At 37.0% G+C, this 57,671-nt stretch carries 52 protein-coding genes, 1 tRNA gene and 1 other annotated feature; of the genes, 47 read left to right on the plus strand and 6 right to left on the minus strand.

The genetic code is table 11. From position 1 onward, the window contains the following. Window positions 1-138: 138 nt before the first annotated feature. Together J3U69_RS01920 and J3U69_RS01925 are read right to left on the minus strand one after the other, a co-directional pair. Complete coding sequence (locus tag J3U69_RS01920; protein WP_267412868.1) at window positions 139-2,541, minus strand: Xaa-Pro dipeptidyl-peptidase; 2,403 nt, start codon at window positions 2,539-2,541, stop codon at window positions 139-141. Window positions 2,542-2,643: 102 nt separating this feature from the next. Beyond that, window positions 2,644-3,000, minus strand: coding sequence for an arsenate reductase family protein (locus tag J3U69_RS01925; RefSeq protein ID WP_103751833.1), 357 nt, complete (start codon window positions 2,998-3,000; stop codon window positions 2,644-2,646). Between the two features lie 202 nt (window positions 3,001-3,202). Between J3U69_RS01925 and J3U69_RS01930 the strand changes: the two genes are divergently transcribed. The 3 genes from J3U69_RS01930 (at window position 3,203) to J3U69_RS01940 (ending at window position 7,231) form a co-directional block, all read left to right on the plus strand. Continuing rightward, complete coding sequence (locus J3U69_RS01930) at window positions 3,203-4,204, plus strand: response regulator transcription factor (RefSeq protein ID WP_267412869.1); 1,002 nt, start codon at window positions 3,203-3,205, stop codon at window positions 4,202-4,204. Between the two features lie 201 nt (window positions 4,205-4,405). Beyond that, window positions 4,406-5,593, plus strand: coding sequence for an MFS transporter (locus tag J3U69_RS01935; RefSeq protein ID WP_103751831.1), 1,188 nt, complete (start codon window positions 4,406-4,408; stop codon window positions 5,591-5,593). A gap of 15 nt (window positions 5,594-5,608) precedes the next feature. Next, entirely contained in the window at window positions 5,609-7,231 is a 1,623-nt protein-coding gene (locus J3U69_RS01940; protein WP_267412871.1) for an amidohydrolase, read from the plus strand. 102 nt (window positions 7,232-7,333) lie between these two features. On the opposite strand, the gene J3U69_RS01945 is transcribed toward J3U69_RS01940, so the two are convergent. Beyond that, a complete protein-coding gene (locus tag J3U69_RS01945; protein ID WP_220219895.1) occupies window positions 7,334-8,371 on the minus strand; it encodes a PTS sugar transporter subunit IIC in 1,038 nt (345 codons plus the stop codon). A 747-nt stretch (window positions 8,372-9,118) separates the two neighbouring features. Between J3U69_RS01945 and J3U69_RS01950 the strand changes: the two genes are divergently transcribed. Both J3U69_RS01950 and J3U69_RS01955 read left to right on the plus strand, forming a co-directional pair. Continuing rightward, window positions 9,119-9,619 carry a hypothetical protein gene (locus J3U69_RS01950; RefSeq protein ID WP_103751828.1) on the plus strand — a complete coding sequence of 167 codons (501 nt, stop codon included), beginning with the start codon at window positions 9,119-9,121 and terminating at the stop codon, window positions 9,617-9,619. A 273-nt stretch (window positions 9,620-9,892) separates the two neighbouring features. After that, the gene (locus tag J3U69_RS01955; protein WP_267412872.1) at window positions 9,893-10,369 is read left to right on the plus strand and encodes a hypothetical protein; all 477 of its coding nucleotides are present in this window, start codon (window positions 9,893-9,895) and stop codon (window positions 10,367-10,369) included. 159 nt (window positions 10,370-10,528) lie between these two features. On the opposite strand, the gene J3U69_RS01960 is transcribed toward J3U69_RS01955, so the two are convergent. Further along, window positions 10,529-10,602, minus strand: a tRNA-Arg gene (locus J3U69_RS01960). A 232-nt stretch (window positions 10,603-10,834) separates the two neighbouring features. Here J3U69_RS01960 and J3U69_RS01965 point away from each other — a divergent pair. The 17 genes from J3U69_RS01965 (at window position 10,835) to J3U69_RS02045 (ending at window position 25,934) form a co-directional block, all read left to right on the plus strand. Then, complete coding sequence (locus J3U69_RS01965) at window positions 10,835-11,206, plus strand: hypothetical protein (protein WP_267412873.1); 372 nt, start codon at window positions 10,835-10,837, stop codon at window positions 11,204-11,206. Window positions 11,207-11,479: 273 nt separating this feature from the next. After that, complete coding sequence (locus J3U69_RS01970) at window positions 11,480-13,234, plus strand: DUF2207 domain-containing protein (protein WP_267412874.1); 1,755 nt, start codon at window positions 11,480-11,482, stop codon at window positions 13,232-13,234. Window positions 13,235-13,339: 105 nt separating this feature from the next. Next, a complete protein-coding gene (locus J3U69_RS01975) occupies window positions 13,340-14,665 on the plus strand; it encodes a DUF2325 domain-containing protein (protein WP_267412875.1) in 1,326 nt (441 codons plus the stop codon). Window positions 14,666-14,823: 158 nt separating this feature from the next. After that, window positions 14,824-15,663: a YitT family protein gene (locus tag J3U69_RS01980; RefSeq protein WP_103751823.1), complete on the plus strand. Its 840-nt coding sequence runs from the start codon at window positions 14,824-14,826 to the stop codon at window positions 15,661-15,663. An 84-nt stretch (window positions 15,664-15,747) separates the two neighbouring features. Next, window positions 15,748-15,828 (plus strand) — a sequence feature (ribosomal protein L21 leader region). Between the two features lie 14 nt (window positions 15,829-15,842). Next, a complete protein-coding gene (gene rplU / locus J3U69_RS01985; RefSeq protein ID WP_103751822.1) occupies window positions 15,843-16,157 on the plus strand; it encodes a 50S ribosomal protein L21 in 315 nt (104 codons plus the stop codon). A gap of 14 nt (window positions 16,158-16,171) precedes the next feature. Continuing rightward, a complete protein-coding gene (gene rpmA, locus J3U69_RS01990; RefSeq protein ID WP_046307181.1) occupies window positions 16,172-16,465 on the plus strand; it encodes a 50S ribosomal protein L27 in 294 nt (97 codons plus the stop codon). Between the two features lie 145 nt (window positions 16,466-16,610). Further along, window positions 16,611-17,720 (plus strand): M24 family metallopeptidase, encoded by a 1,110-nt coding sequence (locus J3U69_RS01995; RefSeq protein WP_220219836.1) that lies wholly within the window; start codon window positions 16,611-16,613, stop codon window positions 17,718-17,720. Window positions 17,721-17,791: 71 nt separating this feature from the next. Then, window positions 17,792-18,361, plus strand: coding sequence for an elongation factor P (gene efp, locus J3U69_RS02000; protein WP_103751820.1), 570 nt, complete (start codon window positions 17,792-17,794; stop codon window positions 18,359-18,361). A 24-nt stretch (window positions 18,362-18,385) separates the two neighbouring features. Beyond that, on the plus strand, window positions 18,386-18,841 hold the full coding sequence (locus tag J3U69_RS02005; protein ID WP_103751819.1) for an Asp23/Gls24 family envelope stress response protein: 456 nt from the start codon (window positions 18,386-18,388) through the stop codon (window positions 18,839-18,841). Next, complete coding sequence (nusB, locus tag J3U69_RS02010; protein ID WP_103751818.1) at window positions 18,819-19,217, plus strand: transcription antitermination factor NusB; 399 nt, start codon at window positions 18,819-18,821, stop codon at window positions 19,215-19,217. Before J3U69_RS02005 ends, nusB begins: the two co-directional genes overlap by 23 nt. A 48-nt stretch (window positions 19,218-19,265) precedes the next feature. After that, window positions 19,266-20,114 carry a tetrahydrofolate dehydrogenase/cyclohydrolase catalytic domain-containing protein gene (locus J3U69_RS02015; RefSeq protein WP_267412876.1) on the plus strand — a complete coding sequence of 283 codons (849 nt, stop codon included), beginning with the start codon at window positions 19,266-19,268 and terminating at the stop codon, window positions 20,112-20,114. Beyond that, the gene (xseA, locus tag J3U69_RS02020; RefSeq protein WP_267412877.1) at window positions 20,104-21,471 is read left to right on the plus strand and encodes an exodeoxyribonuclease VII large subunit; all 1,368 of its coding nucleotides are present in this window, start codon (window positions 20,104-20,106) and stop codon (window positions 21,469-21,471) included. The genes J3U69_RS02015 and xseA overlap by 11 nt, the downstream gene beginning before the upstream one ends. Then, a complete protein-coding gene (locus J3U69_RS02025; RefSeq protein WP_267412879.1) occupies window positions 21,452-21,694 on the plus strand; it encodes an exodeoxyribonuclease VII small subunit in 243 nt (80 codons plus the stop codon). The genes xseA and J3U69_RS02025 overlap by 20 nt, the downstream gene beginning before the upstream one ends. Window positions 21,695-21,699: 5 nt before the next feature. Then, window positions 21,700-22,566 (plus strand): polyprenyl synthetase family protein, encoded by an 867-nt coding sequence (locus tag J3U69_RS02030; RefSeq protein WP_267412881.1) that lies wholly within the window; start codon window positions 21,700-21,702, stop codon window positions 22,564-22,566. After that, a complete protein-coding gene (locus J3U69_RS02035) occupies window positions 22,567-23,379 on the plus strand; it encodes a TlyA family RNA methyltransferase (RefSeq protein WP_267412882.1) in 813 nt (270 codons plus the stop codon). Window positions 23,380-23,388: 9 nt separating this feature from the next. Continuing rightward, the gene (gene recN / locus J3U69_RS02040) at window positions 23,389-25,074 is read left to right on the plus strand and encodes a DNA repair protein RecN (protein WP_267412883.1); all 1,686 of its coding nucleotides are present in this window, start codon (window positions 23,389-23,391) and stop codon (window positions 25,072-25,074) included. Further along, window positions 25,071-25,934 carry a GNAT family N-acetyltransferase gene (locus tag J3U69_RS02045; protein WP_267412884.1) on the plus strand — a complete coding sequence of 288 codons (864 nt, stop codon included), beginning with the start codon at window positions 25,071-25,073 and terminating at the stop codon, window positions 25,932-25,934. The genes recN and J3U69_RS02045 overlap by 4 nt, the downstream gene beginning before the upstream one ends. A gap of 86 nt (window positions 25,935-26,020) precedes the next feature. Here the strand turns inward: J3U69_RS02045 and J3U69_RS02050 are convergent, their stop codons facing one another. Next, window positions 26,021-26,296, minus strand: coding sequence for a hypothetical protein (locus tag J3U69_RS02050; RefSeq protein ID WP_103751810.1), 276 nt, complete (start codon window positions 26,294-26,296; stop codon window positions 26,021-26,023). 209 nt (window positions 26,297-26,505) lie between these two features. Here J3U69_RS02050 and gmk point away from each other — a divergent pair, with 209 nt between their 5' ends. From gmk to J3U69_RS02100, 10 genes are all read left to right on the plus strand, one after another. Next, window positions 26,506-27,120 (plus strand): guanylate kinase, encoded by a 615-nt coding sequence (gene gmk / locus J3U69_RS02055; RefSeq protein ID WP_103751809.1) that lies wholly within the window; start codon window positions 26,506-26,508, stop codon window positions 27,118-27,120. 2 nt (window positions 27,121-27,122) lie between these two features. Further along, on the plus strand, window positions 27,123-27,341 hold the full coding sequence (gene rpoZ / locus J3U69_RS02060; protein ID WP_103751808.1) for a DNA-directed RNA polymerase subunit omega: 219 nt from the start codon (window positions 27,123-27,125) through the stop codon (window positions 27,339-27,341). A 63-nt stretch (window positions 27,342-27,404) separates the two neighbouring features. Continuing rightward, window positions 27,405-29,804, plus strand: coding sequence for a primosomal protein N' (priA, locus tag J3U69_RS02065; RefSeq protein ID WP_267412885.1), 2,400 nt, complete (start codon window positions 27,405-27,407; stop codon window positions 29,802-29,804). A gap of 15 nt (window positions 29,805-29,819) precedes the next feature. Continuing rightward, a complete protein-coding gene (gene fmt, locus J3U69_RS02070; protein ID WP_103751806.1) occupies window positions 29,820-30,761 on the plus strand; it encodes a methionyl-tRNA formyltransferase in 942 nt (313 codons plus the stop codon). Then, window positions 30,751-32,073 carry a 16S rRNA (cytosine(967)-C(5))-methyltransferase RsmB gene (gene rsmB, locus J3U69_RS02075; RefSeq protein ID WP_416381933.1) on the plus strand — a complete coding sequence of 441 codons (1,323 nt, stop codon included), beginning with the start codon at window positions 30,751-30,753 and terminating at the stop codon, window positions 32,071-32,073. Before fmt ends, rsmB begins: the two co-directional genes overlap by 11 nt. Window positions 32,074-32,077: 4 nt before the next feature. Further along, window positions 32,078-32,824: a Stp1/IreP family PP2C-type Ser/Thr phosphatase gene (locus tag J3U69_RS02080; RefSeq protein WP_220219827.1), complete on the plus strand. Its 747-nt coding sequence runs from the start codon at window positions 32,078-32,080 to the stop codon at window positions 32,822-32,824. Then, window positions 32,824-34,806 carry a Stk1 family PASTA domain-containing Ser/Thr kinase gene (pknB, locus tag J3U69_RS02085; protein ID WP_267385439.1) on the plus strand — a complete coding sequence of 661 codons (1,983 nt, stop codon included), beginning with the start codon at window positions 32,824-32,826 and terminating at the stop codon, window positions 34,804-34,806. The genes J3U69_RS02080 and pknB overlap by 1 nt, the downstream gene beginning before the upstream one ends. Continuing rightward, window positions 34,803-35,696, plus strand: a complete 894-nt coding sequence (gene rsgA / locus J3U69_RS02090; RefSeq protein WP_267412886.1) for a ribosome small subunit-dependent GTPase A — start codon at window positions 34,803-34,805, stop codon at window positions 35,694-35,696. The genes pknB and rsgA overlap by 4 nt, the downstream gene beginning before the upstream one ends. 8 nt (window positions 35,697-35,704) lie before the next feature. Continuing rightward, a complete protein-coding gene (gene rpe / locus J3U69_RS02095) occupies window positions 35,705-36,358 on the plus strand; it encodes a ribulose-phosphate 3-epimerase (protein WP_267413021.1) in 654 nt (217 codons plus the stop codon). Further along, a complete protein-coding gene (locus J3U69_RS02100) occupies window positions 36,355-37,044 on the plus strand; it encodes a thiamine diphosphokinase (RefSeq protein WP_323848316.1) in 690 nt (229 codons plus the stop codon). Before rpe ends, J3U69_RS02100 begins: the two co-directional genes overlap by 4 nt. Before the next feature lie 122 nt (window positions 37,045-37,166). Here J3U69_RS02100 and rpmB read toward each other — a convergent pair whose 3' ends face one another. Next, on the minus strand, window positions 37,167-37,352 hold the full coding sequence (gene rpmB, locus J3U69_RS02105; RefSeq protein WP_046307139.1) for a 50S ribosomal protein L28: 186 nt from the start codon (window positions 37,350-37,352) through the stop codon (window positions 37,167-37,169). Between the two features lie 166 nt (window positions 37,353-37,518). On the opposite strand from rpmB, the gene J3U69_RS02110 reads away from it, so the two are divergent. The 15 genes from J3U69_RS02110 (at window position 37,519) to rnc (ending at window position 57,666) form a co-directional block, all read left to right on the plus strand. Then, window positions 37,519-37,881: an Asp23/Gls24 family envelope stress response protein gene (locus J3U69_RS02110; protein WP_103751800.1), complete on the plus strand. Its 363-nt coding sequence runs from the start codon at window positions 37,519-37,521 to the stop codon at window positions 37,879-37,881. 21 nt (window positions 37,882-37,902) lie between these two features. Next, the gene (locus J3U69_RS02115; RefSeq protein WP_103751799.1) at window positions 37,903-39,561 is read left to right on the plus strand and encodes a DAK2 domain-containing protein; all 1,659 of its coding nucleotides are present in this window, start codon (window positions 37,903-37,905) and stop codon (window positions 39,559-39,561) included. A 2-nt stretch (window positions 39,562-39,563) separates the two neighbouring features. After that, on the plus strand, window positions 39,564-41,600 hold the full coding sequence (gene recG, locus J3U69_RS02120; protein WP_267412887.1) for an ATP-dependent DNA helicase RecG: 2,037 nt from the start codon (window positions 39,564-39,566) through the stop codon (window positions 41,598-41,600). Window positions 41,601-41,618: 18 nt separating this feature from the next. Continuing rightward, window positions 41,619-42,617, plus strand: a complete 999-nt coding sequence (gene plsX / locus J3U69_RS02125; RefSeq protein ID WP_220219822.1) for a phosphate acyltransferase PlsX — start codon at window positions 41,619-41,621, stop codon at window positions 42,615-42,617. Between the two features lie 34 nt (window positions 42,618-42,651). Then, window positions 42,652-42,894 carry an acyl carrier protein gene (gene acpP / locus J3U69_RS02130; RefSeq protein ID WP_103751796.1) on the plus strand — a complete coding sequence of 81 codons (243 nt, stop codon included), beginning with the start codon at window positions 42,652-42,654 and terminating at the stop codon, window positions 42,892-42,894. A 119-nt stretch (window positions 42,895-43,013) separates the two neighbouring features. After that, the gene (locus tag J3U69_RS02135) at window positions 43,014-44,027 is read left to right on the plus strand and encodes an ABC transporter ATP-binding protein (RefSeq protein WP_103751795.1); all 1,014 of its coding nucleotides are present in this window, start codon (window positions 43,014-43,016) and stop codon (window positions 44,025-44,027) included. Window positions 44,028-44,029: 2 nt separating this feature from the next. After that, complete coding sequence (locus tag J3U69_RS02140) at window positions 44,030-45,007, plus strand: ATP-binding cassette domain-containing protein (RefSeq protein ID WP_103751794.1); 978 nt, start codon at window positions 44,030-44,032, stop codon at window positions 45,005-45,007. Window positions 45,008-45,009: 2 nt separating this feature from the next. Continuing rightward, window positions 45,010-45,969 carry an oligopeptide ABC transporter permease gene (opp4B, locus tag J3U69_RS02145; protein ID WP_103751793.1) on the plus strand — a complete coding sequence of 320 codons (960 nt, stop codon included), beginning with the start codon at window positions 45,010-45,012 and terminating at the stop codon, window positions 45,967-45,969. Window positions 45,970-45,981: 12 nt separating this feature from the next. Next, window positions 45,982-46,902, plus strand: a complete 921-nt coding sequence (locus tag J3U69_RS02150) for an ABC transporter permease (RefSeq protein ID WP_103751792.1) — start codon at window positions 45,982-45,984, stop codon at window positions 46,900-46,902. Window positions 46,903-47,103: 201 nt separating this feature from the next. Beyond that, entirely contained in the window at window positions 47,104-48,876 is a 1,773-nt protein-coding gene (locus J3U69_RS02155) for an oligopeptide ABC transporter substrate-binding protein (RefSeq protein ID WP_267385441.1), read from the plus strand. Between the two features lie 158 nt (window positions 48,877-49,034). Further along, complete coding sequence (locus tag J3U69_RS02160) at window positions 49,035-50,804, plus strand: oligopeptide ABC transporter substrate-binding protein (protein ID WP_267412888.1); 1,770 nt, start codon at window positions 49,035-49,037, stop codon at window positions 50,802-50,804. A 165-nt stretch (window positions 50,805-50,969) separates the two neighbouring features. Further along, window positions 50,970-52,736 carry an oligopeptide ABC transporter substrate-binding protein gene (locus J3U69_RS02165; RefSeq protein WP_267412889.1) on the plus strand — a complete coding sequence of 589 codons (1,767 nt, stop codon included), beginning with the start codon at window positions 50,970-50,972 and terminating at the stop codon, window positions 52,734-52,736. A 186-nt stretch (window positions 52,737-52,922) separates the two neighbouring features. Continuing rightward, window positions 52,923-54,692, plus strand: coding sequence for an oligopeptide ABC transporter substrate-binding protein (locus J3U69_RS02170; protein ID WP_267412890.1), 1,770 nt, complete (start codon window positions 52,923-52,925; stop codon window positions 54,690-54,692). Between the two features lie 403 nt (window positions 54,693-55,095). Continuing rightward, entirely contained in the window at window positions 55,096-56,865 is a 1,770-nt protein-coding gene (locus J3U69_RS02175; RefSeq protein ID WP_267412891.1) for an oligopeptide ABC transporter substrate-binding protein, read from the plus strand. A 114-nt stretch (window positions 56,866-56,979) separates the two neighbouring features. Beyond that, entirely contained in the window at window positions 56,980-57,666 is a 687-nt protein-coding gene (gene rnc / locus J3U69_RS02180) for a ribonuclease III (RefSeq protein WP_103751786.1), read from the plus strand. The last annotated feature ends 5 nt before the right edge of the window (window positions 57,667-57,671 follow it).

Below are 57,671 nucleotides of genomic sequence, written 5' to 3' on the forward strand. Positions count from 1 at the left end.
GATTGAAGATTTCAATTTTATCTTGTTTGGATAATTTAGCCATAATAAAAACCTCGAAGTTGTCCTAACTTCGGGGTTCATATCAAGATTAAGATCTAGCTCTTTTTTAGTGCAAAATTTATTTCTTAAATCTAATTCCTATTTTTGACTAAAATTGATTTCAGTTCCAGCTAAGTCAATTGTATAGGTAGTTTCTTCTAGTGGTCTCTTAGTCATTCCTTGATCAGTTGAATAGATAATCAGACAGAGTTTGCTGCCAACCGGAATCCGGTAATATGTTGGTTGCAGCATAAAAGTCAGATCATAGAATTCTCCTGGTTTAATAGCGGCAGGCCGTTTTAAATCGGCATAATTTTGTAAATTCATGTGAGCTTTCGTAATTAACTTAGCATGTGTCAGCTTATCAGGTTGGAATTCTTGTAATGTATCTTGACCAAACCGAAAGCCTAGCTCTTGTCCTTTAGGCATGATGAATTTAGGGGTAGGAGTCAAGCGTTTACGGTTGCCCAGTTCTACTAATGCGACGGAAAGTTGGCCTTTATTAAGACTTGAAGATACACGAACCTTGACTTGAGGTCGACCAGCAATAGTTACGGGATGGATGAACTCGTCAGTGGTAAACCGCAAACTTGGTTTAGCCCATTTTTCATCACCGCAAATAAATTTGTACTGCCAGTCACTTTCCGTAATTTTAGCTTTCTTAAATTCTTTGCCGCCAAGGTCAGTAAAACTTAGATGCTGTTTGCCGTTGCCATCCTTTTGTAATTCGCTGTCATCAGTCGGATAGTAAATCGTCTTTTGCCCAAGATCGTTGCTCCAATCAGCTTCTTCATGCCAGTTATCTGCTTCTAGGTTATCCTGAATCATTACGGTTGGCCATTGCTCGTAGGCATGATTGTCAATTTCAAGTAATTCATGGACAAACCATAAGTTCATCAAATCAGTGAAGTCAATTGAAACTAGGTTGTTCATGTTGTAATGCGGTCCCTGATGTAAAAAGAGGTGCTGTTTAATTGGCAAGTTCTTAACCTTTTGCCAAACCTTATAGACATTTTTAGGTTTAACATTCCAATCATTCAAACCGTGAACGCTAATCCAAGAACACTTAATGCCATCTGTCTGATGCCGGTAATTTCTCTTTTCCCAGAAATCTGAATACTGTCCCGTTGTTCGATCGCTTTTTGTCAATAAATCTTTTTGCATAGCGTCATACTTGGGCTTAATCTTGAGATAATCACCTGCATCCCAAAGATTTGACTGGCAAGTTTCAGCAAGTAAATCAAGATCTTCTCCCTGACAATCTTCCGGGGCAATGACTAAGCCGTGTTCACGATAATAGTCGTACCAAGATGAAATGGCTGCTTCAGAAACCACGGTCTTTAAACCGGCAACACCAGTGGTTGCAATTGCGATTTGCAAAGTTCCTAAATAAGAACGACCGGTCATGCCGATATTGCCATTGCACCAAAAAGCGGTTGTTTCGTGTTTGCGTGAGCGATCGGTGTATGCAATTCGGTCACCATGAAGCCACTCAATAATTTCTTTTGCACTTTCTGTTTCCTCTGGAGCTCCCGTGATGCGTAAGCCATCACTTCCGCGTGTACCGATTGCACCGGCAAAAACACTGGCAAACCCGCGGGCTAACATGTACTCATTAAGACCGTAAGATGATTTACCTACGGCATTTTCAATCGCCTGATTGGCAGGTGAATTTGTACCCGTTGGCTTTTTAGCAGTTACCTGATTAGAAGGTACATATTGGGGATTAGTCCATTCAGTAGCATCGCTTAAATTCTCGTCGACGTTGTGGTTGCGCTTTTCATTAGCAATGATACCGCCAAAATACGGACTGGCTGTATACAATGCCGGTACCGGCATTTTTTGGCTCTCAAATGGTCTAAAAATAGTAACTTGGAGAAGGTCTGAGTGCCCATCATTATCAGTATCTAAGTCGCTTTCAACGTAAACAACTTCTCTGATTACTTTACTAGTGGCAAAAACTGGCAGGCTTTTACCATTTAAGAAAACAAACTTATTACTGTCAAATAGCTGACGCCGGTTATAAAAGTAGCCTTTGCCTGCCATGACGTCAATTAGTAATTGACCATTTTTGGCACGAGTATTAAGTAGGCGGTAAAAACCCTGAATCAAATCATCCTTGTTTTCAAACTTAGTTAAAAACGGTAGTGCCTGCTTTTTCATCAATTTCAGGGGATCATCTAAGTCATAATCATAATGAACATGATAGCCCAAAAGCTGCAAAGCAACATTATAAAACTGCGTGGCAGTTTCTTGTTCAGGCTGCTGCGTTAAAAAATCCGCTAAAGTTTGCTCGGAAGAAACAGCAAATTCGGTTAATTTTGCTTGACGTGCATCTTCAGCATCTGGAGCAACCTCAGCTATGGCGTTTTCAGACATTACTTTTAAAAGATCCGTAAATGATAGAGTTTGATAGTTGCTAGGTAAGAATTTGATATTAATTAGTTCTTTAATCTGAGTATTAAAGTCAGTTTCAACGTAGGCATATTGATTGTATTTCATGCTAAGCTCCTTTTTTAACTACTTATTTTACCTGTTATGATTAAAATAAGAAAGTTGGTCTAAAGTAAAAAAACGAGTCGTTAGACTCGTTTGGGCTAAAAACTATAACCAAGTATTTTGGTATAGCTCCTCGTTAAAACCACAAGTTAATTTTTTACCATCCACAACTAATGGTCTTTTGATCAGTTTACCATTTTGGGACATTAGCTCTGCCGCTTCATCAATTGTCATTTGGTCAACTTTATCTTTAAGATGAAGTTTGCGGTAGTCTTGACCATGGGTATTAAAGAAATACTTTAAGCCGCGGTCTTGGTGCTCACTCATCCATTTAACCAAATCCTCTTTTTTTGGTGGTTCTTCAACTAAGTCTTGTAATTCAAAGTCTACATCGTGGTCTTTTAGCCATTTTTGTGCACTTCTGGAAGTTGAACAACGCTTGTAACCATAAAACTTTATCATTTATTAGTTTTCCTTTCTTGTTAAGTCATCTGTAATTATAGCAGTATTTAATAATTTAAACTTTTAGGAAAGTACAATTGGAAAAATAGTTTGATTATAACGAAAAATAACTTGCTAAAAAGGATTATGATGAACTCGTATACTTTTACATGATTCAAGTATCTTTATTATATTTTATTTGCAGAATCTAGGGGTGAGTTACTTGCAAGAAATATTTGTCTATATTTATAACATTTTGTTTATCATTCTATATCTATGGGTTATTAATGTTGCTGGTTACGCATATAAAGCTACCGGAAACAACTTTTTTTATTATGCAGTCTTGCTATACGTCATTCTAATTATTGATAGTACGACCGCTTTTTCATTTGATATATTAAAAATGAGTAATTCATGGCTACAGATTAATAATCGAGCCTACTGCTTAATTAGGATTCTTATTTATTTAATTGGTGGTTGCTGTTATGTCAAGTTAATGTCTAGCATGCTCTTGCAAAAACCGCGCTTTTTCTTTTATCTACCAATTATTGGTGTTACGTTAGTAGACATAGTGGCAGTTTTAGGCTTTTACAATAATTTTGATACGTCTATTTTGCAAAGAAGTGTGCAAGATTCCGGAATCTTATTTTTGTGCCTAATTTATGCCATTTATTCTAAAAAATTAAACAGAGGCATCCATTATAAACAGAATTATGATAAAGCGGTAGGATTAACTGCTGTTCTGATGATTCTTTCAGTAATTGAAGGAATGGTCTTTTTTATTATTCATGGATTGGACATCCCAGCCTTTAGTGAATTGTTGTCTTACATGAAAATTATTGGTTTTAATGAAGATTTATTTTCAATTATCATTTCCTTATTAATCATTTGGTTTGCTAAAAAAGAGGAAGAAATAGCTAATAAGAATCAATTAGAAAACCTTGTTCAGCAAAAAATGAACCAATATCAGGCAATGATTCATGAAAAGGAAAATGCTAATGAAGAGAACCAAGTTATTGATTTTTGTAAATATTATAAAATGACTAAACGAGAATCGGAAATTTTGCGTTTAGTCTTAAAAGGAAAGAAAAATCAGGAAATAGCAGATGAACTTTTTATTTCAGTTGGAACAGTTAAATCACATATTTACAGTATTTATAAAAAATTAGCGGTTGATCGACGAAGTCAGTTAATGCATATTTTTATGGAATATCAAGGAAAATAATCAGGAAAAGACCTTCAAAGTATTACTTTGAAGGTCTTTTTTTAACTTCTATCACGATAGTTTAGTCACCCAAACTAAGGTTATATTTTACCCAAAATGTCACCAAAGTTGATTGTTAAGTTTCTTGCTTACAGTTTAAATAACTTTCCGAAAAGATAATTCACTTTCCGTAAGTGGATTTAATAGAAAAGGAGAAAAACTATGGCAAAAGAAAAATTACCAAGCTATCGATGGGTAATTCTTACTATCGTTAGTTTGTTATGTTTTATTGCAAACTATATTCAATTTCAGGTTTCAGCTCTAGCAACTGAAATAATGCCGCAACTTCATATTACTACGGCTGAATTTTCAAGCTTGTTAATGGCTCCAATGTTGGTTGCTGTTGTCCTCAGTATTCCTGCAGGATCTTTAGGAGATAAATTTGGATCGAAAAAGGTAATTTCTGTGGGATGTGTATTATCCGTAATTGGCGCTTTTGGTCGATTTATTGCAGCTAATTTCTGGATGATGATGATTATGTTGCTCTTATGTGGAATTTTCATTTCACTATTAAATGCAAATTTGATTAAAGTTCTTGGGACATGGTTTAAGCAGGATACTGATTCAGCTATGGGAGTGTTTTACGCCGCTTCCTGTCTTGGAATTACGCTCGCACAGATAACAAGTTCATGGTTTCCGTCAGTTAATGCTGCTTATCTATTTTCGTCAGTTTCTTTGTTAATACTTACCATTTGCTGGATGATGTTTGTTCGGGATACTCCGAAAGGAGAGTCTTTGCCTCCTGCTGAACCAACCGCTAAATATCTTAAAGTGGCAATTAAGAGTAAGAACACATGGATTGTTTCGATTTGTGCTGGATTAGGAATTGCTTCAACAACTGCTTATGCTGGTTTTTTGCCGCAAGCTCTCACATTGGGACAAGGAATTACTAACAAAACTGCTGGCGTGATGTCAGCGGTTGTAACCGTCGGTAGTTTCTTTGGCTCTTTAATTGGTCCAGCTTGGTGCAATAAGCTTGGTCGCTACAAAATGTTTTTAACCGTAACAACGCTGATTGGAGCAATTGTTATGTACTTTACTTGGTATACACCAGCAGGTTTTTTCTTATGGGCAATGCTAGTAATTAATGGCTTCTTTACAGCTATTAGTGGACCAATTGTTCAAGCAATGCCAATCCAATTTCCAGAGATTGGTGAAAAATACGCAGGTAGTGCTGGAGGCATTGTTGGAACAGTCTCAATGTTAATTTCCTATATTATTCCCATTCTTGTCTCCAAGATTGCGGGCAATGACTATGCTAAAAATTTAGGAATAGAATCCTTGGTATTTGGACTTTCAGTTATTTGTATTTTAGCGTTACCAGAAATTGGTCAAAAAGCTAAAAAATAGAGGGGAGATTGAATCATGATGCAAAAAGCTGACTATATTTTAAAGGGAACGGCCATTTTTACTGGTAATAATGACCTACCAATTACGGGGTGTCTACTAATCAAAAATAATCGCATAATGAAGATTGTTCCCGTTGATCGGATGACAGGCTATATTGGTGAAAAAACAACTATTATCAATTGTGGTGACCATTTAATTATGCCTGGATTTAATGATTCTCATTTGCATTTATCACTAGGAGCAGTTCAAAATGATCCAGATTTTTGTATTCAGATGATGGACTGCAAAAGTGAAGAGGAATGTGTTCAGAGGGTAAATGATTTTGCTAAATCACATCCTCATAATCCGTGGATTTATGGAACCGGTTGGTATTCAGAAGTTTGGGATCATCCTCATATGCCGACGAAAGATTCACTTGATAAGTTGCATCTCAATAGACCCGTTTGCCTTAATTCCTTTGATTTGCACTCAGTTTGGTGTAATGATATCGCCTTGAAAAAAGTGGGGATTACCAAGGATACGCCAAATCCTCAGGGAGGAATATATGGGCATGATAAAAATGGTGAGTTAAATGGTATTTTATATGAACCACCTGCATCTAAAGCAATGATGGATGCAGTTTTAGATGTACCAACATTAAAGCAATCTTTATTGAAGTGTTTAAAGCACTTCCGTAAATTAGGAATCACTTCCGTTGCCGATGTTTATCCCTCTGGCTTAATTAACCATGATATTCCCGAAATCTTCGCAGAACTTGAGCAAGAAAACGAGCTAACGACTAGGATCTCTTCTTTTCCTTCATTGACCGACTTGGAGGGAGCTATTAAATTAAAGCAAAAGTATCATACCGATAAGCACCGAGTTGCTGGTCTCAAGCAAGTTTTAGATGGTGTAATTGAGGCACATACAGCATTATTAAGTAAAGAATATGACAATGATCCAGGAGTTTATGGCGATACTTCTTTAACCCAAGTCCAGCTAAACCAATATGTTTTAGATGCACAAAAGAAGGGTTATCCGGTTAAGATTCATACTATTGGTGACAAAGCCAGCACAATGGCTCTAAATGCATTTGAGAATGCACAGTCTAAATTGGGAAAGCTTACCTTGCATAATTCCTTAGAGCACATCGATACTATTAAAAAAGATGATATTAATCGCCTCCAAAAATTAAATGTGATGTGTGCTGTCCAACCGCAACATTGTATAGGTGATTACATGAGTGGGGGTTATTTACCTTGTATTGGACAACAGCGGCTTTCACGTGCTTGGCCTTATCGGGAAATTTTAGATGCAAAGGCCCACTTGGCCTTTGGTTCAGATTTTCCGGCAGTTTATTCGATTAAACCCATTTGGACAATTTATGCAGCCGTTTCACGCTGTGAACCAACTGAAGGAAAGCCCAAGGGTGGATATTTCCGAGAGCATGCGGTTACCTTGGCGGAAGCTTTGCGTGCATACACCAAATGGTCGGCATATGCAGAATCATTTGAACAAGATTTAGGTACATTAGAACCGGGCAAATTGGCCGATGTTGTTGTCCTTGATCGTAATTTATTTAAAGTTCCAACTGACGAAATTCGCTTTGCTAAAGTCACTTTAACGATGGCGGATGGTAAAATTGTTTATAAGCGCTAATTAAAAAAGGTCCATTATTGCTAGCAAATGTTTAACTGAGTTTCAAACAGAAGTTAATGTATTGCCGGCTTTAATGGACCTTTTATTTTAATGTCACTCTTACTAGTTAAAATCTAATTCAAAGTCTTTACTACTAAAGAAGTTTAGCTTATTACTTAAAAGGTAGTTAGCAACTAAGCCTAACAGGATCGGTAAGATAAAGAATAAGATCGTCATTAATGCAATATTGCTAAAATTAGTTGGACGGTTTGCCATTGCAGCCACAGGCCCAATTAAACCTGAAAAACCGAAGCCGGCACTCATCGGATTACCTTGAATGTTAAAAATTGCACCTAATACTCCCATGATACCAGCATTTACCATTAATGGAATCAATAACTTAGGTTTGGTAAGTAAGTTAGCCATTTGCATTTTGGGTGAACCAAGAAAATGTGCAATAGAAGTACCGAAAGAGTTTGACTTCCAACCAAAAATAGCTAAGGCAAAGGCAGCTGCCGTAATACCAAGGTTAGCGGAACCAGCGGCAATACCGGAAATATTGATTGCAGTTGCAATTCCGACTGACGAAATTGGTGAAACCACAAGCAGGGCAAAGACAATACCCATAAAAAAGCCCATTAGAATAGGTTGTAGTTTAGTCAGATTCTCTACACCAAGTCCAATTAACTTGGTCGCTTGACTAACTGGAATGCGAGTTAAGCAGCCGATACCACCAGCTACAAGCAGAACAATTAGTGGTACAAGTAAAATAGTGTAAGCTCTAAGTTTTTTACCTAGGAATAAGACTAGGCCGTATGCAATCATAATCGTAATTGCGGTATTAATGACATCTCCGTTGCCAATAACAACTATTTTGCCGTTAATCATGTTGAAATTGCCCGCTGCAGCAGTTGCTGCTAATGCCATTGATGAAGTTTGAATTGGCGATAGTTTTCCAGTCATGCCAACGCAAACGGCACTAATAGCAGGTAGAAGGGCAGAGGCAAAGGAAGTTAAAACTAAAATAAAATTTAGTTCAGGCCAAAGCGGTAATAGCATTTTAACTAATTGACCAACTAACGCTCCCGGAATCAAGGCTACGACAATTCCTGTTGAAAGCCCGTTTAAGGTATCTAATCCAATTTTTTTAAAAGTTTTCATTCTCTCTATTTCTCCAATAAAAAATCGCACAGACGACGACAACTGTGCGATTCTTAAAAGAAGGCTTTATTTTAAAAGCATCTCATCACACAATTGTCATTCTTAATTGAACTGTGTGCTAAGATAACAACGAATAGGCACTCAGATCAAATAGCTAAAGTACCAAAAATAATATTTAACTTGTGGTTGAGTGAATTTCTTCAATGTCGTCATAATAGTAAACCTCTCATAAATATTTAAGCAATATCATACTAAAGAAAAAATAAAAAAGCAAGTTTAAAGAAAAAAATTATTAAAAAAGGCTTGAGACTTTCGATAATTCAAGCTAATTATTAAAAATTTATATCTTAATTATATATTAAAAAAGATTTGATTAGGCAGTATTCATGTTATAATTGTAAAATATTTAAAGGGGATGATAATCAAAACAAATTATTAATTATAGTGCATTAACTTAGGTTATTCGACAATTGCTAAAAGTCTGGTGTAGAAGTAGACTAAAGATGAATCATGTTGAAATAGGAAAAAGTAAAATAGCTATTTTGTTATTTTATCATGGAAAGTATTTTATTATCTTTTTCATTAATCGAATATTTATATCATTGAAAACGCCGCAATGTTTTAATTTGAGTAAATTAAGTACTGAATATTGATCAGACATAGATATTGAAAAATAATCTAAAATTTGTTTTAACGTAATTAGGAGGTATTTGGGATCTTCCAAAGTACTCAAGTTTTTCAAAAGAAGTGATTAAAATTTCTGAATTTATTAATTTTCTAAGTTTATTAGGTGACTGGTTACTTTTTGCGTTTCCTTTATATCAAGGGCTGATGGAGCTCTATGATTATGATCGTTTCTTAAAAGAATTTGACCAGTCTAGTAAGACTGAAGCCAAAATTTCACCTATTTATTGGTTTGCGCCGATCTGGAAGATTCACCTTGAGAAAAAACGTGCGGTAAAGATTTTACGTGAGTTTGTAAAAGATGACGAAGACTTTCGGACAGCAATGAGCTTCATTGACAAGACAACTGCGTGGTACTTTGTATCTCTCGGTGGTTGGTTTAAGATGATTTCATCTTTGTATGATTTCTTCAATGAAGTACATTTATACAGTGTATGGTGGTTAATTGGTGGCACAATTCTTTTAACCTTTACCGGATTGTTTTCAGGTTATTACCGGGTGAGCCAAAAGCGGCAAAAAGCGATGTTAAAGAAGTTTAAAAATGAATATAATGGCAAACAATAATTGACTGATTGTGGATCAATTATTACGTGCTTAATAAAAGTTGTCTCAACTAAAATATTATGTGTTTTCAAATTTAGTTGAGCCAGCTTTTTTGCTTTTAAATAAGTTATTACTAACCACCACTTGCTAGAATAAAAATGATTTTTACCCGTCACATAATTTGTTTGGCTATAATAAACTTTAGTAATTTTGAAAGAGTAAAATTGACTCAAAATACTAATTTCATGTTATTTTTAGCACAATAAAATTTAAAGAAGGGTGATTATTATTTCTTTGTTTATTAACTGTATCAGCCTAATTGGTGATTGGCTGTTATTTTCATTTCCGTTAAACCAGGGGTTAATGGAACTTTCCGATTATAAGCGTTTCGTTAAGGATTTTGATAACTCTAGTAAATCCATTGCCAAAATATCTCCGTGGTATTGGATAATGCCAAATTTAAAAATTCATTTTGAAAAAAGTCGTGCCCAAAAAGTTTTGAAAACAATCATCAAAGATGATAATGATTTTCGGACTGCAATTAGCTTTACTAATAAAGCAACAGCATGGTATTTTGTTGGTCTTGGCGGCTGGTTTAAAATGATCTGCTCACTTGATGAATTCTTGGAAGAATTTCATTTAGTTCATTTTGGCTGGTGGCTTGTTGGCTCCGTTATTGTATTTACATTTGCTGGACTATTTTCGGCATATTACCGAGTTAGTTCTCATCGCCAAAAGGCTATTCTGGCCAAATTCCAAAAAGAAGAGTAACCGAACTTCCAGTAATTAAAGCAGCTGTTATCTTAATAATGACAGCTGTTTTTTTGCTATAGCTACTTTTTATCGAAATAAATTTGGACAAACTATTAAGCTAAGCAAAGAAAAAGACAAGTTTCACTATCTAGTAAAACTTGTCTTAACTAAAAATAATGATCCGGGTGAGATTCGAACTCACGACCCACGGTTTAGAAGACCGTTGCTCTATCCAGCTGAGCTACCAGACCATTTCTTTGTTTCTCGCAAAGAACATAAGTTATTATAGAGAAAAGTTTTGCTAATTGCAACAAGAAATTTCACTTTATCTTGACTTAAAGACTTTCTTCATTTTTTCATCACCAGTTATTTAATTTAATTAGCACGAAAATAAGATGACAAATTTACTTTAATTACTATATCAATTTAATTATATTATCTGTATAATTGTGCTTGATTAAAATTTAATTAGTGAGATAAATTATGAAGCACCAAATCTTAAAGCGATTATCATTATCCAGTACGCTGACTAACAATTACGGCTTATTTTGTTTAATCAAAAAGATAGCTAGCTATGGTTGCGCTAGTAATTGCGACAGAGTTTCCGACCGCCAAAGCCTGAATGCTGGTCAAAAAACATTATCAATTACCGCAAGATGGAATAAGGCGGCTAAGAGACAAGCCCATACAGTGAGCAAATTAAATAATTATCAGAAGCAAGATCGCCATAATTTGTGTTTTACTTATTTGAGAAAAAGAGCACCTTTTTATTCCGAACAGCTGAAGGAAAACTTTAGTTTATTTTACATTCTGCAGGCTGCTTTTGGCGGATTTTTTAGAACCTGTGATAGCTAAATTGCTGGCACTACCTTTTAAACCAGCATTGGGATCGATTAAAATAAGGAGTCCGGCCTAAGTGCCGCACTTTTTTATGGTCAAATTTAGCATGACTAAAACTGGTAAGTGTTTTTAGCCGCCATTAAAAACACTTAACCTAAAACCAGTATTAACAAGCAGAATTTGTACGATAGCTTTATCATTCGATTATCCAAAATCGAGCAAAACGGGCATTTTACTCAAAATCCCAAGTCAAAATGTTAATCAATTTAAATAAAGGTAGAAAAAAAGATGAAACACAAGCTTTATAGGCTAATATCACTTATTGGCGTGCTTATCTTTTGCTTAGCTTCGGCGCAAAAAGTAAAAGCTGAGGTTAGTTACAACATTAAAGACAATGAGGTCACTTCAAAGGTAAACTCCGATGGATCGATATCATTGAAACGCAAAATCGTTTATGAATTTCATTCGAATGCTAATGGGGTCTTTTATAGGCAAAATCTTAATCAAAATCAGAAAATTAAACATCTAAAGGTAACTACGCAAACAAATGATGGACCGGTCAATAAGTACCCACAACCTGAAGTAAGTAAGACAGACAAAGGGTATTTGTTCACTGTTAGGCAATCCGTCTCCCAGAAAAATGAGCGCTTAACAGTAACCTACTTTTACCGGATAACCAACGCTATTACTAATTATCGTGATGTTGCTGAACTTAATTTTATGATTATTGGTAATGGCTGGAATACTAAATTAGAAAATGTTAAGGCTAGCATTATTTTTCCAGGTCCTGTAAAAGATCTGCAGGCATGGTCGCATGGACCACTGGAAAACGTTACTAAAGTCGATCCTGAAAAAGGTCGCATAGTTGTCACTGCTAAAGATCTTGCGGGTAGTACAGGAATTAGGATCCGGACGATTTTTCCAACTAGTGTGACTGCTAAAAATAAAAATGTCGAAAAGGTAAATCGCCGACAAGCGATTATCAAGCAAGAACAAAAGCTTGCAAATGAGAACAAACAAAAAGAAAACCGTAATCTGTTTATTAGTATTGGGTTAATTTTAGTCAGTTTGGTAACAGGGATTTTTTCTATTATCAAGGGCTTTTCTGCTAAAAAGGTGGGCTTTAAACCTGCTAAAATCAGGAATTTAGCTCATGGTTATGAAATACCTACTGCTGATCCAGTAATAGCTCAAATCATTGATACAACTAAACGTCCTAATAGTAAAGCCTTCACTGCTTACCTGCTGGAGCTGGCAAAGCAGAAGAGGATTAAAATTGAAGAGGACCAGAAAGGTCTTAAAGCGCATTATCGAATCTCTGCAATTGATCAAAAAGTTTGCGATGAAAATGATTTACTGAAGTTTTTATTTTACCATGTGGGAGATGGTGAGAGTTTTACGACCAAGCAGATTAAGAAAGCCCGTGGTAAAAAACTAGGGCGTCAATTTGATGCTTGGGCCGAAGGACAATTTTGTTCACCTGCAAAAAATCGCTACATGCCAAATAATTTGCTTGAGCAAAATAAAAAAAGTAATAGAACCATTGTTGCTGCTAGATTAGTTAGTTTAATAGCTGCTGCTATCTCAGTATTCTTTGTGCGGAGATTCTTCTGGATGGTACTTATTGGTGAAGCATTAATTTTCATAATTAGTTGGTTTAGTATGTTCAAAAACAAACGGCAAACTAATCTTTATTCGGAAGAAGGCGTTGTTGAGGCCGAAAAGGTACGCAGCTTCAAGAAAATGTTGAAAGATATCGGTCGCTTTGACGTGAAGGATATCGGCGATCTGACGATTTGGGAAGATATTTTGCCTTACGCGGTTTCGTTTGGTTTAGCTAAGAAGGTTTTGCAAAAGCTTAAACTTGAATTTGGGCAAGAAGACTTAGCTAAGAATAATTTCTATGACTATAGTTTTATTACGAACTTTAATTCTTGCTTTATTAAAGGAATTGCTGCTGGTTCAACTAGTGTAAGAAATGGTGGTTTTGGTTCTAATTCATCCGGAGGCTTTGGCGGAGGTTCCGGTGGTGGAGCATTTTAGTGTAAAAGATAATCAGAACGTGGATACGAAAGGCCCAGCTTTGTGCTGGCCTTTTTTAATTGTTATACTTAACCATACTTAAAAGAAACAAAGAAGTTGAGAAAAATGTTTGACTATCGAAATAATTTAAAGCAAATCTTGGCTAAAACAAGTGGTGATGACCAGAGTTTGCGAAATAGTCTGGCGGCAATTAAGCTGATTATCGGGATGACTGAAAATGAAAAAGACGCTGCTCCAAGTGAGGCAAAGAATGCCGATACTGAGAAGCAGCAACTAGAAAGTCTATTTTCGAGTCTTGCAGAATTATTACTTTCTCCAGGCAATTCAAAAGCAAAAAAGACGGCACTAGCAGCAATTCACCATCTGATGTTTATTCAAGGAAATACGCCATCGTTTCGTCAGAGCGTTAACAAGCTTGAACAGGCAGTACGTTCGTCTAAAACGACTAAAGAGACGATTAATAAAAAGGTATTTGAAAAAGCCTTGGAGAAAAAGCCAGCACCTAAACGTGATTATCGTAAAGGCAAGCGTTATACCGTGATTCGGCTTTTGTCAGGTTGTGATCTGATTAATGACAGCAATCGGCGGGTATTTACACTCAAAGAGTCCCAAATACATGCTTTGAATTTAAAGAGTGGGGATATTGTTGAGGCATTACCTGAGCAAAATAATTCAAATTATGAAGCAGAAATCTTGCGGGTGGTCGGTTACCACCAACTCCCCAGTATGGAAGTTGATCAGATATCAACTTTTAAATATGGGGTTGTTCAAGGAAGACCGGGGCACTATTCAGTTAGTCGCAATATTAAAGGACAAAAATTGCGCATTCGCGGTAAAAGTATTCTTTTGCCGGTTGACGCTGGCAAGTTTTCTGAAGGTAATGTCCCATTACTTGATGGCTCAATAGTCGATTTGGCTTGGTATGATGGGGATGTTCGGATTAAAAAAGATCCATCGGAGGCAATTAAAATTAGGTGGATATATGAGGTTGATCCACCGCAAACTACCAGCAAGATCAAAAAGAAAAAAGTCAAGTCCGATAAGACAGAGGAAGAATTAGCTCGCCTAGACCTAGATTTACACTATGAACGCGTAGGAATAGCAATTGGAGACAACCAGAATGAAGCTATTCTTGAAGGAATTGTCAAAAGTTACCATGGAATTCCATTTGCAATTGATGCCTTTCAGGGAAAAAAGAAGGTCATTGAAAATCAAATTAAAGATTTAGATATTGTTATCCTAGTAACGGCATTTGCAGCCCATGATAGTACTTGGAACATTAGGGAATTTGCCAGTAAATATCATGTTAAATTTGCTGTTAGTTCGAGCAAAGGATTCCAGTCCTTTGAACGAGCACTATACCGTGCGGAAAAGGGCTTACCTGCTTACGAAGGTAATCAAACGATTGAATACCAAAAGCTTGAACAGTAAAGCATATTTAGCAAACTTTATGGAAACTTAATTAAAAATTATAATAATAAAGATCTGTTTAAATCAAGTGCCAAAAAACGTCGTTTTTAGCATATTTCTTGGCTAAATAGATCTTTTTTTGTATAATTAAATACTATATTTTATGAAAGGAAGATGAGATGGGAAACATAAAACATAAACATACGTGGCAATACTGGCTGTTCTTTTTAGCTGGGTTAGAAATAATTACGATTGCAATCAACTTTTTTTATGCTCCAATTAATGTTGCGGCTGGAGGTTCTACCGGTATTTCAATTTTAGTAGATGCAGTGTGGGGAATTAACCGCTCTTTAACCGTCTTTATTGTAAACTTGCTTATGCTGGTTCTAGCAGTCATTTTCCTTGGTAAAGAAACTTTAAAAAAAGTAGCTTTGGGTAGCATGCTTTTGCCAATACTAATGGCAATTACTCCAAGTTTTAAGTTGACTTCGAATAATATGCTAGCTGTCATTTACGGTGGTGTTTTAATGGGAATTGGCGTTTCAATGTTATACCGCATTAATGCCTCTTCAGGAGGAACGACAATTCCACCATTGATTATTAAGAAATATTTCTATATTGATCCGGCCATGTCATTGATGGCAATTGATATGACCATTATTGTTTTGAATCTTTTTGTTGATGGTACAGAAGCATTCTTGCTGGCAGCTTTTTCACAAGTTATTACTACCATTACAATGCGCTATACTGAAACTGGTTTTGATAAAAAATACCAGGTTCGCATTATGAGTAATAGTAAATTAGATGAAATTCGTGACATGTTGCAGGAAGATTATGATGGCTTAACGGTTTTTAATGTTGTCGGAGGTTATACTGACAAGGATAAACAGCAATTAGTAATAGTCGTTGATACTAATGAATATGGGCAGTTAGTAGCTAAAGCACGCGAAATCGACAATGAAGCATTTATCGTCACTGAAAATATTGCTAAAGTTCATGGTGGTAAGTGGCAAATCTAATCTAAATTAGCGAAATTAGATTGATTTATATTGCTAAATTGCTCTTAGAGTAGTAATATGAAATAGTTGTATGTGTGGAGACCTTCACATCTGCAACCGCACATTTTGAGGTAAGAAGTCTTTTACTAAAAGAAAGCACCTCAATTGGCGAGTCTAAGTATTTTTTTGGAGGGCAGTAAATGTACGCAATTATTAAAACCGGTGGTAAGCAATATAAAGTTGCTGAAGGCGATAGTGTTTTTGTAGAAAAGCTTGACGTTGAAGAAGGTAAGGAAGTTACTTTTGATCAAGTAATTTTAACTTCTGATGGTAGCGACGTTAAAGTTGGTGCTCCACTTGTTAAGGGTGCCAAAGTAGTTGCTAAAGTTGAGAAACAAGGTAAGGAAAAGAAAGTTGTAACTTTCAAGTACAAGCCTAAGAAGCACTCACATTCAAAATATGGTCACCGTCAACCTTATACTAAGGTTACAGTTGAAAAGATTGAATTAAGCTAGAGGTGAAAGAGATAATGAATATTTTAAATCTTAAATTATTTGCCCACCACAAGGGTGGAGGTTCTACTGCTAACGGTCGTGACTCAGCTGGTCGTCGTTTAGGCGCTAAAGCTGCTGATGGTCAAACTATCCATGCTGGAACGATTATTTATCGTCAACGTGGTACTAAGATTCACCCAGGCAAGAACGTTGGTCAAGGTGGAGACGATACATTATTTGCATTAGTAAATGGTGTAGTTAAATTTGAACGTAAGGATAAATACAGAAAACAAGTTTCTGTTATCCCAGTTGAAGAAGAAGCTAAGTAATTTAGTTCTTAATAAGAAGACGAAAAGCATGTGCTTCTCGTCTTTTTTCTGTTTTTAAATTGATAATATTTAATTTAATTAGCTAGTTATCTATCAGGCTTTCGCGGTAAAATTAGTTCAAGTATTTAGGTAAGGAGTACTAGCAATGACTGAGCAAGACGAATTATTAACTCTGTTAAATAGACGTATTGATGAAGTAACAAAATTAGTAAAAGAGCAAAATGCTGATGCAATCTTGATTTTCAATCAGGCTAATTACCGTTATTTGACGAATTTTACTGGTGAAGAAGCACAATTGATTTTAACCGCTCAAGGCGACCGAATCTTATTATCTGATTCACGCTTTGCTGATCAGATTAAGTTCGAAGCTCCTGGCGAATTAAAAGTCATTATGAAAAAAGCTAATCAGGATGAAGAAATTAGCAACCAGCTAAAAGCTCTAAATTTAAATAAGGTCTTAATTGAAGGCGAATTTGTTTCAGCAATTGAATTTGCGCATCTTCAAGAATTGAATCCGCAAATTGAGTTTGCGACTTGCGAAGAACTGGTAGAACGAGTTCGCAATGTTAAAGATGACCTTGAACTTGACGCTTTACGTCATGCAATTGACGTATCGATGGACAGTTTTAACGGTATTCTGCCTTTAATCAAACCTGGTGCAGTTGAACGCAATATTGGAGCTAAGCTTGATTATCTGTTTAAAATCAATGGTGGCGATGGTCCCAGCTTTGATACGATTATTGCGTCTGGTGTCCGCTCTGCTTGGGCCCATGGTGTTGCCAGTGATAAAATGATCGAAGATGGTGACATGGTCGTAATTGATTTTGGTGCGTTTTACCACGGCTATGCGGCTGACATCACTAGAACAGTTGCAGTAGGTAAGGTTGACCATGAAATGTATCGAATTTATGAAATTGTTCATGAAGCTCAACGACGTGGTATAGCAGCTGCGGTAGCTGGTAATTACGGCAAAGATGTTGATCAAGCAGCAAGAGATTACATTAATGAGCAAGGATATGGCCAATATTTTGGTCACGGAATCGGTCATGGCATTGGCTTAGAAATACACGAACTGTGTCAGCCTGCGCTACCATTTGGAAAGCAAAAATTAGTTAATAATATGGTTCACACCGTAGAGCCAGGAATTTATTTACCTAATAAAGGTGGCGTTCGCATTGAGGATGACATCCTTGTTCATGATCAAACACCAGAAACATTATCAACTTTGCCCAAAGATGAATTAATTTCTTTATAAAGTTAAATATTATTGATAGTAAAATCATTCATGAATTGGTAAGATATTATTATGGAGATGAGGTACTTAATATGACAATGATTTCAGTTAACGAATTTAAGAATGGCCTAACCATTAAGTATAATAACGACTTATGGCGGATTGTTGAATTTCAACATGTTAAACCTGGTAAGGGTAGTGCTTTCGTTCGTTCAAAGCTTAAGAGTTTGAATACCGGTGCTGTTCAGGAATATACATTCCGGTCAACTGCAAAAGTTGAAACTGCAGAAATTGAAACTAAGGGAATGCAATACCTGTACAATGATGGTTCAAGCTATGTTTTCATGGATACGACAACTTATGATCAGTTGGCTATTCCGAATGATCAAATTACTGACGAAGCAAAATATTTAAAAGAAAATATGGATGTCAGTGTCATTATGCATGAAGGCAAAACTTTAGGAATCCAATTGCCAAACACCGTTGAATTGACGGTTGCAAAGACTGAGCCAAACATTAAAGGCGACACCTCTTCTGGTGGTGGCAAGCCTGCTACAATGGAAACTGGCCTTGTTGTAAATGTCCCATTCTTTATTAATGAAGGTGACGTTTTAGTTATCAATACAGTCGATGGTAGTTACGTATCTCGTGCAAACAAATAAGTAGTTTTTTTGAGGTAAAACAAAATGGCAGATAGTTCAAAAATTGTCTTAAATGATAAAAATAACGGTGAAGAAATCGAAATTGATCCTAGTGTTCTCGAAGTTATCATGGGCATTGCTGCCGAAAAAGTTGACGGTGTTGCCGAAATGCATGGTAACGTTAGATCTGGGATTAACTGGGTTTTAGGTCGTGAAGATCGTCGCCGTGGGATCGAAATCAGAGTCAATGATGAGGGCGATTTGATTGCTGATGTTTACGTTAGCTTTGAAGCTGGTTGTAACGTACCTAAAATTGCCAAGGAGCTTCAAAAGTCGTTAAAGAGTCAGGTTCTTCAAATGACTGATTTAACCCTTAAAGAAATTAACGTTCATGTTATCGGCTTGGTATTTCCAGAAGAAGAACAGGATGATGGTGGAACTTCTCAACTGTTCTCTGACATTGATGAAAAGGGTAAAAATGAATCAACACAAGAGTCGTAGAGTTGCAATGCAAGCAGTATATTTAGCTAATCAAGAGCCTAAATATACTCCTGCCGAAGTTGAAGCTAAAACTGTTGCGATGCTTGATCTGAAAGAACTTTCTGCTTATTCAAAAACTATTATTGAAGGCGTAATTGAAAAGCGGGATGAATTAAAAGGCCAACTTGCTGCTTACTTAAAGAAAAATTGGCGAATTGACCGAATTAACCAAATTTCACTTGCAATTTTGGAAGTTAGTTTATACGAGATTAAGTACAGTGATGAAATAGAGCCTAAAGCGGCAGTAAATGAAGCTTTAAACTTATGTGATGAATTTGCCGATCCTAAAACAAAGCCATTTATTAACGGTATTTTGGCAAACTTTATCAAAAAATAACTAATAGTCGGCTAGAGGCCGGCTATTTTTTTAGAAAAGGAATTTATAGTGGGACAATTGCTGGATGGAAAGTTGCTGGCGCAAAAACGAGCTGGTAAACTTAAAGAAAAAGTAAAGGATTTAAAAAAACGCGGGCTAAATCCTCTTTTTTGTGTAATTAATATTGGTGATGATCCCAGTAGTCAGCTTTACTTGAAAACCAAGAAAAAAAGGGCTGCTGAAGTTGGAATTGAGCAACAAGTGTATCAACTTGCACAAAATGAATCCCAGAATAACCTGTTAACTTTAATTGATCGCTTAAATAAAGATGAAAAAGTTTGCGGAATCATGATTCAGTTACCCGTTCCAGATCAAATTAATCTTAATGAAGCATTAGAGCACATCAGTCCAAGTAAAGATGTTGATTGTCTCACACCGAGTAATGTCGGCCGTCTATGGCGGGGAGATCATTTTGTTGAACCGGCAACTGCTCACGGAATTTTGGCTTTACTTGATTACTACCAGATTGATCTTCGTGGACAAAATGTTGTAATTATTGGCCGCAGTAGTATTGTTGGTAAGCCACTTGCTGCATTAATGCTTGAGCGTGATGCCACAGTATCAATTTTACATACGAAAACGAAACATCTTGATGAATACACCAGAAAAGCTGATATTTTAGTTTCTGCCGCTGGTCAAGCAGGTCTGATTACAGCAGATATGGTAAAAGATGATGCCGTCGTAATCGATGTTGGCATCAACCGGCAAAATGGAAAAACAATTGGTGATGTTGATTTTGCAGGGGTTTTGCCAAAAGCAAAATACATTACACCGGTCCCAGGTGGAATCGGACCATTGACCGTTGAATCATTAATGGAACAGGTAGTCGCATTGACAAGGAGGAAAAATGGAAGATAGCAAATATCTTACCGTTACGGATTTAAATTATTACATTACGCAAAAGTTTAAAAATGATCCGTATTTGCATAAGGTTTTTCTTCAAGGTGAACTTTCGAACTTTCGTTACAGACGAAATTCACACCAGTATTTTTCTTTAAAAGATGAAAAATCAAAAATCAATGTTGTTATGTTTCGTTCTTATTTTGATAAGGTGAAGTTTAAGCCTGAAGAGGGAATGAAAGTTTATATCACTGGGTATGTCGATGTTTATGGTCCTCAAGGGACATATCAGTTCTATGCTGAAGCAATGGAACCAGCGGGACTAGGGGCTTTGTATGAGCAGTTGCAGCAATTGCAAAAGAAATTAGCCCAGGAAGGTTTATTTGCTCAAGAACATAAACGACCGCTCCCACGGTTTCCTGATCATATTGCTGTTGTTACTAGTGCCTCTGGTGCAGTTATTCATGATATCTTAGTAACTGCTAATCGCCGCTTTCCACATGCACAAGTGGATCTGTTTCCTGCACAGGTACAGGGTGACCGAGCAGCAGATTCCTTAGTAAGCGCAATGAAGCAAATCGCTAATTATGGTGATAAATATGATGTCATGATAATTGGTCGGGGTGGTGGTTCCTTAGAGGATCTATGGCCTTTTAACGAAGAAGCCGTCGTTAGGCAAGTTTACGACATGAAAATGCCGGTTATTTCTTCAGTTGGTCACGAAACTGATACAACTCTCTGTGATCTTGTAGCTGATGCACGCGCTGCCACTCCAACTGCAGCTGCAGAATATGCAACACCTAATTTAACCGATGAATTAGCCAATATTCATCAGTTGCAAAGTAGTATGCTTTCTAGTATGCAAAATGTTATTCGTGTTCGGCGCGATGCTTTGAATCGGATCAATCATTCTGTTATTATGCGCGAACCGGCTAGATTGTACGATGAGCAAGCACAAACTTTGGATCTTTTACGTGATCGACTTCAACGTAATATGACACATCTGCTTGAGAGAAATAGGCAAAGCTATCAATTAGGTACCCAAAAATTATTTGCACAGAATCCGGCTAAAAGAATTGAGCAGATATTACAGCAAGAAAATTTTTACTATCAAAAATTAAATGCTAATATGCGCAACTTGTTACGCGAAAAACGGCATCAGCTTGCTCAACTCGGGCAACAACTTGATGATTACAGCCCACTTAAAACACTTGAGCGTGGCTATGTGTATGTAACTGACACTGCAGCAAAAACTGTGGGTTCAATTGAACAAGTCAACGTAAAAGATGAAGTGAATCTTCATTTTAAAGATGGGCAAGCAAAAGCAATTGTAAAAACAACTAGGAGAAATGACAATGACAACCAAGAAAAATAATTTTGAAGAAGAACTGACGCAATTACAAAAAATTGTCAATAACCTTGAAAATGGTAATGTTCCTTTGGAAGACGCTCTTGATGAATTTCAAGCTGGCGTTAAGTTAAGTCGTAATTTAAATAAGCGCTTGACTGAGGCTGAAGAAACTGTCGCTAAGTTAATTGATAGTGATGGCACAGAGCATAAACTTGACCCTAATAATGCTGCAGCACCGGAAGAATAATAAAAATGAACTTTACAGAATTTAAGAACAAATGGACAAGTGTCATCGATGAGTATTTAGCTACCCATTTAAAAGGAGATATTGATGACAAGCAAATTAGTCAAATTATGTCTTATTCGGTAATGGCTGGTGGAAAGAGATTACGGCCACTGCTTTTTCTGGCAACAATTAATTCCTTAGGTAAAGAAATTGGGCCAAAGGAGATACAGATCAGTTGCGGAATTGAATTAATTCATACATACTCATTAATTCATGATGATCTTCCAGCCATGGATAATGACGATTATCGTCGTGGTATGCTTACTAGTCACCGCAAATGGGGTGAAGCTGAAGCTATCTTAGCTGGGGATGCACTGCTACCTTTGGGCATTCAATGGATTGCTGAAGGAAGTAATTCAATTGCATTAGTTAAAATTATTACCGCTGCAATTGGCGCTAATGGCATGGTTGGTGGTCAATATTTGGATATCGATTCAACCAATAACCAAGCTGTTGCTGATAATGAAAAACTGATTGATCGGATGGAATGGCTTAAGACCGGATGCTTAATCGAAGCTTGTGTTGAAATGGGCGCTGTCTACGCTGAAGCTGATGAGCAAAACAAAGCCAAATTACTGGCCTTTGCAAAAGATTTTGGTCGCTCATATCAAATTTATGATGACCTGGTAGATATTACTGAAACAAGTCAAGAAGCAGGTAAAAAGACTCATAAAGATCAAGAAAGTGGCAAAAATAACACTTTGACAGTTTTAGGAGTTGAAAAAAGCCGCCAAGAATTATTACGTTTAACCATTCATGCTAAGTCAACATTGGTTGGATTAAATGGTTTAATTTTAGCTGGCTTTCTTGATTTATACCAAAAGGTGCTTTAAATGACAAAAGAGAGAGCAGATATTTTACTGATCAAGCAGGGACTTTTTCATTCACGAAATCAGGCACAGCGTGCAATCATGGCTGGGCTAGTTTCAGATCATAATCATCAACGAATTGATAAAAGCGGGACTAGTTTTCCTATCGATGAAAAATTTTACGTTAAAGATTCTGGCAAAAAATACGTATCCCGTGGTGGTTTTAAGCTCGAAAAAGCACTAAAATCTTTCAAGATTGATCTAACTGATAAAATATGTTTGGATATTGGCGCTTCAACTGGTGGCTTTACCGATGTGGCGTTAAAAAATCATGCCAAACTAGTGTATGCACTTGATGTTGGCTATAATCAGCTTGCCTGGCAATTACGGGATGATCAACGTGTGGTTGTAATGGAAAAGCAAAATTTCCGTTATAGTAAACCAGAAGATTTTACTCTTGGGTTGCCTGACTTTGCGATGACTGATGTATCCTTTATCTCGCTGGATTTAATCATGCCCCCAATGTATCAGATTCTAAAAAATGGCTGTGATGCTGTTTGCTTGATTAAGCCGCAATTTGAAGCGGGTCCCGAAAACGTTGGTAAGCATGGCATTGTCCATGATCATGCTGTGCACTGCGCTGTTATTGAACACACAGTGGCAAAAGCACGTGAGATTGGTTTTAATGTTTTAGATGTTGATTATTCCCCCATCAAAGGTGGTAAGGGAAATATCGAATTTCTGATTCATTTGCAAAAAAACGAGGCAAATGGTGGCAAGTGCTTGTGGACGCAAACACCTGAAGACGTTGTTAGACGGGCAATTTCTGAATTGTAGGAGAAGACAATGTTAGTTGAGCTGGATATTAAAAATTTTGCTATTATTAAAGCGTTAAAAGTTCGTTTTCAAGAACACATGACGGTTTTAATTGGTGAAACTGGTGCAGGTAAATCAATTATTATTGACGCTGTTTCATTGCTAATGGGTGGCCGTGGGCAAAAAGAAATGGTTCGAAGCGGTGAAAAAAAGGCTGTAGTAACGGGTCTTTTTGAAATTGGGGAAGACTCTCAAAAAATAACCAATTTATGTGAAAAATACGGTTTACCTGATTCAGATGGTCAACTGGTTATTAGTCGTGAGTTAGCAGTTAAGGGCAGAAATGTTGTTCGAATTAACGGACAGTTGACGACCATTAACGTGTTACGTGAGCTTGGTAACTACCTTGTTGATATTCATGGCCAAAATGATCAACAAATTTTAATGGACCAGGATCGTCAAATTGATTTAGTCGATAATTATGTTTCGGATGAATTTAAAGACCAGCTAAAGCAGTATCAAGATGAGTTTGCAACTTGGCAAAAATTAACGGACCGGTTAAACCACTTAAAAAGTGATGCACAAGAACTAGCCCAAAAGCAGGATATCTTAACCTTTCAAAATGAGGAGTTATCTTCAGCAAATTTGACTGATCCTAACGAAGACGAACAGCTGGAAGAAGAATATAACGAGCTTAACAATTATCAAAAAATTGTCGATACTGCTAATTATTTGATGCAGCTTTATGATGATGAAGAACATGGGATTGAAACCTTAGTTGGCAACGCGCAACAAGCAGCTAATGATTTGACTACGTATGGCAGTAAATTTAAAGACATTGCTAAGACGATTGACGATGGTGTTTATGCATTGAGTGATGCCCGCAGTGAGCTTTCAAATGTCTTGGATGAAATGGACTTTGATGAAGAAAGATTCCAGTACGTAACCAATCGGTTGGACTTGCTTAATTCATTGAAGAAAAAATACGGACCGAGTTTACAAGATGTTTTTGCTTTTTATGAAAAAGTCAAAAAAGAATTAGGTCAATATCAAATGGGCGGTTTAGACGAAGAAAAGCTGCAAAAAAGTGTTACTGCAATAGAGCAAAAATTGACCGAAAGAGCTGATAAATTGCACCAAGCTCGTGAAAAGGTGGCCCGTTCACTTGAAGAAAAGATAAAGCAGGAATTAGCAGATTTGTATATGGCTAAAGCGCGGTTTGCAATTGCTATTTCACCAACCAAGACTTTTACTAAAAAGGGAACGGATGAAGTTGTCTTTTTAATTGCACCTAATCCCGGAGAAGATTTGTTACCGTTAGTTAAAATAGTTTCTGGTGGTGAACAATCACGTTTGATCTTAGCACTTAAAGCTATTTTTAGCCGTGTAGAACCTGTAGGCACAATGATATTTGACGAAATTGATACGGGTGTTTCTGGTCGGGTTTCGGCTGCTATTGGTGAAAAATTGCATTCAATTGGTGAACACAAGCAAGTGATTGCGATTACGCACTCCCCGCAAGTAGCGGCCGCCAGTGACCAAAAATATCTGGTAGCTAAACAAGTTAAGGATGGCGCAACTTATACGCAAATTGGGCCACTGACACAAGAAGAAACAGTAACTGCAATTGCGGAAATGATGGCTGGAAGCGATGTTACCCAAGCGGCGAAGCAAAATGCGAAAGACCTAATGAGGAGTTTTAAAAAGAAAAAATGAAATACTTTGAAAAGGTAACTCTTAATGAAGCCGAAATTTTACTTGCCCAAAAGCTAACCGCCAGTGTACGTGCAGAAGACAGCACATATAATGAAATTTATTTAAGTAACCAATATAATTATTTTTCCGACATGCCAACATTTGTCTATGCGCTTGATAATGGCAAGATGGTTGGATTGACAATGTTATATGCTGATGAAAAGCCCACTGACGAAGTTGAAGTGCACGTGGAAGTCTGTCCTAGATATCGCCGGCAAGGTATTGCAAGGGAAATGATAAAGCGGGCAGAAAAAATCATGAATAAATATGGTTATTTTGATTATTGTTTTGTTTCTGAAAAACCATTTATTGATAACAATCCGGATTTTTTAAAGAATACGAACTTAAAAATTGATGATCATGATTACCACATGGAAACTACCAATCCAAAGTCAATCGATAAAGAAGATATGCTCAATCAAGTTTTGGCAGTTCGTGAAATGACCAAAAGTGATATCAAAAAGGTTGTTGACTTATATAGCGAAGCATTTGCTGAAAGCATTGAATCGTCAACGAAATATGTTACTGAAGGCTTTAAAGATAAAGAAAAAATCAATTTTGTATTAACTGATCATAGCAAGATTGTTGGCTACTGCGCTATTGATCCTGGCTCATCTGATTATTTCTTTGGTCTGTTTGTTGCTAAGGACTTTTGCGGTCACGGCTATGCCACGTTTTTTATTAAAAAAATGATGGCAATAAGACAAGAAAAAGGCATGAAAAAGTTTGTTCTTGATGTGGAACCGGACAATCAAGCGGCAATTCATGCCTACCAAAACGCAGGTTTTCAAATTAAAAGTGAAACTTTCTATTTAAATTAAGAAAGAAAAACAACGAAAAGCCCAAGAACTCCATTAAGTTCTTGAGCTTTTTTAGTACATAATATTTATAGTTAAATTAACAGACCTTAATCCAAATCAATTCTGAAAATATTGTCCAGGTCGATTACTTTCAGTAATTTACAGTCAGCCGATCTTAAAACGAACCTGCCGGCCGAAACCTGTTTAGTAATCTGGCCAATTTCGCTACTGCCATCTTGATAGCTGATTAAAGCGTAGGCGCGATGCAATAAGGCATATTGTAAAGAAGATAATATTTCACTGTGAAACTGATTATAGATACTCAGTCTGTCGTCGTCATAATCAAATAAGTAATGATAGATTTTCTTAAGTGAGTTTTTCATCAAATCAACCCTCAGTAAATTTCGAACATCTGTTTGACTATTTATATTATAAGAACATTTGTTTCGAAAAACAAGCTTTTTATTTAAAGTTTTTTGTTTAAGAGTGTAAACTTGTGCTCAAAGTATAATACAACAATAATGATCGAACTTGAAAAACTTGCGCATTTAGTGCAAACTAGACATATTAGCTTTTTATAGGGGAGTATGGCATGGCAGAAAAAGGTTTGTTACTTGTCCTTTCGGGTCCTTCAGGAGTTGGAAAAGGTACCGTTAAAAGTGCAATTGTAGAAAATAAGGTTTTTCCTTTCGAATATTCGGTTTCGATGACTACGAGGAAGCCGCGACCAGGTGAAGTTGATGGTCGAGATTATTATTTTGTTAGTGAAGAGCAGTTTCAGGAAGCTATTAACCAGGGGAAGCTTTTAGAATATAATAATTACGTAAATCATTTTTACGGTACACCGCTTGATCCTGTTCAAAAGATGTTGAATGAAGGTAAGGATGTCTTACTGGAAATTGACGTTAATGGTGCTCAAAAGGTGCGAGAAAAAATGCCGGATGGTGTTTTTATCTTCTTGACACCACCTGATTTGCACACTTTACACTTGCGTTTAGAAAATCGTGGAACAGAATCTGAAGATGTCATTATGGGTCGAATTAAGCAGGCACGTAATGAAATCTTAGTTATGCAAGATTATGATTATGCAGTTGTAAATGATACTGTTGCTAACGCCGTTGATCATATCAAAGCAATTGTTGATGCAGAACACGTTAGCGTTAAAAGAGTAATTGATACCTATCGTAAGATGGTCAGGGAGGATTAAAAATGAGAGTTACATACCCATCAATTGATAAATTATTGGCACAAGTTGATTCACGCTATTCTTTATCTGTACTTGCTGCCAAGCGAGCACATGAGTTAGAGGCTGGCGAGCCAGAGGCATTAAAAGAATACAAATCACAAAAGCCAGTTGGTAAAGCCCTTGAAGAGATTGAAGCCGGCAAAGTTACCGTCGATTCAAGTCATCGTGAGGTTAATCAGTAATCGGTTAAATTATATGACCTCCATCCCAATGAGATGGAGGTCATTTTTACTAAAGGTGATTTAATGATTGCGCAAATAATTGTAGATATTGCGGCAAAGCAAACAGACCGCATTTTTGAATATCATGTTCCAGATGAACTAGATGAAGTCGAAATTGGTTCTCGCGTTTTTGTTCCGTTCGGTTCACGCAAGTTGCAGGGCTTTGTTGTAGGTTTAAGTGAAAAAAGTCAATATCAAGGTCAGCTGAAAGATTTACTTTTAGTAGTGGATGAAATGCCGCCGTTAACAAATGAACTAGTGGACTTATCCAAGGCACTGGCAAAGCGAGTATTTTCTTATCGCATTTCAATTTTAAAAACCATGCTTCCGCGAGTGATGCGGGCAAATTACCGTAAAGTATTAACACCGGTTTCTGATCAAGCAAAGGCGTTACCCTTTTTTCAAGGTGATCCAATTGATTTAACTAAAGTTACTGATAATCGTGAAATTGCGTATATCCGTGAACTTCTTCGCAATGATGAGGCCAAGGTTGAATACATCGTTGAAAATCGTGCAAAAGTAAAAACGGAAAATGTTTATTCATTGCCGTTAGCGCAAAAAGATTATCTTGCTTTTTATGAAGAACTCAGAAGTAACGCGGTTAACCAAAAACAGCTGCTTACGTTTGTGATTCAGCATTATGATGAGTTTCCGTTGAAACAAACTTTGATAGAAAAACAGGCTGAAATTAACACGGCGACTCTTACTAGTGCTGTGAACAAAGGATGGTTACGTAAAGATCAGGCAGAAATATACCGTGATCCCCTAGCTGGTTTTGCAACACCTACTAAAAACCATCATCAAGTTGTATTAAATGATAAACAAACAGCTGCTTTAGCTCAAATTACCCCTGCCATTGAAAACAAAAAAGCACAAACCTTTTTGTTGGAAGGAATTACTGGCAGTGGGAAAACCGAAGTCTATCTTAATGCGATTAGTAAAACCCTTGCTCTCGGTAAAAATGCCTTGATGCTGGTACCGGAAATTTCATTAACTCCCCAAATGGTTGAACAAGTTAAAGATCGCTTTGGAGATCAAATTGCCGTCTTGCATAGTGGGTTATCAGAAGGTGAATTGTACGATGAGTGGCGCCGAATTCGCCGCGGAGAAGTTCGCGTAGTTGTTGGCGCACGCAGTGCCGTTTTTGCACCATTAACGAATATCGGGTTAATTGTAATTGATGAAGAACATGAATCTTCTTATAAGCAAGAGGATAATCCGCGCTATCATGCTCGTGATGTTGCAATTTGGCGTAGCAAGTATAACTCCTGTCCATTAGTGTTAGGCAGTGCAACGCCTTCTCTTTCGAGTCGTGCGCGAGCACAAAAGGGTGTTTATCAGTTATTATTATTACCGCAGCGGGCAAATAATAAAAAACTGCCTGAAGTTCATTTAGTAGATCTTAAGCAAGCTGATTTTGCAGGAAATCAGCTAGATTTGTCTGTCCAATTAGTGAAAGCAATTGAGGATAGATTAGCTAGGCATGAGCAAATAATTTTAATGCTTAATCGCCGCGGTTTTGCTAATTTTATGCTCTGCCGCGAATGTGGTTATGTTATGAAGTGTCCCAACTGTGACCTCTCGTTAACGATGCACAAGGATACGCACCAAATGCAGTGTCATTATTGTGGCTACTCGACTTCAATTCCGCGTGAGTGCCCTAATTGTAAAAGCAGCAGAATTCGGTTTCTTGGGACAGGTACACAAAAGGTGCTGGAAGAACTAAATGAACTTCTGCCCGAAGCCAAAGTTTTGCGAATGGATGTGGATACTACAAGACGCAAGGGTGCTTATAAAAAAATCTTGGATGCGTTTGGTAATCATGAAGCAGATATATTACTGGGAACGCAAATGATCGCAAAAGGGCTTGATTTTCCAAATGTTACCTTAGTAGGCGTGGTAAATGCGGACACAGGATTATGGGTCCCAGATTATAACGCTTCTGAGCGCACTTTTGAATTGCTCACACAAGTTGCTGGACGTGCTGGACGTGCTGAAAAAACGGGCGAAGTCATTATTCAAACTTTTAATCCAGATCACTATGCTATTAAACTAGCTAAAAAACAGGATTATGAGCATTTTTATGCGTATGAAATGCGGGTTAGGCATGCTGGTAACTATCCCCCGTATTTTTACACGGTTTTGATTTCAGTCGCATCTAAAAATGAGCAAAATGCTGCGCGCGAAGCCTTTAGGATAAAAAAGCAACTTCAGAGTCATCTGCATTCGGAAACAATCATTTTAGGTCCAACGCCAAGTGCAATTTCTCGTCTAAAAAACCAATATTACTATCAAATACTGGTAAAATATAAAAAAGAGGACAATTTGAACAATTTGTTGCACCAAATTCAAGATTCTGCACAAAAAGTTAAAAAATATGGTTTAAATATCTATATCGATAATGAACCTGAACGCATAATGTAAAGGGGAAATTTATAAATGACATCAGTAATTTTTATGGGGACACCTGAATTTTCAGTTCCAATCTTAAAGGGACTAGTTGCAAATGACTATGAAATTAAGGGCGTTGTTACTCAACCTGATAAAAAGGTTGGTCGCAAGCAAACATTGACCAAGACGCCAGTAAAAGTTGCCGCTGAAAGTTTGGGACTACCAATTTTCCAACCAGTAAAGCTTTCCCGTTCACCTGAAGTGGAAGAACTAATTCAAATGCACGCTGATTTGATTGTTACTGCTGCTTACGGTCAATTTTTGCCTACCAAGTTTTTAAATTCGGTTAAAATTGCGGCTGTTAATGTTCACGGGTCGCTTTTGCCAAAATACCGTGGTGGAGCACCAATTCAGTACTCATTAATAAACGGTGATACCGAAACCGGAATAACTATCATGGAAATGGTAAAAGAGATGGATGCTGGTGACATTTATGCCCAAGAAGCCATCAAAATTGCGGATAATGACACAACTGGCAGTATTTTTGCTAAGTTGTCGATTGTTGGTCGCGATTTATTACTGCAAACTTTGCCGCAGATAATTGCTGATCCGTCTAAAAAAACGCCACAAGATGCAAGTAAAGTGGTTTTTTCACCTAATATTAGTAAAGCCCAGGAAGAAATCAAACTCACTATGACCGCAACGCAGGCTAATAACCTGATTCGTGGACTTAATCCCGATCCAGGTGCTTACATACTTGTTGATGGTAAACGACTAAAAGTCTGGCAGGCTGCTGTTAGTTCTACCACAACTGATTTACCAGCGGGCTCCTTGGTTGCAAACAATAATTGTTTTGCGATTAGTATGGCTCAGAAAACAGTTTTGGAACTTAAAGAGATTCAGCCAGCGGGCAAGAAGAGAATGGATGTCAAAAGCTTTTTAAACGGACAAGGTGGTAAATTTAAAGTAGGAGATCAAATTGCTAAATAAAAGTGCGCGAGCAGTTGCATTAGAAACTTTAATTCGTATTTTGTGTGATGGTTCGTACTCCAATATCAGTTTAAATAATAATTTGCGATCAACGAATCTATCACAAGCTGATCGTAATTTTGCCACAAGACTAGTTTATGGTACGGTTCAATATAAAATCTTTTTGGATTATCAATTACAGGATTTAATTAAAACTAAACTTAAGGAAGAGTATCTGAAGCCGTTACTTCTAATGTCGGGTTATCAGCTCATTTTTATGGATAAAGTTCCTGATCGTGCCGTTTTAAACGAGGCGAATTTGCTAGCAAAGAAATTTGGCAAAAAAAATTCGACTGGATACAAAATCGTTAACGGTATCTTGCGTTCGTTAATTCGCAGAGGGACTGTTTTACCTGAAAAAAATAATTTAGTCCATTATTTAAGTGTAAAAGAGAGTACGCCTAAATGGTTAGTAGAATATCTGATTAGTCACTGGGGTGAAAAGCGCGCTGGCAGTATTTTAGCCAGCATTAATGAAACCGCGAAGAATACAGTGCGCATTTCTAGTTTAGCTAATCCTGATGAGGTATTTTCTAAATTAACAGAACTTGATTTTGCACCACAAAGATCACAATTGTCTGATGATGTCTTTGTTCTTAGTCGAGGTGGTATCGTAAATTCTACTTTGTTCAAGAAAGGCGAATTGACAGTTCAAGATGAAGCTGCTAGTTTGGCTGTAAGTGCATTTGACTTTATTGGTGATGAGAATGTTCTTGATGCATGTAGTGCACCGGGTGGTAAAACCGTTCAAATAGCTGAAAAAATACCTACTGGTCAAGTAATCGCCTTGGATATCCATGAAAATAAGCTTCGCTTAGTTCGTCAAAACGCGACACGAATGAATGTAATTGATCGCGTAAAAACGATGGCTATGGATGCTCGTAAAGCAGATGAATCTTTTGACCAACAACAATTTGATAAAATTTTAGTTGATGCGCCATGTTCCGGCTTAGGCTTGTTAAGACGAAAACCGGAAATTAGGTATAATAAACATCCAGCTGATTTAAAACAATTACAGCAAATTCAGTTGAATATTCTTGACCACGTGTCTAAGCTATTAAATGAAAGTGGTGAATTGGTTTATTCAACTTGTACGATTGCTACTGAAGAAGATGAAGAAGTAGTCGAGGAATTTTTAGAGCAGCATTCTAAATATCGGTTACAGTCTTTTAAAGCAGGTAATCTTAAAGCTCCAAATGGGATGCTTAAAATTTTACCTGATAGTTATAATAGTGACGGCTTTTTCATTGCCAAGTTTGTGATGCGAGGTTAAAGTTTTGATAAAAACAGCATTTGCTTCCAGTATTGGTCGGATACGGAAAAGTAATCAAGATTTTGTTCAAGTTTTTGAAAATAAAAGTAATGTAACAATGGCGATTGTCTGTGATGGCATGGGTGGCCACCAAGGCGGGGATGTTGCCTCAACGATGGCTGTCAGTCATCTCGGACATAGTTTTAGCATGACTGATTTTAACGATTGTGTTAGTGCGCATAAATGGCTGGATGTGCAATTGAGCTCTGAAAATGAAACAATCTTGCGCACCGCTGATCGCTTTCCTGATCTAAATGGAATGGGGACAACAATTGTTTTAGCAATTGTATTCGATCACCAAGCCCTGATTGCTCATTTAGGTGACTCAAGGGCTTATGGCTATTCTGATGGTCAATTTACGCAATTAGTAGAAGATCACTCACTAGTTAATGAATTAGTGAAAATGGGTCAGATTACCAAGCAACAAGCAAAAAATCACCCACAAAAAAATATCATTACGCAATCGCTAGGTGTTTCCAGTACGGTTGACCCCGAGTTTTGTCAAATCGATTTAAAGGATAATGACCTGATATTATTGTGTACTGATGGTTTGACTAATTCCTTAAGCGATCCGCAAATTCAACAAATTTTGGCTACTAAGGGCTTATCGCTTAAAGACCGTTGTCATAAATTAATTAATGAGGCTAATCGTTTAGGTGGTGGAGACAATATCACAGTTTGCCTAGTGCTAAATGAAGGCGGTGATGACTAGTGATCAATAAAGGATATTTATTAGGTGACCGTTATCGCATCCTTGATACGCTGGGTGAAGGTGGAATGGCTAATGTTTATTTAGCAGAAGACATCATTTTGCAGCGCAAAGTAGCAGTTAAAATCTTAAGGTTGGATTTGCAAAAAGAACCGCAGACATTGGCTCGTTTTCAGCGTGAAGCCCTCGCGACTAGTGAACTAAGTCATCCAAATATTGTCATGGTTCTCGATGTCGGTACTGATCAGGGATTACCTTATATGGTAATGGAATACGTTGATGGCCCGGACTTAAAGGACTATATATTACAAAATTCGCCCCTAGATTTGCATGATGTTATCCGAATTATGGATCAAATTTTAAGTGCGATGGCATTGGCTCATAAGCATAATGTGATTCACCGTGACTTAAAGCCGCAAAATATCCTCATGGATAAAAGGGGAAATATTAAAATAGCGGATTTTGGGATTGCTGTAGCCCTGAATCAAAATTCAATTACCCAAACTAATTCTGCTCTTGGTTCTGTTCATTATATGTCGCCCGAGCAGACTCGTGGCGGCTTAATTACTAAGCAGTCTGATATCTATTCTTTAGGTATTATTCTTTACGAATTAATAACCGGTTCGGTTCCGTTCAACGGGGATTCGGCAGTCGCGATTGCACTTAAGCATGCCCAGGAGCCAATTCCTTCTATTAAGGAAAAAGACGCAAATGTGCCTCAGGCGCTTGAAAACGTTGTGCTAAAAGCAACAGCCAAAGACCCGCGTGACCGGTATGCTTCTGCTAGGGAAATGCAATCAGATCTTGATACTAGTTTAGATCCAGCCCGCGCAGATGAACCCGTTTTTGAACCGACTCATGGTGTCAATGACGATGAAACTATTATTTTGCCTAATTTCAATGCTAAGTCTAAGCCAAAGTCAACTGAGCAAAAGGTTGAAGATGAGATTGAGCAAAATGAAGAAAAAGAATTACCTAAAAAGACAAACTTCTTTCAAGCATTGCGCAATCACAAATGGTGGTGGCTATTTGTTGGCTTGGCAGCAATTTTAGTAGTCGTCTTAATGTTTTTTGTTGTTACTAATAATAGTCGCAATGATATTAGAATTCCAGATGTGACTAATTTATCGGAAGACCGTGCCCGGCAACAAATTGAAAATGTCGGTCTCAAAGTGGGACAAATTAAGCACCGAAATTCTAACAGTATCAAACGCGGGAAAGTCATTCGAACTTCTCCAAGCGCAGGAAAAAGTTTGAAGAAAGGTCGCTTCGTTGATATTTATGTGTCAGACGGGGCGGGAATGGTCCGCGTACCTGATGTAACCGGAGAGGCATATGAAAGAGCCGTCTATAAGTTAGAAAAAATGGGCTTTGACGTTATTCGCGAAAATCAATTCTCTGATAATGTTCCCGTCAACCACGTAATTTCGCAAAGTATTGCGGCAGATGTTGAAGTAAAACCGGCAAGGACAACAATTACGTTAGTTGTCTCTAAAGGTAGAGATGACAATGATCGGCGCAAGAGTGTAAAACTACCTAACTTTAAAAATTATTCTCTTAAGGCCGTCCAAGAATTCGCTCATAAACATGAATTGATTTTGCAAGTAACACCAACGTATTCTAAACGGGTGAAAAAGGGTAATATCATTTCGATGAGTCCGTCTGCTGGTACAGAGGTTCCTAGAGGAAGTACGATTGTTGTGAGTGTTTCGGAAGGGCCTAAGGCTGAAAGAGACTCTACGGTTATTAAGACGTTTACGATTACCTATGAAGACGATGATGACGATGACTCATCAAACAAGCGCGGCAATCACGTTCAGATTTATATTGCGGATGATAATCATTCGATTGATAATATTTATCGTGATTTATACATTAAGCGGGATGTTAATTTCTCAATTCCATTTTTACTGAAGAACCATTCTGGTGAATTACGAGTTGTTCGCGATGGACAAACCATCCTGAATGAAAAGGTGACTAAATGACAAAGCAGACTGAAGGAATAATTATTGGCTTAATTGCCGGTTTTTATGATGTTCAAACTAAGGATCAAGTTGTGCGGACACGAGCACGCGGACTTTTTCGGAAAACCAAAATGAAGCCTGTTGTGGGTGATCTCGTCAAAATTCAAATAGATGAGCAAGGAACAAGTTACTTAGTCGAAGTTTTACCACGAACGAATCTGATCGGTCGTCCAGCTCTTGCCAATGTTGATCACGTTTTATTGGTAATGTCGGCAGTTGAGCCTGATTTTTCCTTGCAGCTGCTTGATCGCTATTTAACCTTTTTCTCTTGGCAAAAAGTGGCAGTTAGTATTTATCTTTCAAAAAGTGACCTGATCGATGCAAACAGGTTTAATCAGATTAGTAAAAGTTTAGCTTACTATGTCAAAATCGGTTACTCCGTTTACTACAAATGGGAAGATTTGGCTGCTAAGTTACCCTTAGCCATTACTTCTGCGCAAATCTGGACACTGGCTGGACAATCAGGTGCCGGGAAATCCACCCTAATTAATCACCTGAAAAAAGACCTTAAACAGAAAACAGGAGCAATTTCTACTAGCTTGAATCGGGGCAAGCATACGACTAGAACTGTCCAGTTGTTTAAATTGGGTGAGGGCTTTTTGGCTGATACTCCGGGATTTTCCGCGCTTGATTTTACGCCGATTAAAATTAATGAATTATGCAACTATTTTGTTGAATTTAAAAAGGCAAGTGCTAAATGCAAGTTTAGGGGCTGTCAGCATTTAAAAGAGCCTAAATGTGAAGTGAAAAAATTAGTAGAAGAAAAACAATTTTTGCAAAGTCGTTATGATGATTACCTATTAATGCGGTCAGAAATTGAAAATGGTCGCATTCCTGAGTATTTGAAGTAAGGAGAATAATTTTGATTGCACCTTCGATTTTAAACATTAATAATTTAGATTTGATTAAAGACATCCAAGTTGCTGCAGACGCAGGAATAACTCGCTTTCACATTGATATCATGGATGGCCATTTTGTTCCTAATTTGTCATTTGGACCTCAGGTAGTTAGCGACTTTAAGAAGGCTTTCCCTGATCTGGAGGCAGAAGTCCATCTGATGAGTGATAATCCAGATGATCTTGTTCCAGCATTTATTAAGGCAGGAGCTGATCTTATTCTGCTTCACTATGAAGCAATTAATGAAGAAGATTTAAGCAAATGGATTGCATTTTTGCATGCAAGTAAAGTTAAAGTGGGGCTGGTCTTAAATCCTGATACTCCGGTTTCTGTCTTGGCTAAATATAGTGCTTTAATTGATCAAGTTCTAATTATGACCGTATATCCGGGCTTTGGCGGACAAAAGTTTATTTCCGAATCATGTTCTAAGATTGAAGAAGCTAAGAAAATTATTGGCGATAATGTTCCAATCGAAGTAGACGGTGGAATTAATGATGAAACGGCACAGCTGACTAAAAAGGCTGGTGCAGAAATTTTTGTTGCCGGTTCATACCTTTTCTGTCAAGACAGCATACCCCAACAAATTACTAAATTAAGACAGAGTATTGATGAATGATGAAAGCAATAGCGTTATTGGGTGCGCCGAAGGATCAATGGCCAACTGATTTGACGGCACAGTTAAAGCAAGCTAAGCAAAATGGCGAGTTTTTGATTGGCGTTGATCGGGGCAGCATCTTGTTGCGAGAATTGGGCTTAAAGCCAGATTTAGCAGTTGGAGATTTTGATTCTTTAAAGCCGCAGGAACTTTCGCAAATAGAGCAAACAGTGGCAGATATCCGCTATTCGGTACCTGAAAAGGATCTGACTGATACTGAATTAATGATTAGATATGCGTTTGAAGATTACAGGGTAGAGTTTTTAACCCTCTTTGGATCGACTGGTGGCCGACTTGATCATTTTATGAATAACTTACTGATGGTATTAAAACCAGAATTTAGTGCTTATACGGAAAAAATAGCAATCGTTGATCAGCAAAATGAAATTCAATTTTATCGGCCTGGAACCTACACTGTAAAAAAATTACCCGGCTATAAGTATTTTGGTGTTATTAACTTAACGCCTGTTCAAAATTTAAATATCAGTGGGGCAAAGTATCATTTAACTGGTTACAACAGTCCCATACCCGTTTCTTTTGGCTCAAACGAGTTTTTACCGGCAAGTGAGACATTTAATCTAGCTTGTGATCAAGGTGTTTTAGCCGTTATACAGTCAAAAGACCTTGATCGCTACCAAAATATTTAGCAAAAAACCATTTTTCAATTTAATGAGCATTTGTTATCAGCTCAATAAAAAGAAAAATGGTTTTTTATGTTTAATTTATAAAATAAAAAACTGACAGATAAATCTGCCAGTTTTTATCGTTATTACGCACGAGTTACTTTACCAGACTTCAAAGTCTTAGTTGAAACCCATACACGCTTTGGTTTACCATCAACAAGAATACGAACTTTTTGAAGGTTTGGCTTCCAGGTACGACGTGATGAATTCAAAGAATGTGAACGCGTGTTGCCGAAAGTGGTCTTTTTACCAGTTATATAATCTTTTGCCATTTGCTAAACCTCCTTTATTTGTGTTTTCATACTAAACTAAGATAGCATATCCTTAAGATCTTTGCAACCGTAAAAGTATTTTTTATAAATGGAATTTTGCATTAATACTTGATTACTATGATAAAATAGATTCATAATATTGAGAACAATGATACGGAGGATAAACATGGCTGTTAAAATCAAAACAAAAGATGGCTTGATTGACATTTCTAATGGAGTAATTGCAATTGTCGTTGGTAGTGCAGCTACATCCAATTATGGCGTTGTCGGGATGGCATCAAAGAATGCTATTCGAGACGGTTTTGATGGAATTCTAAATCGAGCAAATTATAAACGTGGTGTTGTTGTTAAGTCAGAAGATAATAAAATTACGGTTGATGTTTATATAATTGTTGGTTACGGACTAAAAATTTCAGAAGTTAGCCGTAACGTACAAACTAGCGTCAAGTTCAATTTGAAGAATCAACTTGGAATTGATACGAAAGCTGTTAATGTCATCGTTCAAAGTGTTAAAGTGCTTGATGAATAACTCAAGCGGAGGGTAAGAATATTGGTTTTAAAGGAAATAGATAGTAAAAAGTTTAGAGATATGGTTCGTGTGGCCACGCATCGACTTGGACGTAACGCAGAGTTTATTAACTCCTTGAACGTTTTCCCAGTTCCGGATGGAGACACTGGTACTAATATGAATTTGACTATTGAAAGCGGCGCTAAAGCTGTTAGTGAAAATACTAGTACAAGTGTTGGCGACCTAACTGAAAGTCTTGCCAAGGGAATGTTAATGGGTGCTCGCGGCAACAGTGGGGTCATTTCTTCACAACTCTTTAGGGGTGTTTATAAAGCTACCCAAGGCATGAAAACTTTAAATGCTCAAGAGCTTGCAAATGCTTTTTCAAATGGTGTTGCAACTGCATACAAGGCTGTTATGAAACCTGTTGAAGGGACTATTCTAACTGTTGCCCGGGTTGCTGCCCAAGAAGGTGCTAATAAGGCCAATGAAACTGACGATGTTGAAGAAGTAATGAAGGCAATTGTAGAGGGTGCAAAAGCTGCTCTTAAGACGACCCCTGATTTATTACCAGTCTTAAAACAAGTTGGGGTGGTTGATTCAGGTGGTCAAGGCTTGCTCTTCATTTATGAAGGTTTCTTAGAAGGTTTATTAGGAGAAAACTTTGCTGATCGTTATCAGCCTGATGAAGGTGAAATGGATGAAATGATTAATGCCATGCACCACCAATCAGTTCAATCCCAACTATCTACTCAAGATATAGCTAATGGTTATTGTACGGAAATCATGGTTGACTTGACTGCTGATGTTCCTAATAAAAAACCTTTTGACCTTGAAGAATTTAGAGCACACTTGTCACAAATAGGCGATTCTTTATTGGCCGTTTCCGATGATGAAGTTGCTAAAGTCCATATTCATACTGAGCATCCAGGTGCTGTCTTTGAATACGGCAAGCAATTTGGCCAACTAGGTAAAATTAAGATTGACAATATGCGGATTCAGCACGAGACAATCGTTAATAACAGTGAAGAAGAGCAAGAAAGTGTTGATTTTGCTGTAATTGCTGTTGCTTCAGGTAACGGCATTCGTAAGCTATTTGAAAGCGAAGGAGTCAATAGAATTATTTCTGGTGGTCAGACGATGAACCCATCTACCCAAGACATTATTGACGCAATTAAAAAATCTGGTGCTAAGAAGGCGATTGTTTTACCAAATAATGGCAATATCGTGATGGCTGCTAAGCAGGCTGCTGAAGTAAGTGATATACCTGTTGGCATTGTTCCAACTAAAACAATTTCACAAGGTCTGACTGCAATGCTTTCCTTTGATGCTGATGATTCTCTTGACGATAACGTTGAGAGTATGACAGATGCTTTAGAAGATGTTGTTTCTGGTGAAGTGACTAAGGCGAACCGTGATACGACAATTAATGGTGTAGAGATTCATGAAAATGACTATCTCGGCATCATTGACGGTGACATTCAGGTTGCAGAAACGGATTTGATTAATTCAACGATTGATATGGTTGAAAAAATGCTGGATGAAGATTCCGAAATCATAACAATTATGTTTGGTCGGGATTCTAACAAAGAAGAAGCTAACCAAGTTGCAGAGGCACTTAAGAACAAGCATGACGATCTTGAATTTGAGATTCATAATGGTGGTCAACCTGTCTACAATTTCTTGATTTCTGTTGAATAAAAATGAATACAAAGAAGTTGTTTGCTCCTGTCACTGACTTAAAAGGTGTCGGGACAAAAACTGCGGCTGCACTTGGAAGTTTAGGCATTTACAGCATATATGATTTGTTGTTTTATTTTCCTTTTCGCTACGATGAACTGCAGACGATACCTCTTGATCAGATCATGGATGGTCAAAAGGTAATGCTGAAGGGAATAGTAGCAACTGAGGCTTTTGTCAGTCGTTTTGGTTATAAAAAAAGCAGACTTAGTTTTAAAATAAGAATTGACCATGATGTTGTCATGGTCAATTTTTTTAATCAACCTTGGTTAAAGGACAAAATTACAATTGGCAAAGAAGTGGCTGTTTATGGCAAGTATAATGCTTCTAGACAAAGCTTATCTGGCTTTAAATTTGTCGCTAGTAAAGAAAATGATAGTGGAATGGCGCCAATTTATTCGGTTAACCGCAATATCCGGCAAAAAAAGCTTGTTGAGTTAATAAATTTAGCTATTGAAGATTTTTTACCTGAAGTTGAGGATATCGTTCCGGAATCATTGAGAAATAAATACAGATTGCTTTCTGAACAACAGATTATCGTTCAGATGCACCATCCTAAGAATGCACGAGAAGCGCAGCTAGCAAAAAGAAGTGCAATTTTTCGTGAATTCTTTATTTTCCAAACAGAATTGGCCCAATTAACTAGTCAAAATAAGCACAATCGTGGCATTGCCAAAAAATATGATTTAACTGAAATAGCCCGGCTGACTAAAGAACTGCCATTTGAATTATCTGCTGACCAGAAACAGGTAATCAATGAAATATTTGCTGATATTCATTCAACTAGACAGATGAACCGTCTTTTACAGGGAGATGTTGGTTCGGGAAAGACAATTGTTGCTATTTATGTCATTTATGCTGCGATTACTGCAGGTTTTCAAGCGGCTCTGATGGTGCCAACGGAAATTTTAGCCACTCAGCATTTTAAAAAAATTGATGAGCTACTCCGACCATTTGGAGTTAGGTGTGCACTATTAACTGGGACTACCAAAACTTTAGAACGACGGGAAATTTATCGCGAATTAACAGATGGTACAATTAATGTTGTAGTTGGAACTCACGCTTTAATTCAAGAAAAAGTGATTTTTAAAAACTTAGGTGTCATCATTATTGATGAGCAGCACCGTTTTGGTGTCAGTCAAAGGCAAACTTTAATAAATAAAGGTAATGTACCTGATGTTTTGGCAATGACCGCGACACCGATTCCGCGGACATTAGCCCTAACTGTCTACGGCGATACCACTGTTTCTGAAATACGTCATTTGCCTGCTGGTCGTAAGCAAATAAAGTCTTCTTGGAAAACTAGTGGCCAAATGAAGGAAGTCTATCAATTGATGCGCGAGCAATTGGCGCAAGGCTTCCAGATTTACGCAGTTACACCGTTAATTACCGAATCTGAGGCATTGGATTTAAAAAATGCAGAAGAGCTTTTTGAAAAATTAAGTCACGATTTTCCTGACCAAAAAGTAGTACTTCTTCATGGTCAAATGCCTGGCAACAAAAAAGAGGACATTATGGCTGCCTTTGGGGCAGGTCAAATTGATATCTTAGTGACAACCAGCGTAATTGAAGTAGGGGTTGACGTGGCAAATGCCAATATGATGGTGATCTATAATGCTGATCGCTTTGGTATTAGTCAATTGCACCAACTTCGAGGTCGAATCGGTCGAGGCAGCACACAAAGTTATTGTATTTTTCTGGCTGATCCTAAAACGGAGGCAGGAAAATCACGCATGAAAATCATCGCTTCGACAACGGATGGTTTTAAGCTTGCCGAGGAGGATTTGAAGATGCGTGGTGAAGGAGATTTGTTTGGTAGAGCACAGTCTGGTCTGCCGGAATTCCAGGTCGGCAACGTAGTGAATAATTATGAAACTTTGGTGGTTGCGCAAAAAGAAGCACAGGAATTAATCAAAAAAGATCCAAATTTAACAAATTCTACGCATAAAAATTTACAACAAGTGCTAGAATATAAACAATTACAGCAAGAACGTACTTAGAAAAGATTGTGGTGACAAATGAGAACAATTGCAGTTGATGCAATGGGTGGCGAGAATGCCCCCAAAGCTATTGTCCAAGCCGTTTTGCAAGCAAAGGCTGAATTAACCGACACTAAATTTATTTTATTTGGTGACCAGAAAAAAATCAGAAAACTGGTTGGCAGTGATCAAGATCGGATTGAAATTGTAGCAACATCCGAAATCATTAATGATGAGGATGAACCAGTAAAAGCAATAAGGACTAAAAAAGATTCGTCTTTAGTCGTTGCTGCACAATTTGTGAAGCAAGGCAAAGCAGATGCTTTGTTGTCTTTAGGAAATACGGGTTCAATTCTTGCTTGTGGTATTTTCATTATTGGACGAATTAAAGGTATAGCACGACCAGGGTTTATGCCTACGTTACCGGTTAAAAATTCGGATGATGGCTTTAATATGATTGATGTTGGTGCTAATGCTAAAAGCAAACCTGAATACCTTTTAACCTGGGCTAAAATGGCATCGTATTATGCTGAAAAAGTACGGGGTGTCAAAAATCCGCGCGTTGCCCTTCTTAATAATGGTTCAGAAAGCGATAAGGGAGACGATTTGCATCAATCTGCTTATCAATTGCTACTCGATAGTGACCTTAACTTTGTTGGTAACATTGAAGGCAATGAACTTTTGGAAGGCAAGGCCGATGTAGTTGCAACTGATGGCTTTACTGGAAATGCAGTTTTAAAAAATATTGAAGGCACATCTTCTGTTTTAATCCATTTATTAAAAGATAAGTTGCTAAATAGTGGTTTTATGGTTAAAATTGGAGCTTTATTAATTAAAAAGGCATTGAAGGGATTGGTTTCTAAGTTTGACGTTGATAAATACGGCGGGGCAGTTTTACTTGGAGTTGATGCTCCAGTAGTTAAGACACATGGCCGTTCAGATCAACGAGCAGTTTACTTTACGATTAAGCAAATTGATAAAATACTAAAAGAAAATATTATCGGAGAATTTAGAAGCGAATTTGCGGTTAAAAACTAACGGAATTAACTAATAGTAACAAGGAGAAGAAATGATGACCGAAGAAGAAATTTTTACCAAGATTAGAGATATTTTGGCAGACAATTTTGAAGTTGATAAAGATAAAATTACAAAGGAAACCAATTTTACCAATGATTTGGATGCAGATTCAATTGATCTTGTTGAATTCATCTTGCAGCTTGAAGATGAATTTGGCTCAGAAATTTCAGATGAAGATGCTGAGAAAATAAAAACAGTGGGAGATGCGGTTAATTATATTGCAGCTCACCAAAAATAATTTCTAAAATATTGATTTGGCATTTGCATGTAGCCGATTTGATGTATATAATTAGAAATTAAATAAATTTATTAAGTATCTTTAATAAATCTGTTGAAAATTTGAGAGGGGAATGGCCTTTGGAAAAACAAAGTGATCTCTTGCTAGATATCCAGCATTTGCATACTGCTTACCGATTACAAGGAAAATTTTATGATGCTGCCGATGATATTAATATAACTCTGAAGCGTGATGAAATTTTATCAGTCGTAGGTGAATCTGGCTGTGGTAAGAGTACAATAGCTGCAAGTATAATTGGTCTGTATGACCATAAAAATACAAAAGTAACTGGTGATATTTTATATAATGAATTGAATCTCGTAGGTTTAAATGAAACCTTGTTTGATAAGATTCGTGGTAATAAGATCGGAATGATCTTCCAAGATCCTCTTGCAAGTTTAAACCCATTAATGCGGGTTGGCGATCAAGTTGCCGAAACGCTTTATTATCATACGGATATGAATGAAAAAGAGCGTCATGCTCGGGTAATTGAACTTTTTAATCAAGTTGGTATGCCTAAGCCTGAAGAAACTTATTCTATGTATCCATTTGAGCTTTCAGGTGGTTTGCGTCAACGGATCGTTATTGCGATGGCAATTGCATGTAAGCCAGAAATTATTATTGCTGATGAACCAACTACTGCTTTGGATGTTACTATTCAGGCCCAAATTTTGGACTTGCTAGAAGATATTCAACGTCAGTCACATTCTGGGATTATTTTAATTACTCATGATTTGGGTGTTGTTGCTGAAACTGCTGACCAAGTTGCTGTTATGTACGCTGGTCAAGTAGTTGAAAAAGCCGATGTTAAGACTATTTTTGAGCATCCACTTCACCCTTATACTCGCTCACTTTTAAATTCAATGCCTCAATCTGAAGATGAGGATGAGGATTTACACGTTATTCATGGAACTGTTCCTTCATTGCAAAATATGCCGCGTGAAGGTGATCGTTTTGCGGCTAGAATCCCATGGATTCCAGCAAGTGCGCACGAAAAAGATCCAGTCATGCATGAAGTTGAACCAGGACACTGGGTAAGATGCACGTGCTGGAAGACGTTCCACTTTCAAGATGCTGAAGCAAGTGGGGAGTAATTATGGCTAAAGAAATTATTCAAGTTAAAAATTTAAAGGTGCATTACCCAATTAGATCAGGTTTTTGGAACAGAATAACAGATTATGTTCGTGCCGTTGATGACGTAAGTATTACCATTAATGAAGGTGAAACTTATGGCTTAATTGGTGAATCAGGATCGGGTAAATCAACGACAGGTAAGGCAATAGTTGGTGTAGAACCAGTAACTAGTGGCCAAATCATTTATAAAGATGTTGATATTACTAAATCAAAGAACAGAAAAAAGCTTGATTACAACAAAGATGTCCAGATGATTTTCCAAGATTCAATGTCAAGTTTGAATCCTAGAAAACGAATTGAAGACATCATTGCTGAACCAATTCGTAACTTTGAAAATTTGACTACAGATCAAGAACGTGATCGAGTACAAGAATTATTGGATATCGTTGGTATGCCAAGTGATGCTATCTACAAGTACCCACATGAATTTTCAGGTGGTCAGAGACAAAGAATTGGTGTTGCTCGTGCTGTTGCAACAAATCCAAGGCTGATCGTTGCTGATGAACCAACGAGTGCTTTGGACTTGTCGGTTCAGGCGCAAGTTTTGAACTTCATGAAACATATTCAACAGCAGTACAACATTGCATATTTATTTATTTCGCACGACTTAGGTGTTGTTAAGCACATGTCTGAGAACTTGGCAATTATGCACCGTGGACGACTAGTTGAAATTGGTACCCGTGAAGATATCTATAATCATCCAATTCACATTTACACCAAACGTTTACTTTCTGCGATTCCGGTTGTAGATGTTGAGCACCGTGAAGAACATAAGAAGCATCGTGAAGAAGTTGAACAAGAATTTCAGAATGATCAAAGTAAATGGTATGATAAAGACGGTCGTGTCTTCCCACTTCAACAAGTGTCCGGAAAGCACTGGGTTGCATTACCTAAAGATGAACTTCAGCGAGAAGAATTAAACGAAAAGGGGAGAGACTAATAATGTGGAAAACAGTCTTAAGACGTATATTAATTATGATTCCTCAATTGATTATCTTGAGTATCTTAGTCTTCTTCTTGGCTAAAATGATGCCGGGTGACCCATTTACTGGTCAAATCAATCCGAATACTGATCCAAAGCAACTTGAAGCATTGAAGAGAGCGGCAGGTCTTTATGATCCAGCTCCAGTTCAATATGGACGTTGGGTTGGCAATTTATTTAAGGGCGACCTTGGAACCAGTTACATTCAACACGTGCCAGTTACTTCTTTAATTGCTGATCGTGCTGTAAATACTTTTTGGCTTGCAATGTTGACTACTATTCTTAGTTACTGCATTTCTATTCCTTTGGGAGTTACTGCAGGACGTCACCAAGATCAATGGCAAGATCAAGCAGTTCAAATTTTTAACTACGTTACTTTTGCCGTGCCGCCATTTGTCTTTTACATTTTAGGAATTTGGTTATTTGGTTTTACGCTAGGATGGTTCCCAATTTCTGGCTCTGTTTCACCTAACGCTTCTGGCTTCTGGGGTACTTTAGGCAGTCAAATTTATCACATTATCTTGCCTGCTTGTCTTGTTGCATTGATAACAACGACATCAATTGTACAGTATCTGAGAACAGGAATCGTTGATAATAAAGTCGAAGATTATGTTCGGACCGCTCACAGTAAGGGTGTTCCCGAAAATGTTGTCTTCAACAAACATATTTTACGTAACTCGTTATTACCAATTGCGTCATCAATAGGTACAGTTATTACTGGTCTTTTAAGTGGTTCTATGGTTGTAGAATCAGTGTTCAGTTACCCAGGAATGGGTAAACTATTCCTAGATTCAATTGGACAACGTGATTACACCACTTTGACGGCATTGATTTTAATCTTTGGTATCCTTACTTTACTCGGAAATCTTTTGTCAGATATTATTATGAGTATCGTTGATCCAAGAATCAGAATTAAGTAAGGAGGAAAAGAAATGTCTGAAAAGAAAGAAAACACTTCAACACAAGAAGTAAAAAAGAAAAAAGTTTCTTCTCCTGCTTCAAGTTTTAAGGTAGTAGTTAGAGAAATTGTCAAAGATAAAATTGCACTTACCGCATTTATCATTATTGTTTTAATTCTCTTATTTACTTTTGGAGGATCATTATTCTTAAATTCTGAAAAGGTAACAGAAACAAATATTATTGATGCCTATATGGGATGGGGCATGAACGGTCATCTGTTCGGCACAGATGATGGTGGTCGTGATATTGTTAACCTTCTAATCATGGGTGGACGTAACTCCATCTTGATTGGTTTAGGTGTTACTGCTGTCTGTGAAATTGTTGGTTTGGTCGTTGGCTTAGTTTCTGGTTATTACGGCGGTTATGTCGATGCAATTATCATGAGAATAGTTGACTTTGTTCAAGTTTTACCTGCTATGCCAATTGAAATTGTTTTAGTAAGTGTTATTCCGCATTATAGTCCTGTGAGTTTAGTATGGATTATCTCAATGTTCGGTTGGACAACTACAGCGAGATACTTTAGAGCGTTCGTCCTATCTCAACGTGGAAGAGATTATGTTCTTGCTTCGAAAACCTCAGGTTCATCAGATTTAAAGATTATGTTCCGCGAAGTTTTGCCGAATATTACCTCAATGGTTATTATTGATGTGGTTTTAGCAATCGCAAGTAACATTGGTATTGAAACAACACTTTCCTTTATTGGCTATGGTTTGCCATCAACAGTTCCTTCACTAGGTACCTTAATTGGTTTTGCTAATGATCCGGTTAACGTTGTAAGTCGGCCTTGGCTTTGGCTACCCGCTACGGTCATGTTGTTAGCAATTTCATTGAGTGTTAACTATGTTGGACGTGCATTCCAGCGTGCTGGTGATGCAAGACAAAGAGAAAACTAACTTAATATTAAAAATAACTTCGTGATTAAACGAAGTTATTTTTTTGGATTTAATTAGAATGTTAATTTTAATTTATCTATACATTAATGTTTATGAAATGATAAGTATTTGAACTTAAACTAACTTATGCTAAAATGTAATTATTAGCTTATTCCAAGAACACACGGGATTATTCATTATTTAGATAGGAGTTTTAATAATATGAATAAGACAAAAATTCTTCGCGCAGCAGGTATTGCTTCAGCTGCAGCGTTGACTTTGGTAGCCTGTGGCAAAAATAGCAATACTGCTAATAACCAAAATGCTAAGACGGCAAGTAAATTCCCTCAAGCAGTACCTGTTAAAGAGGCCAAGCAGGGTGGTACTTTGAAGTATGCTATTAAGACTGATACACCATTTACAGGTGTTTTTTCTGACGAACTTTCTACAACGGCGATAGATAGCTCAGTAGCTGAGCCAGGAGAAGAATCATTATTTGATACTGATGATAGTTATAAGATTACTAACAAAGGTCCAGCTACAATGAAGCTTGACCGTAACGCTAAAACTATCACAATTACCGTTAAAAAAGGTGTTAAATGGTCCGATGGTAAGCAAGTGACCGCTAAGGATCTTGAATATCCATATGAAATTCTTGCTAATAAAAAGACAAAGGCACAGAGATATAGTAGTCAACTGGAAGAAATTGAAGGCGTAAAAGAATACCACCAAGGCAAATCAAAGACAATTTCTGGAATTGAAATGCCTGATGGTGATAATGGTCGTACAGTTGTTTTACATTTTAAGGAAATGAAGCCTGGAATGTTATACAGTGGTAACGGTTATTTCTGGGAAAGCGCAGCCCCATATCATTACCTAAAGAATATTCCATTTGAAAAATTACAATCTTCTGACCAAATTAGAAAGAAGCCATTATATTTTGGACCGTATAAAGTTGAAAAAATTGTTCGTGGACAATCTGTAACTTGGGTTCCGAATAAATATTATTGGCGTGGTAAACCAAAACTAGATAAAATTGTTTCGCAAGTTATTTCACAAAATTCAATTTCACAAGGTATCAAGAGTCGCAAGTTTGATGTCGCTGAAGTTGTTAATGACCAATGGAATGAGGTTAAGGACACTAAAGGCGTAAACTTTGTTGCACAAATTCCTCTTGCATATCACTACATTGGTTTTAAAGTTGGTAAATGGGATGCTAAGCAAGATAAAAATGTGATGAATCCTAATGCAAAAATGAATAATAAAGCTCTACGGCAGGCAATGGGTTATGCAGTTAACGTTGATTCTGTTGACCAACATTATACTTCCGGCTTAAGCTTTAGAATTCCAACCTTAATTCCAGCTCAATTTGGCGATTATTTTGACAAGGATGCTAAAGGATACAATTATAACTTAAAGAAAGCCAATCAACTTTTAGATAAAGCTGGCTACAAGAAGAAGGGTAAGTGGCGTGTTCAACCTAATGGCAAGCCATTAACTATTAACTTCATGGCAATGACAGGAAGTTCAGCTCAAGAACCAACGGTTCAAAATTATATCCAACAATGGCAAAAGATTGGCTTGAATGTAAAATTGCTTGGTGGCCGATTAACTGAGTTTAATTCATTTTATGACAAGATTCAAAATGATGACCCACAAGTGGACGTTTATATGGCAGGCTGGAGTTTAGCTAGTGAGCCATCACCAGCTTCAATGTATGGTGAGTCTTCACCTATGAATTATTCTCGCTTTGCAACGTCTAAAAATAATAAGCTTTTAAATGAGATTGATTCGCAAAAGTCCTTTAATCATAGTTATCGGGTAGAAAAATTCCATCAATGGCAAGAATACATGAATGATCAAGCTTATGTTTTACCATTGGATAACTCTTATAAAGTGATTGCAGTTAATAATAAACTAACTGGGTATTCAACTAAGCCGTCAGACAATTCGAATGGTCATCAATTATGGTATAAAGTTGGCTTTATTAAGTAATTAAGCAAATAAGATTAAGTACAAGATACTTCTAGAACTAGAAAAAACTAGTTTTAGAAGTATTTTTTTGCATAAATTAAAGTAAAATTATATTTATAACTTTAAATATGGTAATATTTAATAAATAGTTAATTATAATTAAAAAGGAGTGTAGTATAATGACCAAATTAAAAACTATCGGTTCGGTTGGTATTGTCAGCATGGCTGCTCTAACCTTAGTTGCCTGTGGTAAAAGTAATCAAAGTAATAGCAATGATGCAAAGACAGCAAGTAAATTTCCTAGTTCTATGCCTAAGAAAGCCGCTAAACAAGGAGGAACAGTTAAGGTAGCTTTAGAAACTGATACACCTTTTACTGGTATTTTTTCTGATCAATTAGCTACAACTTCTTTTGATGCACAGATAGCTTCACCAGGTGCAGAATCACTATTTGATACGGATGATTACCATAAAATAAATGATAAGGGACCAGCAACCATTAAGATTAATCAAAAAAATAAGACAATTACGATTACGTTAAAAAAAGGCGTTAAATGGTCAGATGGCAAGCAGGTAACAGCTAAAGATCTTGAGTATCCTTATGAAATTTTAGGCAATAAAAAAACAAAGGCACAGAGGTATTCGACTAAGCTGGAGGTCCTTAAAGGACTGAAAGAATATCATGAGGGTAAAGCAAAAACTATTTCAGGAATTGAATTGCCAGATGGTGATAATGGGTTACGGATGATTTTACATTTTTCATCGTTAAAACCCGGGATGTCATTTAGCGGCAATGATTACTACGTTGAGTCTGCTGCGCCTTACCATTATTTAAAGGACGTTCCATTTAATAAGCTCGAGTCTTCAGATAAGATTAGAAAAAAGCCACTTTATTTTGGCCCTTATAAATTAGCCAAATTGGTTCGCGGTCAATCAGTGACATGGATCCCCAATAAATATTATTGGCGCGGAAAGCCGAAGTTAGCCAAAATTGTTTATCAAGTAGTTTCACCTAACTCTGCTTCGCAAGCGATTAAATCGCATAAATTTGATATTGTTCAGGTAGTTAATTCGCAATGGAAAGAGGTAAAAAATACCGAAAAAGTAAAATTTATCGCGCAAATCCCGTTGTATTACAGCTATTTAGGCTTCAAAGTGGGGAAATGGGATGCTAAAAAAGGCAAAAACGTCATGAATTCTAATAGCAAGATGAATAATAGGTCATTGCGGCAGGCAATTGGCTATGCAATGAATATTGCTGCCGTTAATAAGCGCTACACCAATGGCTTAAGTTTTCAGATTCCAACTTTAATTCCCAAACAATTTGGTGACTTCTACGATCCTAATGTCAAAGGTTTTACGTACAATTTAAAGAAAGCAAATGAACTTTTGGATAAGGCCGGATATAAGAAAAAAGGTAAATGGCGTGTTCAACCTAATGGCAAACCATTAAAAATTAACCTTTTGGCCATGTCAGGAGCTGCAACCCAGGAACCGATTGTACAAAATTATATTCAGCAGTGGCATAAAATTGGTTTAAATGTTGGTTTGCTCAATGGCAGGCTAACTGAAATAAACTCGTTCTACGACAAAGTTCAAAACGATGATCAATCGGTTGATATGTTTATGGCTGCATGGGGACTTTCAAATGAGCCGTCGCCTAATGGTCTATATAGTGAAGGTGGTCCGGCAAACTATACTAGATTTGTTACTGCCGAAAACAATAAACTAATTGATGAGATAGACTCAGAAAAAGCATTTAACCACAAATATCGTGTGCAAAAATTTCATGAGTGGCAAGAGTACATGTTTAAAGACGCTTACGTTATTCCAATGTACAATGCATATAAAATTTATGCTGTTAATGATCGTCTTACTGGATATTCTCTTAAACCGTCTGAATCTAATAATGATCATCCATTATGGTACCAAGTTGGCTATGTTAAATAATAATAGTAGCACTAAAATAGCAAAATCAAATACTATCTTAATATAGATTAAAAAATAAATTAAATAAAAACTAATATTTTTATTGATATACTAATTTTGTATGTTAATATTTAATCATTAACTTGTTTCAAATATTACCAACGTGAAATTAGAAGGAGTTAAATTATGAAAAGTGCAAAATTTTGGGGGTCACTTGGTGTAGTTAGTGCAGCTGCGCTAACTTTAGTAGCCTGTGGCAAAGGCGGTAATTCGGCTAATACCGATGATACTAAGCAAGCTAGCAAATTTTCCCCTGTAGTACCAAACAAGTCCACCAAGGAAGGCGGGACGGTTAAGCAAGCTATCGAAACGGATACACCCTTTACCGGTATTTTTGCTAGTGAATTAACCACCACCCAGACCGATGTGGATGTTATGGAACCTGGTCTTGAGAGCTTATTTGATGTTGATGACGATTATCGAATCAATGACAAAGGCCCAGCTACCATGAAACTTGACCGTAAAAACAATACAATCTCAATTATGGTTAAGAAGGGCGTTAAGTGGTCTGATGGCAAGCAAGTTGTTGCTAAAGATCTGGAATTTTCTTATGAAATTATGGCCAATAAAGCGACCAAATCGCAAAGATATACTAGTTCGATTGCCTCAATTAAGGGGATGAAAGAGTATCATGATGGTAAAGCTAAAACTATTTCTGGCTTAGAAATGCCAGATGGTGAAAATGGTCGTAAATTAATTATTCATTACGATAAATTAAAGCCGGGTATGTATAATAGTGGTAATGGCTACTTTAGTGAAAATGCCCAACCATATCACTACTTGAAAAATGTACCATTCAGTAAGCTGGAATCATCAGATCAAATTCGGAAAAAGCCGATGTTCTTTGGCCCATACAAGGTAGATAAAGTGGTTCGTGGTCAATCAGTAACTTGGTCACCTAACAAATATTACTGGCGTGGTAAACCAAAGTTAAACAAGGTTATTTGCCAGGTAGTTTCTACTAAATCCGCCTCTCAAGCAATTAAGAGTCAAAGATTTGACGTTGCACGTGTAATTAACTCACAATGGAAACAGGTAAAAGATACTAAAGGCGTAAACTTTGTTGCTAAAATTCCTTTGGAATATTCATACCTTGGCTTTAAGGTTGGTAAATGGGATGCTAAAAAGGGTAAAAACGTCATGAATCCGAACGCCAAGATGAATAATAAATCTTTGCGTAAAGCTATTGCGTATGCCATGAATATTTCACAGGCAACCAAACGCTATACTGGTGGCCTGACTTTCCAAATACCAACTTTGATTCCGGCTCAATTTGGTGACTACTTTGATAAGGATGCCAAGGGCTACGATTATAACCTTAAGAAAGCAAATGAACTGCTAGACAAAGCTGGTTATAAGAAGAAAGGCAAATGGCGGGTTCAGCCAAACGGTAAACCGTTAAAAATCAAAATTTTGGTTAGTGAGGGTTCGGATCCAAGTAAGGAACCAATTACACAAAATTATATTCAACAATGGCATAAAATTGGCTTAAATGTCAGTTTGATTAACAATCGATTGATTGAATTTAATTCTTATGTTGATAAAGTTCAAAATGACGATCCCGAAATCGATATGTTTACGGGAGCTTGGTCCTTGTCAAGTGAACCGTCACCAAATGACTTATATGGTGAGGGTGCACCATTTGATATGACCAGATTTGTCACACCAGAAAATACTAAACTACTTAATGCAATTGATTCAGAAAAGGCATTTGATCATAAATACCGTGTTGAGCAATTCCACAAGTGGCAAGAATATATGAATGAAGAAGCATACTGCATTCCGATGACTAATTCATATCAAATAACTGCAGTTAACGGTAAGATTACTGGATACTCGGTTAAACCATCAGATAGTAACGATAAATGGTTTAAGGTTGCATATGTAAAATAAGATTTTTAAAACTCGAAATTATTTCGAGTTTTTTGTTTGATTAAAAATATAAAAGACGAGAAGTCTTAAAAATTAAGCTTAAATTAATCATTCTGTTGCAATTTTCATTTATAATGATATTATTTAATTATTAACTTGTTTCGAACACTATTAAAAATTAATTATTAAGAAGGAGAAACTCGTTTTATGAAAAAAGGTAAATTTTTAGGTTCGCTGGGAGTTGTTTCAGCTGCTGCTTTAACATTAGTAGCCTGCGGTAAGAGTAGCAATACTAGTAATGAAGGTGCAAAAACTGCCAGCAAGTTTCCAATCGAAACTAAAACTAAGACTGCGAAACAAGGAGGTACCCTTAGGATTGCAGAAGAAACTGATACTCCTTTCACAGGTATCTTTAATGATGAATTACAGATGAGTCAACCCGACGCTGATGTTTCAAGTCCTGGTCAAGAGTCATTATTTGATACAGATGATCACTACAAGATTAATGATAAAGGTCCTGCTACCTTGAAACTTGATCGTAAAGCTAAAACCGCTACGATTACAATTAAAAAGGGCGTAAAATGGTCTGACGGTAAGCAAGTAACGGCCAAAGATATTGAATATGCATATGAAATTATTGCCAATAAGGCAACTAAATCACAACGTTATGCATCTCAATTCAATATAATTAATGGTATGAAAGAATACCACGAAGGTAAAGCCAAGACTATTTCTGGGATTGAAATGCCTGATGGTGAAAACGGTCGCGTTGCAGTATTACACTGCCAGGAATTGAAGCCAGGCATGTATTACAGTGGTAACGGTTATATTTGGGAAAACGCCGCACCATATCATTATTTAAAAGATATTCCATTTTCTAAACTAGAAGCTTCTGATCAAATCAGAAAGAGACCTTTGTATTTTGGTCCATATAAAGTGCAGAAAATTAATCGTGGTCAATCTGTAACCTGGGTTCCAAATAAATATTACTGGCGTGGCAAACCAAAATTAGATAAGATTATTTACCAAGTAATTTCACCAAATTCTGCTTCGCAAGCAATTAAGAGTCATAAGTTTGATATTGCTCGTGTAATCAATAACCAATGGAAACAAGTAAAGGGTACTAGCGACGTTACCTTTGTTGCCCAAGTACCATTAGCATATCATTATATGGGCTTTAAAGTTGGTAAATGGGACGCTAAACAGTCTAAGAACGTCATGAATCCTAAAGCTAAAATGAATAACAAATCGTTACGGCAAGCGATGGCTTATGCAATGAACACTGATGCGGTATACAAGCATTATACTGATGGCTTAAGCTTCCAAGTTCCAACTTTGATTCCTGCACAATTTGGCGATTACTTCGATAAGAATGCCAAAGGTTATACTTATAATATAAAGAAGGCCAACCAACTTTTGGATAAAGCTGGCTATAAGAAGAAGGGTAAGTGGCGCACTACTCCTGATGGTAAACCACTGACAATTAACTTTATGGCAATGTCAGGTCAAGCAATTAACCAACCAATTGCTCAAAACTTTATTCAACAATGGAACAAGATTGGGTTAAACGTTAAGCTAGTAGGTGGACGATTAACTGAATTCAATTCTTTCTATGATAAAGTGCAACATGATGATCCTAAGGTTGATGTATTTTTAGCTGGCTGGACACTTTCAACAGAACCATCTCAAGAGCAAATGTATAGTGAAGGGACAATGTCCAATTACTCACGTTTTGTAACTCCAGAAAATACGAAGCTCATTAAGGATATGGACTCACAAAAGGCCTTTGACCATAAATACCGTGTTGATAAGTTCCACGAATGGCAAAAATACATGAATGATGAAGCTTATGTCATTCCAACTTATAATGAATACCAAATCGATGCTGTTAATAGTAAGATTACTGGCTACTCATTGAAACCATCGAAATTAAACAATGGTCATCAATTATGGTACCAAGTTGCTTTTGCTAAGTAAAACTGTTAAATTTAATTAGTAATTTACCGGTCTTTTTGCGAAAAATATTTAAAAGCGTTAGGGTTAATCACCCTAACGTTTTTTTGTTAAGCTGGTTTTTGTTTGTTAATCGTGATGCGGCGTATTCGTCTGAATAATCAAGAATTAGTCTTGTTAAACTATATGCTCGCTCTCATAGTAATCAAGTTTTGATTTTAAACAAGTTTTAAAAATAAAGCTCATAAATAAGGGGTATTTGTTGTCCTTATGTAAATAAAATTAAAATATAGCGAATAATAATACAAAATAATGAATTAAAAATTAATAAATGTATTGATTTTTTAATTTTTTCTGCTAATATTTATTTATTAGCTTGTTTCAAACACTTAATTACATATTTTTAACAAAAGGAGAAACTTGTTTTATGAAAAAAGGTAAATTTCTAGGCTCATTAGGAGTTGTTTCTGCAGCTGCCTTAACTTTGGTAGCCTGTGGCAAGAGTAATAATAATAGTAATGAAGGTGCTAAAAAGGCCGACAAGTTTCCTGTTGAAACGGCGAACAAAGCGGCCAAGCAAGGCGGAACGATTAAGGTAGCACTTGAGTCAGATACGCCGTTTACTGGGGTCTTTCTAGATGAATTGCAAAATGATCAACCAAGTGCAGATGTTTCTAGTCCCGGTCAAGAGTCGCTTTTTGATACAGATGATAATTACAAAATTAATGATAAAGGCCCAGCAACCTTAAAGCTCAATCGTAAAGCTAAAACAGCAACGATTACGATCAAAAAGGGCGTTAAGTGGTCTGATGGTAAACAGGTTACAGCTAAAGACATTGAATATGCATATGAAATCTTGGCAAATAAGGCGACTAAGTCGCAACGATATTCATCGCAGTATGCCATTATTGATGGACTAGAGGCTTACCGTGATGGTAAAGCTAAAGCCATTTCTGGAATCGAGATGCCAGATGGTGAAAATGGACTGAAAGTGGTAATTCACTGTAAGGAATTAAAACCTGGCATGTATAACAGCGGTAATGGCTACTTATTGGAAAGTGCAGCACCATATCACTACTTGAAGGATATTCCATTTGACAAGTTAGAGTCCTCTGACAAGGTGCGTGAGAAGCCGCTTTACTTTGGGCCATACAGAGCGCAAAAAGTTGTTCGTGGCCAGGCAGTTACGTGGGTACCTAATAAATACTACTGGCGAGGTAAGCCAAAGCTAGATAAAATTATTATTCAAGTAATTACGACCAAATCAGCTTCGCAGGCAATCAAGAGTCATAAGTTTGATGTTGCGAGGGTGGTTAATAGTCAGTGGAAGGAGGTCAAAGATACCAAAAAGATTACCTTCGTGGCTAAAGTCCCATTAGCCTATTTTTACATGGCTTTCAAGGTCGGCAAGTGGGATAATAAGACCTCTAAAAACGTCATGAATCCTAAAGCTAAAATGAGTGATAAGTCACTTCGGCAAGCAATGGCGTACGCGCTAAACACTGATTCTGTTTATAAGCACTATACAGATGGCTTGAGTTTCCAAGTGCCAACTTTGATTCCTGAACAATTTGGTGATTATTTTGCGAAAGATAACAATGGCTATTCGTTTAACTTGAAGAAAGCCAATCAGATTTTGGATAAAGCTGGTTATAAAAAGAAGGGTAAATGGCGGACTACGCCAGAAGGCAAGCCTTTAACAATTAATTTACTCGCCAAAGGCAATACGCCAATTGATGAACCGATCGTTCAAAACTATATTCAACAATGGGCAAAAGCTGGCTTAAATGTAAAGTTGATCGGTGGCCGTCTTAGTGAATTCAATTCATTCTATGATAAAGTTCAACATGATGATCCTAAGGTCGATGTTTTCCTTGGTGGTTGGATGTTATCTTCGGAGCCATCGGCAGAACAGTTATACGGTCAAGGATCAATTCAAAATTACTCACGGTTTGTTACTCCTGAAAACACTAAATTATTACAAGAAATGGATTCGCAAAAAGCCTTTAATCACCAATATCGGCTTGATAAATTCCATGAATGGCAAAAGTACATGAATGACCAGGCTTATGTGGTTCCAACTTATAACACTTACCAAATTGATGCTGTTAATAGTGAGTTAACGGGTTTTTCGCAAAAGCCATCGAAAATGAATAACGGCCACATCCTTTGGGGTAATGTTGCATATGCTAAGTAAAGATAAATAGTTAGAATTTAAGAAAATTATTGCATGAATTTGATGTAATAGTTTTCTTTTTCATTTTCGGCAATAAAAACTGGTATAATCTAGAGAGAAAAAGGGGTTGAAAAGATGGTCAGTACGAAATTTATTAATCAATTAAAAACAAAATATAAAATTAGATTTAATAGCCCAAAATTATTAGAAGAAGCTTTCACTCACTCTTCATACGCCAACGAACACCCAGGAGATGGCGTGCGTGATTACGAAAAGCTTGAATTCTTAGGCGATGCAGTACTTGAATTGGCTATTTCAGATTATTTATACCGCAACTTTCCTCAGCTAAATGAAGGCGAATTGACTCGCATGAGGTCTAACATTGTTGATACTGAAGGCTTCGCTGAATTCGCTCAAAAATTTGGCTTTCCAGCAGAAATAAATCTAGGTCATGGTGAAGAAAAAGCAGGTGCTCGTTCACGCAAGACACTTTTGGAAGATGTATTTGAAGCTTTCAACGGTGCCCTTTTTCTTGATCAGGGCATGGATGCAGTTGAACACTTTTTGAGTTTGACGGTTTTTCCATTGATTGATGCGGGTAAATTTGATGCCTCTCGCGATTATAAAACTGATTTGCAAGAATTTTTACAACAAGATGGTCCAGTAAAAATTGAGTACGAAGTGATAAAAGAAGAACAAATGCCGTCACGTTTTACCGTTCAACTGGTAGTTAATGGTAAAGTATTATCACAAGGCAAAGGACATAATAAAAAAGCTGCGGAACAAGAAGCAGCACGTGCAGCTTTGCATAAACTCAATTAGGGGGA

Source organism: Lactobacillus sp. B4026, assembly GCF_026535825.1.
In the GTDB taxonomy this organism is placed as follows: domain Bacteria; phylum Bacillota; class Bacilli; order Lactobacillales; family Lactobacillaceae; genus Lactobacillus; species Lactobacillus panisapium.

Bases quoted from the DNA above. Each gene is read 5' to 3' on its own strand.
- J3U69_RS02025 (WP_267412879.1), top strand. From the start codon at position 21,452: ATGACAACCAAGAAAAATAATTTTGAAGAAGAACTGACGCAATTACAA.
- J3U69_RS01935 (WP_103751831.1), top strand. From the start codon at position 4,406: ATGGCAAAAGAAAAATTACCAAGCTATCGATGGGTAATTCTTACTATC.
- J3U69_RS02110 (WP_103751800.1), top strand. From the start codon at position 37,519: ATGGCTGTTAAAATCAAAACAAAAGATGGCTTGATTGACATTTCTAAT.
- recN (WP_267412883.1), top strand. From the start codon at position 23,389: ATGTTAGTTGAGCTGGATATTAAAAATTTTGCTATTATTAAAGCGTTA.
- rsgA (WP_267412886.1), top strand. From the start codon at position 34,803: ATGACAAAGCAGACTGAAGGAATAATTATTGGCTTAATTGCCGGTTTT.
- J3U69_RS01925 (WP_103751833.1), bottom strand. From the start codon at position 3,000: ATGATAAAGTTTTATGGTTACAAGCGTTGTTCAACTTCCAGAAGTGCA.
- rplU (WP_103751822.1), top strand. From the start codon at position 15,843: ATGTACGCAATTATTAAAACCGGTGGTAAGCAATATAAAGTTGCTGAA.
- J3U69_RS01965 (WP_267412873.1), top strand. From the start codon at position 10,835: ATGAAGCACCAAATCTTAAAGCGATTATCATTATCCAGTACGCTGACT.
- J3U69_RS01995 (WP_220219836.1), top strand. From the start codon at position 16,611: ATGACTGAGCAAGACGAATTATTAACTCTGTTAAATAGACGTATTGAT.
- J3U69_RS02005 (WP_103751819.1), top strand. From the start codon at position 18,386: ATGGCAGATAGTTCAAAAATTGTCTTAAATGATAAAAATAACGGTGAA.
- recG (WP_267412887.1), top strand. From the start codon at position 39,564: ATGAATACAAAGAAGTTGTTTGCTCCTGTCACTGACTTAAAAGGTGTC.
- J3U69_RS02050 (WP_103751810.1), bottom strand. From the start codon at position 26,296: ATGAAAAACTCACTTAAGAAAATCTATCATTACTTATTTGATTATGAC.
- J3U69_RS01920 (WP_267412868.1), bottom strand. From the start codon at position 2,541: ATGAAATACAATCAATATGCCTACGTTGAAACTGACTTTAATACTCAG.
- plsX (WP_220219822.1), top strand. From the start codon at position 41,619: ATGAGAACAATTGCAGTTGATGCAATGGGTGGCGAGAATGCCCCCAAA.
- J3U69_RS01940 (WP_267412871.1), top strand. From the start codon at position 5,609: ATGATGCAAAAAGCTGACTATATTTTAAAGGGAACGGCCATTTTTACT.
- J3U69_RS01945 (WP_220219895.1), bottom strand. From the start codon at position 8,371: ATGAAAACTTTTAAAAAAATTGGATTAGATACCTTAAACGGGCTTTCA.
- J3U69_RS02150 (WP_103751792.1), top strand. From the start codon at position 45,982: ATGTCTGAAAAGAAAGAAAACACTTCAACACAAGAAGTAAAAAAGAAA.
- J3U69_RS02155 (WP_267385441.1), top strand. From the start codon at position 47,104: ATGAATAAGACAAAAATTCTTCGCGCAGCAGGTATTGCTTCAGCTGCA.
- gmk (WP_103751809.1), top strand. From the start codon at position 26,506: ATGGCAGAAAAAGGTTTGTTACTTGTCCTTTCGGGTCCTTCAGGAGTT.
- rpoZ (WP_103751808.1), top strand. From the start codon at position 27,123: ATGAGAGTTACATACCCATCAATTGATAAATTATTGGCACAAGTTGAT.
- rpmB (WP_046307139.1), bottom strand. From the start codon at position 37,352: ATGGCAAAAGATTATATAACTGGTAAAAAGACCACTTTCGGCAACACG.
- J3U69_RS02160 (WP_267412888.1), top strand. From the start codon at position 49,035: ATGACCAAATTAAAAACTATCGGTTCGGTTGGTATTGTCAGCATGGCT.
- J3U69_RS02100 (WP_323848316.1), top strand. From the start codon at position 36,355: ATGATGAAAGCAATAGCGTTATTGGGTGCGCCGAAGGATCAATGGCCA.
- J3U69_RS01970 (WP_267412874.1), top strand. From the start codon at position 11,480: ATGAAACACAAGCTTTATAGGCTAATATCACTTATTGGCGTGCTTATC.
- J3U69_RS02045 (WP_267412884.1), top strand. From the start codon at position 25,071: ATGAAATACTTTGAAAAGGTAACTCTTAATGAAGCCGAAATTTTACTT.
- fmt (WP_103751806.1), top strand. From the start codon at position 29,820: ATGACATCAGTAATTTTTATGGGGACACCTGAATTTTCAGTTCCAATC.
- J3U69_RS02035 (WP_267412882.1), top strand. From the start codon at position 22,567: ATGACAAAAGAGAGAGCAGATATTTTACTGATCAAGCAGGGACTTTTT.
- acpP (WP_103751796.1), top strand. From the start codon at position 42,652: ATGACCGAAGAAGAAATTTTTACCAAGATTAGAGATATTTTGGCAGAC.
- priA (WP_267412885.1), top strand. From the start codon at position 27,405: ATGATTGCGCAAATAATTGTAGATATTGCGGCAAAGCAAACAGACCGC.
- rpmA (WP_046307181.1), top strand. From the start codon at position 16,172: ATGAATATTTTAAATCTTAAATTATTTGCCCACCACAAGGGTGGAGGT.
- J3U69_RS01975 (WP_267412875.1), top strand. From the start codon at position 13,340: ATGTTTGACTATCGAAATAATTTAAAGCAAATCTTGGCTAAAACAAGT.
- nusB (WP_103751818.1), top strand. From the start codon at position 18,819: ATGAATCAACACAAGAGTCGTAGAGTTGCAATGCAAGCAGTATATTTA.
- opp4B (WP_103751793.1), top strand. From the start codon at position 45,010: ATGTGGAAAACAGTCTTAAGACGTATATTAATTATGATTCCTCAATTG.
- J3U69_RS01980 (WP_103751823.1), top strand. From the start codon at position 14,824: ATGGGAAACATAAAACATAAACATACGTGGCAATACTGGCTGTTCTTT.
- rnc (WP_103751786.1), top strand. From the start codon at position 56,980: ATGGTCAGTACGAAATTTATTAATCAATTAAAAACAAAATATAAAATT.
- J3U69_RS02140 (WP_103751794.1), top strand. From the start codon at position 44,030: ATGGCTAAAGAAATTATTCAAGTTAAAAATTTAAAGGTGCATTACCCA.
- efp (WP_103751820.1), top strand. From the start codon at position 17,792: ATGACAATGATTTCAGTTAACGAATTTAAGAATGGCCTAACCATTAAG.
- xseA (WP_267412877.1), top strand. From the start codon at position 20,104: ATGGAAGATAGCAAATATCTTACCGTTACGGATTTAAATTATTACATT.
- J3U69_RS02165 (WP_267412889.1), top strand. From the start codon at position 50,970: ATGAAAAGTGCAAAATTTTGGGGGTCACTTGGTGTAGTTAGTGCAGCT.
- J3U69_RS02175 (WP_267412891.1), top strand. From the start codon at position 55,096: ATGAAAAAAGGTAAATTTCTAGGCTCATTAGGAGTTGTTTCTGCAGCT.
- J3U69_RS02030 (WP_267412881.1), top strand. From the start codon at position 21,700: ATGAACTTTACAGAATTTAAGAACAAATGGACAAGTGTCATCGATGAG.
- J3U69_RS02170 (WP_267412890.1), top strand. From the start codon at position 52,923: ATGAAAAAAGGTAAATTTTTAGGTTCGCTGGGAGTTGTTTCAGCTGCT.